This window comes from Stenotrophomonas sp. (assembly GCF_031995405.1).
GTDB lineage: Bacteria > Pseudomonadota > Gammaproteobacteria > Xanthomonadales > Xanthomonadaceae > Stenotrophomonas.
On record NZ_DAMAGC010000003.1, the window covers coordinates 1 to 57,173 of the forward strand.

Genomic DNA, 57,173 nt, shown 5'->3' on the forward strand with positions numbered 1-57,173 from the left:
GCAGACCGACGTCGAATCGTTTGCGGTCCTCGAACCGTATGCCGACGGCTTCCGCAACTACCTCAAGGGCCGTTACAGCGTGCCCGCCGAAGTGCTGCTGATCGACAAGGCGCAGTTGCTTACCCTGAGCGCGCCGGAACTGACCGCGCTGGTCGGTGGCCTGCGCGTGCTGGGGGCCAATGTCGACGGCAATACACAGGGCGTGCTGACCGATCGCCCCGGCACGTTGAGCAACGATTTCTTCGTCAACCTGCTGGACATGCGCACACAGTGGAAAGCCGGGGGCGACGGCTACGAAAGCACCGGTGACCGACGCTGGACCGGCAGCCGGGCCGACCTGGTGTTCGGCTCCAATTCGGTGCTGCGCGCCCTCGCCGAGGTCTACGCCAGCGCGGACGGTGAAAAGAAGCTGGTGCAGGATTTCGTCGCCGCCTGGACGCGGGTGATGGAACTGGACCGCTACGACCTGCACGCGTAACACAGGGTGGACCGGCCCCGGGCCGGTTCGCTGCGGCGATCGGTGCCAACCGCCGGGTCGGCATCGCTTGAATGCCTGCGCGCACGCGAACGTGCGCGCAGGTTCAGATCGCGTCGATGTCGCCCAAGGCGCGGATCAGCCGGCGCGCACGTTTGTCCGGACGATGCTCCGGCGGCTGGTAGCCGTTCCTGGCCGCCGCACGCTGCGCCCGCAGCTCGGCGCGACGCGCACGCGACGCCTCGCTTTCCGCATACAGCTGCTGCGCCACCGGCGCCGGGCCGCGCATCTCGCTCAGGCCTCGCACCTGCACGTCGAAGGTTTCATCGCCGCGGCTGATCTGCAGCTGTTCGCCCACCCGCACAGCACGCGAGGATTTCGGGCGCTGCCCGGCCACATCGACCTTGCCGGTTTCCACCGCCTGCTTGGCCAGGCTGCGGGTGCGGAAAAAGCGCGCGGCCCACAGCCATACATCCAGCCGCACGCTGGCGCCCAACGATTCTGCTTCAGTCATGCTGCTTGCCCAGCTCCACGGCGTTGGCCGGTCGTTTGTTCAAGGGTTGGGGCGCGTCCGGGTTGCCCCGGCATCCGGTACCGCCGATCAGCACCGGCACGCCGGCATCCAGATCGCGGCGCTGGCTGCCAACCTGGCATTCCGGTCGGTCCATCGGCCGCACCTGGGCATCGCCCAGGCGCTGTGTACTCGAACATGCGGCCAGCGCGGCGGCAATCAAGAGCGCCAGCAACGCGGGCATGAACGGGTCAGCCGGATGCATCGGACGCCGGTCGGCGGGCGGCGACGGCCTGGTTCGGATTGCCTGGAGCCGGCACGTGGCCGGCACGACGATGCGCATCGCGATATCCCACTGACGGGCTTGGTGCTAGTGTGCCGCTCTCCACGCTTGATCTCCAGAGCACATGGCCAAAGCGCCGCTTGACCTGACCACCGGCCCGATAGGGCGCAACCTGTTCCTGTTCGCCCTGCCGATCCTGGCCGGCAACATCGCCCAGTCGCTGAACGGGTCGGTGAATGCGGTCTGGGTGGGCCGCTTCCTCGGCGAGGCGGCGCTGACCGCCACCGCGAACGCCAACAACATCATGTTCTTCCTGATCGGCTCGGTATTCGGGATCGGCATGGCCGCCACCATCCTGATCGGCCAGGCGATGGGCGCGCGCGACATTCTCCAGGCGCGCCGGGTGATGGGCACCAGCGCCACCTTCTTCATCGGGCTGTCGGTGGTGATCGCGATCGCCGGCTGGTGGCTGTCCCATCCGCTGCTGGCGGCCATGGGCACGCCGGCCGAATCGCTGCCGCTGGCCGAGGCGTACCTGCGCATCATCTTCCTGGCGATGCCGACGTTGTACGCGTTCGCGTTCCTGAGTTCGGCACTGCGCGGCGTCGGTGATTCACGCACCCCGTTCCGCTTCCTGCTGCTGTCGGTGGTGCTGGACATCGGCTTCAACCCGCTGCTGATCTTCGGCATCGGCCCGTTCCCGCGGTTGGGCATCGCCGGTGCGGCCTGGGCCACGCTGATCGCGCAGACCCTGTCGCTGATCGGCCTGCTCTGGTACATGCGCAACAAGCGGCATGTGTTGTGGCTGGGCCGCAAGGACATGGCGCTGTTCAAGATCGACACCACGATCCTGCGCGCGCTGGTGGTCAAGGGCGTGCCGATGGGCCTGCAGATGGTGCTGATCTCGCTGTCGATGATCCTGATGATGAGCATGGTCAACGGCTACGGCACCGACACCGCCGCCGCCTACGGTGCATCGCTGCAGCTGTGGACCTACGTGCAGATGCCGGCGATGGCGATCGGCGCGGCGTGTTCGTCGATGGCCGCGCAGAACGTCGGCGCCGGCAACTGGGACCGCGTGCGCGGCACCGCCCGCAGCGGCGTGCTGTACAACTTCCTGCTCACCGGCGTGCTGATCCTGCCGCTGATCCTGCTGGACCGCTACACGCTGGCGCTGTTCCTGCCCGAAGCCAGCCAGTCGCTGGAAGTGGCCCGCCACCTCAACCACATCGCGGTGTGGTCGTTCCTGTTCTTCGGCGTCAACTTCGTCATTTCCGGCGTGGTGCGCTCCACCGGTGCGGTGATTCCGCCGCTGCTGATCCTGGCCGCCTCGCTGTGGGGCATCCGGGTGCCGTTCGCCGAACTGCTCCAGGACAGCTGGGGCGCCGATGCGGTGTGGTGGAGTTTCCCGGTCAGCTCGTTCTGCGCGATGCTGATGTCGCTGGCGTATTACCGCTGGGGCGGCTGGCGCAAGGCACACATGCTGCCAACCCATCGCAACGAAATGGCGGCACCGGCCGAAGTGCCGGCGATGCCGCCGTCGCCGGTGGCCGACCTGGACCCGGAAGCACCGGCAACGGCCGCGCCGCCGCCCTCGCCAACCCGCGCGGGTTAACCGGCGTCGGCGTCGCGGATCTCGCGCCACGCCGGCAAGCGATAGCGCTGCTGCTGCCACCGCATCAGCAGCGCCATCGCGCCACCGAACAGCAGGCCGGCCACGCCGGCACCGCCCAGCACACCGGCGGCCGGCAGCAGGGTGCTGCGCGCGAACAACAGCCACATCAGCCCCCCCCATCCCAGCGCGAACATCGCGCCCATCAGCACGGCGTTGGCGAGGACGCCGGCCAGCACCGGTGGCGGCACGGCCAGGCCCGTCCGCCACAACAGCCGGTACAACAGCGGCGCCTGCATCTGGATGGGGACGCCTGCGGCCTGCATGACCTGCAGCGCGGCACGGATTCGAGCGGGATAAGCCGACATGTTTTTTCCTTCGACGCACGCTGGGAGCGCATGGCCCCCCTACGCGGTTCTGATGTTCAGGGCTGCAAACGCAGAACGGCCACCCGAAGGTGGCCGTTCTGGTACCGCGACAACCGAAGTCGTCGGCGGAATTACTGGGCCTTGGCAGCCAGGCGGGCAGCCTTGGCCTGCGCAGCGGCAGCCAGATCTTCCTTGATGCGGGCAGCCTTGCCTTCCAGGCCGCGCAGGTAGTACAGCTTGCCGGCGCGGACCTTGCCACGACGCTTCACTTCGACCGAGTCGATGATGGCGCTGTGGGTCTGGAAGACGCGCTCGACGCCGTAGCCGTGCGAGATCTTGCGGACGGTGAAGGCGGAGTTCAGGCCGGCGTTCTTGGTGCCGATCACGACGCCTTCGTAAGCCTGCACGCGCTCACGGTTGCCTTCCTTGACCTTCACGTTGACGACGACGGTGTCACCCTGGCTGAACTTCGGCAGCTCGCGGGTGATCTGGGCGGATTCGAAGTCCGAGAGGATGGTTTTGTTCAGCTTGCTCATGGGTGCACCGATAGTGTTCGGGTGGTCGTGTCGTTCGACAACGTGGGCTCATGCAGTCACCGGACTGTGCTGCACGTTTTTTGTAGGGATTCCTGCCATTCGACCCAAAAAGGCCGATGGCAATCCCGAATTGTAAACAAGAACCGGCCCCTGCGCTAGGGGTTCGGATCCTTTGGCAGGGCCTGCCGCGCCTGCTCCAGCAGGTTGCGGTCGGCCTTGGACAGCGTGCTCTCGTCCAGCAGGTCCGGACGCCGCAGCCAGGTCCGCAGCAGCGACTGCTGGCGGCGCCAGCGCGCGATCGCGGCATGGTTGCCCGAGCGCAGCACATCCGGGACTTCGCCCCATTCATGCTGGGCCGGATGGCTGAAATGCGGGCAGTCCAACAGCCCTTGCGGGCCCTCGAAACTGTCCTGGACCGCCGATTCGGCATCGCCCAGCGCGCCCTCCTGCAGACGGGTCACCGCATCGACGATGACCGCCGCGCCCAGCTCGCCGCCGGACAGGACGTAATCGCCGAGCGAGATTTCCTCGGTGACCTCGGCCTCGAGGAAGCGCTCATCGATGCCTTCATAGCGGCCGCACAGCAGGATCATCCGTGGCAGGGCCGCCAGTTCGCGAACCCTGGCCTGGGTCAGCGGCCTGCCCTGCGGGCTGAGGTAGATCACCGGCGCGGGCGCCGGATCAGCCGCCTTGGCCGCAGCCAGACAGGCGCGCAACGGCTCGATCAGCATGACCATGCCCGGGCCACCCCCGAAGGGACGGTCGTCCACCCGGCGGTAGTTGCCGGCGGCGTAGTCACGCGGATTCCAGCCGTGCAGGTCGAGCAGGCCGCGCTCGGCCGCACGGCCGACCACGCCCAGCGCGGCCGACTGCGCCATGAACTCCGGGAACAAGGTGATGACGTCGATGCGCACCCGGTCAGAACTCCGGGTCCCAGTCGACCACGATCAGGTTGGCCTCGAAATCCACCGACACCACGAAATCCGGCTGCACGAACGGAATCATCCGCTCACGGTCGCCCTGCACCACCAGCACGTCGTTGGAGCCGGTCGAGAACAGGTGCGAAGCCCGCCCAAGTTCGACGCCATCGACGGTACGCACCTGCAACCCCTCCAGATCGACCCAGTAATACTCGTCGGGCTTCGGCGGTGGCAGCGCGCTGCGTGCTACATAGACTTCGGTCCCGTACATCGCCTCGACCACATCGCGGTCGGTGATATCGGGAAACACCGCGACCAGATGCTTGCCGGACTGACGTCCACGCGCGCCGCTGAGGGTGCTCTCCTGGCCGGCGGGTGTACGCAGGATCCAGGGCTGGTATTGGAAAATGGCGGTACGCGGCTCGGTCCAGGACTCGAGCTTGATCTCGCCTCGCACACCAAAAGCGCCGACAATCCTGCCCAGCAGGATGCGGCGCTCGGTATCTTTCATCTGTATAGACCGGTGGGCCGCGGCAGGCGCGGCCCTTCAGGATCAGGCCGCGGAGGCCTGGGCCTTGGTCGCTTCCTTGTACAGGTTGCGGACCTTGTCGGTCATCTGGGCGCCGTTGGCAACCCACTTGTCGACCAGCGGCAGGTCCAGCACGATGCGGGATTCCGCACCCTGGGCCACCGGGTTGTAGTAACCGACGCGCTCGATGTTGCGGCCATCACGGGCGCTGCGCGAGTCGGTCACGATGATGTGGTAGAAGGGACGCTTCTTGGCGCCGCCGCGGGTCAGTCGAATCTTGACCATGGTGTTGTTTCCTCAATTGCCCAGTCGCCAGGATGGCGCGGTAAGCCGGCGATTATAGCGGCGGCCCGCGGTCATTCCAAGTCTGTGAAGACGGCCGAAGCTGAACAGGGCCTACCCGGCGTCGCCAACGGCCATGATCGGTTGCCACGGGGCGGTTTCCAGGATTCCCCGCGCGCGCTGGCAGAAGGCCTCCGACGCAGCGAACGTCACCGCGTCGATGGCGGCGATCGGCCAGACCCCGGCCGCGTTGCAGGCGATGGCACCGTCAAAGCCCTCCAGCTCGGCCAAGGCCACCCCACGCACCTGTTGCACCTCCGGTGCGAAGCCGGCCTGCAACAGCCGCTCCTGGGTGCCGCGCAGGGCCGGGGCCTGCGGCCACACGATCTGCTGGCCGCGCTGGAAGGCGATGTTCCAGGTGGTGCCCTCGCCGATCTCCCCGCCGGGGCTCACGAACAGCGCATCGTCGACACCATCGCGCATCGCGCGGCGGCGCTGCTCGAACAGCGGAAAGGTGCCGACATGCTTGAGGTGCGGCAGGTCGCGCTGGTACACCACCGTGCGCAGGCGCCGCGCGTCGGCCGGCATGTGGACCGGCGCGCCCACCGCCACCAGCACATCCACCGCGACCGCGTGCAGCGGCTGGCGGAAATCGAACTGGCGGGAGAACACCGTGACCCGCAGCGAGGCGTCGCGCAGGTCGTCCGACTGCAGCGCGTGCCGCATCCATGCCCGCACTTGGGCCAGGTCCAAGGTGACGCCGAACAGCTCGTCGGTGCCCTGCTGCAGCCGTTGCAGGTGCAGGTCCAGGCCCTGCACCGCCCCGCCACGCACCTGCAACGAGGTGAAGTGTCCGTAATTGGTCAACGCGCCGGCCAGGTCGTCGGCGCTGGCGCGGTGGCCGTTGCAGTACAGGCTCATCCGAGCAGCGCCCGGGCATCGGACCACATCTGCTGCAGCACCTCGGCCGCCGGGCGCGCCGGCGCCATCCACGCGGACTGCCCGGCCCAGGCCTGCATCGCATCGATGTTGCTGTCGCGGCTGGCCTGCGCGCGCATCGGCGCGGTCAGCCCGCGCTGCACCGGGTATGGGCGTGGTGGAGGGGCATCGGCTGCGGCGGCGGCGCGCACGTAAGCGGTGGCCAGGCCACGGCCGAGGCGACCACTGAAGGCACGCGTGGGCCAGGTGTCTTCCGGCTCGGCCTCGGCCAAGGCCTGCGACCAGGCCGGATTCAGCGCGCACTCGGGCGTGCGCAGGAAGGCCGTGCCCACCTGCACCGCGCTGGCGCCCAGGGTCAGGGCCGCCGCGATGCCACGCCCATCGGCAATGCCACCGGCGGCGATCATCGGGATGTCCAGATGGTCGGCCAGCCGCGGCAGCAGTGCGAACAAGCCGACCAGCTGGCGCTCGGCCGCATCGGGATCGAAGGCACCGCGATGCCCACCGGCTTCTACGCCCTGCGCGACCACCGCATCGGCACCGGCGGCCTGCGCGGCGAGCGCCTCGGACAATGTCGTGGCACAGGCAATCCAGGCGATGCCCACATCGTTCAGACGCTGCACCTGCGCGGCGGAAAACACGCCCATGATGGTCGAGGCGACCGCCGGCCGGGCACGCACCAGCGCATCGAACTGCGCATCGAAATCGGCCGGGCCCGCATCGCCGGCAGTGGCCGGCACCTCCGGGCCCCATTGCGCGAGGAAGCGGCGGCTGGCCGCTTCTGCATCGGCATCACGCCTGGGCAGCGGATCGGGTATCCACACATTGACCTGCGCCGGCCCGCTGGACTGCGCACGGAAGTCGGTCATCCACGCCACGATGTCCTGCGGCTGCGACAGCACCGCGCCCATCGCGCCCATGCTGCCGGCGTTGGCCAGCGCGGCTGACAACGGCACGGGGCAGGCGCCGGCCATCGGCGCCAGCAGGATCGGGGCCTGCAATGCAAAACGCCGACAGAAGCTGTCGGCGCGTTCGAGGATGGATGACTGGCTCACGCTCGGCGCACCTGGGGAAGGAGACGGTGCCAGCATACGCCGCACCGCCCCGCCCCGGCATGCACTGCGGGGAAACTCAGCGGAACGGCAGGCCGCCGCGACCGCCCATGGCGCCCATCATCCCCTTCATGCTGCGCATCATGCCCTTCATGCCGCCGCCGGCCATCTTGCTCATCATCTTTTCCATCTGCTGGTACTGCTTCATGAGCTTGTTGACGTCGGTCGGGGTCAGGCCGGAACCGCGTGCGATGCGGGCGCGGCGCGAGCCGTTGAGCAGGCCCGGGTTGCGGCGTTCCTTCTTGGTCATCGAGTTGATGATCGCGATCATGCGCGGCACTTCCTTGCCCTGGCTGACCTGCTGCTTGAGGTGCTCGGGAATCTGGCCCAGGCCCGGCAGCTTGTCCATCAGGCCGCCGATGCCGCCCATGTTCTGCATCTGCTCGAGCTGGTCGCGCATGTCGTTGAGGTCGAACTTTTTGCCCTTGGCGACCTTCTCGGCCAGCTTCTGGGCCTTGTCCTTGTCGACCTGCTGCTCGACCTGTTCCACCAGCGACAGCACGTCGCCCATGTCCAGGATGCGGCTGGCGATACGGTCCGGATGGAACACATCCAGGCCGTCGGGCTTCTCGCTGACACCGACGAACTTGATCGGCTTGCCGGTGATGTAGCGCACGCTCAGCGCGGCACCGCCACGGGCGTCACCGTCGGTCTTGGTCAGCACCACGCCGGTCAGCGGCAGCGCTTCGCCGAAGGCCTTGGCGGTGTTGGCCGCGTCCTGGCCGGTCATCGCGTCGACCACGAACAGCGTTTCCGCCGGGTTGACCGCGGCGTGCAGCGCCTTGATCTCGGCCATCATCGCTTCGTCGATGGCCAGGCGGCCGGCGGTATCGACGATGAGCACATCGACGAACGACTTGCGCGCATCGTCGATGGCCGCGCGCACGATGGCTTCGGGCTTCTGGTCGGCACTGGACGGGAAGAACAGCACGCCGACCTGGTCGGCCAGGGTCTTGAGCTGCTCGATCGCGGCCGGACGGTAAACGTCGGCCGACACCACCATCACCTTCTTCTTGCGCTTTTCCTTCAGGTGCTTGGCAAGCTTGCCCACCGTGGTGGTCTTGCCCGCGCCCTGCAGGCCGGCCATCAGGATGATCGCCGGGGCCGGCACGTTGAGGTTGAGGTCGGAGGCCGCCGAGCCCATCACCGTGGTCAGCTCGTCGCGCACGATCTTGATCAGCGCCTGGCCGGGGGTCAGCGACTTGAGCACTTCCTGGCCGACCGCGCGCACCTTGATGCGCTCGACCAGCGCCTGCACGACCGGCAGGGCGACGTCGGCTTCAAGCAGCGCGATGCGGACTTCGCGGGTGGCCTCGCGGATGTTTTCCTCGGTGAGGCGACCGCGGCCGCGCAGCCGCTCGATGGTGCCGGAGAGGCGCTGGGTCAGGGACTCGAACATGGAGGCAACCTGTTCAGAACGAAAGACAGAGAGACGCACAGTATAGCCGGTCCACCAAGCGCCCCGGCGCGCGCCTGCGGCCCGTGGCCGCAGGCATCGCCAGTGGCCGGGGGGTATGCGAAACTGGAACGATGACAATCGTTCTCATCGCGACCCTGCTGTACCTGACCGCCACCGGCCTGCTGGTGCGCGCGGTGGTCCGCGATGATGCGGTGACCTCCCCGGCCTGGCTGTGGCCGGCGCTGCCGGCGATGCTGCTGCACGGCGGTTACCACGTGCTGGTGGCGATGCGTACCACCGGTGGCCCGGACATGCATTTCTTCGCCGCGCTGTCTCTGGTCGGGCTCGGCATGGCCTGGCTGACCTCGCTGGTGGCCGCGCGCGGACGCATGGCGGCGCTGGGCGTGCTGGTATTTCCGATGGCCGCGGCGGTGCTGTGGGCCTATCACGCCTACGGCCACGCGCCGAGCCGACCGCTGGGCTGGCAGCTGGCCACCCACGCGTGGACGGCGCTGTTGGCCTACGCCACCCTGAGCGTGGCCGCGTTGTTGGCGATCATGTTGTGGCTGCAGGAGCGCGCGTTGCGCCGCCGCGATTTCCGGCCGTGGCTGCGCGCCCTGCCGCCGCTGGCCGATCTGGAATCGCTGCTGTTCCGGGTGATCGCGGTCGGCTTTGCGCTGCTCACCCTGACCCTGGTCACCGGCGTGCTGTTCGTCGACGACCTGCTGGCGCAGAAGCTGGTGCACAAAACCGTGCTCAGCGTGCTGTCGTGGATCGTGTTCGGCACCCTGCTGATCGGCCGTCGCCGTTACGGCTGGCGCGGCGCGAAGGCCGTGCACTGGACGCTGACCGCGATGGCGCTGCTCCTGCTGGCGTTCTTCGGCAGCCAGTTCGTCATCGAGCTGGTGTTCGGGCGAGCACGCTAGGCAGCTACAGCGGTTCGGTCAGCTGATCGCGCAGGCGGCTGCCACGCTGGGTGATCATGTCATCCACGCCCCAGCACCCATCGCCACGCTGCCGTAGTGACAACCGGGCCCGGTAGGGCTCGCCCCAGACCGCATAACGCACCTCCACCGTGGCCACGCCTGCCGCGCTGCCTGCCACGCGCGCGAACTCGAACGGTGCATCGATCTCGCCATCCTGGCCATCCAGCCACGGATCGCTGTCGAGATGGCAGATCCCCTGCTCGCGCCTCTGGCAGGCGCGTTCCTCGTCGAAAAGCCTGCCCAATGCGAGCGTCAGCACCTCCGCCGGCGTCGCCAGCAGATCGCCCACACTGGCCTGCTGGAACCGGCGCGCCACCGCCACCGGGTCGTCACACGCCGGCGCGGCCTGTCCTACCGGCACGCACAGCGCCATCAGCGCCATGCCGCCGTAAATCTTCCAGCCGGGTGTCCGCATATTCCGTTCCCTCCCCTGTGGATGGGCCGGGCGCCCCAGTGGCGCACCCGGCGTGACGCTTACAGACCGTAGCGCTCGATCACGTCTACATGACGCTGCTCGTCCTGGCCGCAGGCCTCGGCCAGGCGCAGCCAGCACAGCCGGTGCGGCCAGTGCGCGGTGGCCTCGAGCAGGAACCGGTGCAGGTCCAGCGGCGGCTGTTCCTGGGGCTGCGCCACGGTGAACAGCACGCCCGGCAGCGGCGCATTGTCGCCTTGGGCATCGGTGAGCTGGTAGTCGTCCGGGCTGTGCGTCCACAGCTTCCAGCCCCGGGCCTCCACTGCCTCGGAGAACGCGGTCCACGCATCTTCACCGGGGTGCACGCCATCGACCAGCCAGCTGCCCGCATAGCCACCGCTCTGGAGAAGGTGGACTTCGGCGTAGGTGGGCATGAAGCGCTCGCGCTCCTGCTCGTCCTCCGGTGCCGGATGGACCAGTTCGGCGTCGAACACCACCCAGTCGTTCACGCGCTGGCGGCGGTTGGCCGGCGCGTTCTCGACGATGCGCGCGGTGACCGGGCCGGTGCGGCGCGCATAGTATTCGATCGGCTCGCCGCCGTCCGCGCAGCGGATGATCACCCAGCCGAAGGATTCCTCGACCGGGCCATCGGTGCTTTTCAGTTCCATGCCGATGGCCGCTGCCGAACCGCGCACGGCGGCCCAGTCGCGGGCGGCACTGGCGGCGGTCATGTGGTCCCAGTGCGCGCTGCGCGGCTCTTCCAGTACCTCGGTGAGGTGGCGGTACTGCGCGGCCGCGTCCTGGAAGCGCTGCATGGCCATCAGGGCCATCGCCAGCAGGTTGCGGGCGGCATGCGACTGCGGCGACAGTGCCAGCAGCGCGCTGCACGCCTGCTCCAACGCGGGCCAGTCGGAGAGCTTGTGCGCCATCTGCGCCTGGCACCACAGTGCGAACACCGGCACCCGCGCCTGGTAATGCTGCGCCAGGCGATCCAGCCCGGCCTGGTCGCCACGCTGCACCAGCAGGCCCATCAAGGAGTACGCCGGGGGGGCATCCTCATGTCCGTGACGCTCGACGAACGCCCACAGCAACGCAATCGCTTCATTCTCGGCGCCGCAGGCATTCAGCGCCGAGGCGGCGACATCCAGCATCGCCGCGTCGTCGGGACGCTGCTCCACGCCCTGCAGCAACCATTGCGCCTCGCGTTCGGGGTCGCGCCCGTCGCCCTGTTCGCCCTGTTCGACCAGCCAGTCCAGCAAGCCCTCGGCGGGCACCGGCAACGCCGCCGCGCCGGGGGCGGCATCGATGCGCGCAGCCATCGCGGCCACGGCCTCGCTTGCACCGCGGTCCTGGCGCAGGCTGCCCAGGTGCTCCCGGGCCAGCGCCAGGTGGCGCCGTGCGGTCCACACCGCGCCGCGCTGCAGCGCCATGTCCACGCAGAGTCCGGCGATCTCGATCACGAAGCGGTGCGCGCCGACCTCTGCGTAATGCGCCAGGGTCGCGCTGAGCCGGCGGCCCAGGTCCCAGCTGTTGCGCTCGGGTGCGTTGCGCACCAGCAGCGCCACCGTATGCGCCCACATGCGGCGGTAATTCGGCGACAACTGGTTCCACGGCACCAGCGATGCCAGCGCTTCTTCATCGCGCCCCAGCTGCGCCAGCGCCCATGCGCGCGACAGTTTGCGCGGGATGGTGCAGTTTGCCGGCTCATAGTCGCCCTCGGCATCCACTTCGGCCTGGCGCGCGTTGATCAATGCCAGCGCCTCGGCCGCGCGGCCGCTGGCGAGCAGGATCTTGATGCGCATTTCCGGGAAGCTGTCGTACACCTTGCCGCCATGCGCCAGCACGGTGCCGGCCTGCACGTCCAGGTAATCCAGGGCCCCCTGGCTGTTGCCGTCGTCCAGCAACGCATCGGCCTTCTCGCAGCTGAGGCACTGGAAGCACGCCCAGCTCGGATTGATCCGCGCCAGCGTTTCCTCGCAGACCTCGATGCGCTCGGGCACCCAGCCGGGGCCGTCGATGTTGCCGTAACAGGCCGCCAGGTCCTGGGTGACGCAGACCGACTGCGGGCACTCCACCGTGTCGGCACGGTGCGCGCGCTCGAACAGCGCCACAGCGTCGCCCAGCGCAGACTCGCCCTCCAGGCGGTTGCCGACGCGGTTGCGCATGTCCCAATGGCCGACGAACACCTCCAGCCACGGATTGCCCAGCGTCTTGCCCAATGCGCGCGCCTCGGGCAGCAGGGCATCCACACGGTCCAGGCGCAGTTCGCAGACCTCATCGGTCAAGCGCGTCAGCAGCTGTGCGCTCTGCGCCTGCCCGGCTTCGCCAAGATCGTCCTGAAGTTTTTCCACCCAGTTCCAGATATCCATGCGGTCGTATCGTCCTGCAGTACGTAATGATGATGAAAAGGAATATCAGCGCGCCTGCAGCATCTGCTGCAGGGCATCGGCGATGTCGCCGAACGCGCGGTTGAGGTCGTTGCTGGCCGCGCCGCCGTCCTGGGCGCGCCCCTGCGCACTGACGATCACCTTCAGCGAGCGCAGCAGGCGCGCGGCGGACTCGGCCTGCGGGTTGCCGGCGCGCATCGCCGCCAGCAACGCCTGCACGGCGGGGTTGTCCAGGTTGAGGTACAGGCGCGAGGGTGCGCGCGCGACGATCCGGGCGGTGAACTGGCGCGCCAGCCGCAGCGCGGCCATTGACACGCGCTTGTCGTTTTCGTCGTCTTCCAGACGGCGTTTCAGCTCGGCCTCGCGATCGGGCACCACCACCACTGGCAGCTCGGCCGGGCTGAAATGCGCCGGCAACAATTGCTCACCGTCACCCAGGTGGGTCTGCAACCAGTCCATTTCCGCCTCGGGCAGCGTAGTGGTGCGGAACAGCGCGCGGTTGCCTTGTTCGGTGCCCAGCTCCACCAGGCGCATGCCCTTGGCCTGGGTCCAGCGGCGCAGGAACGGCACCACCGCGTAACGGTTGCCATGCGCCACCGGCACGCCCATCGCGCGGAACAGCATTTCCTCGAAACCGCCGCCGCTGTCCAGGATCACGTGGACCGCACCGCGCGACGGCAGTTCGCTTGCCTTGATGTCGCCCTGCGAGCTTGGCACGCGCACGTGTTCAAGCAGCAATTGGAACAGGCGCTCATCGCACAGCGAGGCGCCCAACAGCGCTTCGTTGTGCCGCACCAGAATGCGTCGCCAGGCCTCCGGCTGCTGCCGTGCGATCTCCACCAGCCCGTCGATGAGCGCCTCGCCCAATGCATGCTGGACTGCGCTGTAGGTTTCATCGCGCTGCAGGTCCTCGCGGCTGGCGGTAGGGGTCAACCGGCTGGATTCGATCACGCCGCCGATGAAACCGGCCCAGGGCGGCAGCAGGTCGCGCGCGTCGTCGTCGAGCAGCATGCCGCGCACGAACACCGACAGGTTGCGGTTGTCGCTGGTGCCGTAGGTGGCGCCGTCCTGAACCCAGAGCAGGCCCACCGCGTCGCTGCCGCCATCGGCGCGCAGCGGCATGCAGGCGATCGGCTCGAAGCTGCGCTCGAAATGCGCGGCGAACTCCAGGCCGCGGCGCTGCGCCTGCAGCGGGTGCATGACCACGCCGGCCTGCGGGCGCCACGGCGGCGGCTCGGGGTTGATCGCACGCGCATCCTGGCCGATGTGGATCGGCTCGCCCAGCAGCGCGCAGTAGCGGCCGAGGATGTCGCGCAGGTTCTGCTCCTGCGCCAGGTGCACGTAACTGCCATGCAGCTCCAGCACCACTTCGGTGCCGACCGCGCGCGCCGGGATCGGGGACACCGTGTACTGCTCGGCGTTGTTCGAGACATAGCAGTGGCCCAGCGTCGGCTGCTGGTAGGAGGTGGTGCGCACGGTCACCCGGCGCGCCAGCACGAACGCGGACAGGAAGCCCAGCCCGAACATGCCGATCAGGCCTTCGTCGTCCTCGCCGGCCTGGCGCAGGCCACGGGTATAACCCACGCCAACCGTGGCCAGGTAATCGTGGATTTCCTGCTGGGTAAGCCCGGCGCCGGTATCGATGATGCGTACGATGCCGTTGACCGCATCGCCGTGCACTTCGATCCGGCCCGGCTCCTGCCAGTCGGCCTGTTCCAGGCGCCGTCGTACCAGCGAATCGTGCGCGTTCTGCACCAGTTCGCGCAGTGCCACCACCGGGGTGGAATACAGATGCTTGCCAAGGACAGTCATCAATCCGTTGAGGTCGACACCGGCGCGACGGATCTCGCTGGCGCCCTGTGCATCCAGGGGGGTCTCTTGCATGGAATCGTTTTCTCTGGCGGGCGCACCCCGGCGGGGATACGCGCTGGAACGAGGATTTCAGGAGTGGAAAACTAGCACAGCCCAGCCGCGCATTGCCTGCGCGGCGGGTGCATCGGAAACAGCGCGTTCAGATCGCCTCGATCGCCTCGGACAACCGCTCCACCGCAATCACTTCCATGCCCTTCACGCTACCGGTCTTCGGCGCGTTGGCCTTGGGCACGATCGCGCGCTTGAAGCCATGGGTGGCCGCTTCACGGAGGCGATCCTCGCCATTGGGCACCGGGCGGATTTCGCCGGACAGGCCGACCTCGCCGAAAGCAATGGTCTTCTCGGCCAGCGGCCGGTCCTGCAGCGAGGACAGCACCGCCAGCAGCACCGGCAGATCCACCGCGGTTTCCTGCACACGGATGCCACCGACCACATTGACGAACACGTCCTGGTCGCCAGTGAGCACGCCGCCGTGCCGGTGCAGCACCGCCAACAGCATCGCCAGCCGGTTCTGCTCCAGGCCTACCGCGACACGGCGCGGGTTGGACAGCGGCGAGGTATCCACCAGCGCCTGCACTTCCACCAGCAGCGGGCGGGTGCCTTCGCGGGTCACCATCACGCAGCTGCCCGGCTGCTGGGTGCTGCCCCCGGAGAGGAAGATCGCCGAGGGATTGGAGACTTCCTTCAGGCCCTTCTCGCCCATCGCGAACACACCCAGCTCGTTGACCGCGCCGAAGCGGTTCTTGAACGCGCGCAGCAGGCGGAAGCGGCTACCGCTCTCGCCCTCGAAGTACAGCACCGCATCGACCATGTGTTCGAGCACGCGCGGGCCGGCGATGCCGCCTTCCTTGGTGACGTGGCCGACCAGGAACACGGCGGTGCCGGTTTCCTTGGCAAAGCGCACCAGCCGCGCGGCGCTTTCGCGCACCTGGCTCACCGAGCCCGGCGCGGCGGTGAGCGACTCGGTCCACAGCGTCTGCACCGAGTCGGCCACGATCAGCTTCGGGCGGGCCACGCTGGCATGCTGCAGGATCGCCTCCACCTGGGTTTCGGCCAGCGCGTTGACGTTGTCCAGCGGCAGGTCCAGCCGCACCGCGCGGCCGGCCACCTGCGACAGCGATTCCTCGCCGGTGATGTACAGCACCGGCAGGGTCGCGGCCATCTTCGCCACCGCCTGCAGCAGCAGGGTCGACTTGCCGATGCCCGGATCGCCACCGACCAGGATCACCGCACCTTCGACCAGGCCGCCGCCCAGCACGCGGTCGAACTCGCCGATGCCGGTACTCACGCGCAGGTGTTCGGTCTGCTGGACGTCCTTGAGCGCCATGATCTTCGGCGCATCGACCTTGCCGGCCCAGCCGGAACGGCGCGAAGCCGGCGACTTGGCCGCCGCCGCGCTTTCCAGCGTGATCTCGGTCAGCACGTTCCAGACCCCGCACTCGGTGCACTGGCCTTGCCACTTGCTATATTCGGCGCCGCATTCGCTGCACACGTAGGCGGTGAGTCGCTTGGCCATGTCCACGTCCACTTCATCAATTGTCCGGCAGGATAGCCGAGCCGCGTCGCAACAACCGAGACGCGCTGCCAGCGGCGCTCAAGTTCCCCGCGCCCGTGCCGATACTGCGGCGGGCCATCGCCCTTCCCCACTTCATCCAGGCTTTTCCCATGACCGGCACCTACAGCCAGAGTCTTGTCGTCTTCTCGCTGCTGGTTGCCATCCTCGCCTCGTACACGGCGCTGGACATGGCCGGCCGGCTGGCCAGCACCCAGGGGCGTGTGGCCCGCTGGTGGCTGGCCGGTGGCGCGGGCGCGATGGGGCTGGGCATCTGGTCGATGCACTTCATCGGCATGCTCGCCTTCCACCTGCCGATCCCGGTCGGCTACGACCTGGGCATCACCCTGTTCTCGCTGGCGGTGTCGGTGGGCGCCTCGGCGTATGCGCTGTGGCTGGTCTCGCGCCCGGCGCTGCCTTGGGCGCGGCTGGTCGCCGGCGCGGTGCTGATGGGCCTGGGCATCGCGGCCATGCATTACCTGGGGATGGCGGCCCTGCGCATGCAGCCGGGCATCGACTACGACCCGTTCTGGTTCACCCTCTCGCTGCTGATCGCCATCGGCGCGGCCGGTGCGGCGCTGTGGATCGCCTTCCGTCTGCGCCTGGAGCAGCGCCGCGCGTTCCTGCTGCGCGGCCTGGCCTCGCTGGTGATGGGCCTGGCTATCGTGGGCATGCACTACACCGGCATGGCGGCGGCCAGCTTCCCGGCCGGCAGTATCTGCGGGGCAGCGTATGGGGACGGCATCGACGCCAAGTGGTTGGCCGTGCTGGTCATCGTCACGACGCTGGCGACGCTGGGCATCGCGCTGCTGTCCTCGGTATTCGACCGGCAGATGCGCACCCGCACCGGCCTGCTTGCCGATTCGCTGGCCCACGCCAATGAAAAGCTGCTGCAGGCCGCGCTGCACGATCCGTTGACCCAGCTGCCCAACCGCATGCTGCTGCAGGACCGCATCGAACAGGCGATCGAGAAGGCGCAACGTCGGCAGTTCAGCTTCGCGGTGATGTTCTGCGACCTGGATGGCTTCAAGGCGATCAACGACGCCTACGGCCACCAGCTCGGCGACAAGCTGCTGATCCAGATGAGCGAGCGCGTCGGCGCACTGCTGCGCGGTCAGGATACGTTCGCGCGGCTGGGCGGCGACGAGTTCGTCATCGTGTTCCAGGTGGACGATCCGGAAGACGCGGCGGTGGTGGCCGAGCGGATCATTGCCAGCGTGGGCGAGCCGTTCCTCATCGACACACTGGAACTGCAGGTGACGGCCAGCCTGGGCATCGCGCTGTACCCGGCCGATGCCACGACCGAGCGCGAACTGATGGCGCACGCCGACGCGGCGATGTACCACACCAAGGATGCGGGCCGGAACGGCTATACGTTCTTCACCGAGTCGATGCATGTCAGCGCCAACCGCCAGCTCAAGCTGCTGCAGGAGCTGCGCCGCGCGATCAACCGCAACGAGCTGGTGCTGCACTACCAGCCCAAGTTCCCGGCCAGCGGGCAACCGCTGATCGGCGCCGAGGCACTGGTGCGCTGGCAGCACCCGGAGCTGGGCCTGCTGGGCCCGGACACGTTCATTCCGGTGGCCGAGCGCAGCGGGCTGATCCTGCCCCTCGGTGACTGGGTGCTGGACCGGGCCTGCGCGCAGCTGCGCCAGTGGCACGATGCCGGGCATGTGGAGTGGTCGATGGCGGTGAACCTGTCGCCGCTGCAGTTCGCGTCGAGCACGCTGCTGGACACGGTCAGGCAGACCCTGGACAAGCACGGCCTCGACCCGCGCCACCTGACGCTGGAAGTGACCGAGACGACGGCGATGAAGGACGTCGAGGCCAGCCTGCTGATCCTGCACGGGCTGACGGCGATGGGGGTGAACATTTCCATCGACGACTTCGGCACCGGGTACTCGAGCCTGCTGTATCTCAAGCGGATGCCGGCCACCGAGCTGAAGATCGACCGCGCGTTCGTGCACGATCTGGAAGACAACGCCGAAGACGCCGCGATCGTGTCGTCGATCATCGCGCTCGGCCGTTCACTGCAGTTGCGGATCGTCGCCGAAGGCGTGGAGACCGCAGGGCAACGGCAGTACCTGAGCGACATGGGCTGCGATCTGCTGCAGGGCTACCACCTGGGGCGGCCGGTCGGGGCTGAGGAGTTTTTGCGATTGGCGCAGGCGGCGTAACGCTTCAATCTTCGATCTTCAGTGCGCGGCTTGGGTACGAACAAGCAAGCGCCGGCACCGGCTCTTGTGCCTGGAGTTGGGCGGGGGCGTATGGGGTCGCGGGACACGCCGCAAGTACGTCCCTGTAGGCTCGCGTGCGCCATCCATGGCGCACGACGGTCCCGCGACCCCACACGCCCCCGCCCCAGATAGTGGGCCGGCGGCCACGGGAAGAGCGGGACGCCGAGCGACACGGCGACAGCACCACTGCGTCTGCTTCTTTATCGCGCACCCGCACACTGTCAAAGGGCGGATACGGGTGGGTTGGCGGGACCGTCATGCGCCATGGATGGCGCATGCGAGCTTACAAGGACGTACTTGCAGCGTGTCCCGCCAACCCACCCGTACCCGCCAAGCCAGCCGACGCGCACCGACGCCGCACTTGATCCTGCTGCCCTGCCTCGCCACAACTCCGGCGAAACAAACAAAAAGGCCGCCCGAAGGCGGCCTTTCTGCATCCGGCAATGTCGCCAGGACGTTACTGCATCATGTGCACGTTCATGTTGTGCATGACCCAGAGCGAACCGGCCACGATGATGCCGATCACCACGACGGTGAAGGCCGCCGCGCTGACGTTCCAGCGCTGCGCCGAAGAGCGGTCCAGGTGCAGGAAGAACACCAGGTGCACCAGGATCTGCAGCACCGCGGCGATCACGATGATGACGCCGGTGGTGAACGTCGGCAGATTGCCGTGCATCACCAGCCAGAACGGAATGATGGTCAGCACCGCCGCCAGCACGAAGCCGGTCAGGTAGGACTTGACGCTGCCGTGGCTCTCGCCGCCAGCACCGTGGTCGTGTGCGTGATTGTCATGTGCGGACATTACAGCGCTCCCTTCAGGTAGACGACGGAGAACACGCCGATCCAGATCAGATCCAGGAAGTGCCAGAACAGGCTCAGGCACGCCATGCGGGTCTTGTTGGTCGGGGTCAGGCCGTTCTGCTTGATCTGGATGAACATGATCAGCAGCCACAGCAGGCCGGCGCTCACGTGCAGACCGTGGGTACCGACCAGCGCGAAGAACGCCGACAGGAACGCACTGTGGTCCGGACCGTAGCCCTCATGGATGAGGTGGTTGAACTCCCACACTTCCATGATCATGAAGCCGAAGCCCAGCAGCCAGGTCAGCCCCAGCCACAGGTACATCTGACCGACCTTGTGCTTGTGCAGGGCGATCATGCCCAGCCCGAAGGTCAGCGAGGAGACCAGCAGCAGCGTGGTTTCCCAGGCGACGAAGGACAGGTCGAACAGGTCTTTCGGGCCGGGGCCGCCGTTGGTGCCGCCGGACAACACGATGTAGGTGGCAAACAGACTGGCGAAGATGAGGCAGTCGCTCATCAGGTACACCCAGAAACCGAAGACGGTGTTGCCGCCGGTGTCGTGGTGCTCGTGCTCGTCATGGCCGTGGGCCGCCGCGTGCGCGGCGTGCCCATGGTTCATGCTGTTGGTGGGGATAGTGCTGCTCATGCCTTCAGCTCCGATTTCACCAGGCCCTGCGCCACCAGGTGGCGACGGTGCTCATTTTCGATGCGCTCCACTTCGGCGGCCGGCACGTAGTAATCCGTGTCCTTGTCGAAGGTGCGCCAGATGAAGGTACCGATCATGCCGACCAGGCCGACGATGGCCAGCCACCAGATGTGCCAGATCATCGCAAAGCCGAACACCAGGCTGAAGGCACCGATCACCACGCCCGTGCCGGTGTTGCGCGGCATGTGGATGTCGCTGTACTTGGCCGGACGTTCCCACGCCTCACCACGCTGCTTGCGCTCCCAGAAGTCGTCCAGTTCGGTGACCTTGGGCAGTGCGCCGAAGTTGTAGAACGACGGCGGCGAAGAGGTTTCCCACTCCAGCGTGCGCGCATCCCACGGGTCGCCGGTCAGGTCGGCGGTCTTCTTGCGGTCGCGGATGGACACGGCGATCTGGATCACCTGACACAGGATGCCGGCGCCGATGATGAACGCACCGAACATGGCGATCACCAGCAGCGGCTGGTATTCCAGGTTCGGGTAGCTCTGCATGCGGCGGGTCATGCCCATGAAGCCCAGGATGTACAGCGGCATGAACGCCACGTAGAAGCCGATGAACCAGCACCAGAACGCGCGCTTGCCCCAGGTTTCGTTGAGGCGGAAGCCGAACATCTTCGGCCACCAGTAGCTGATGCCGGCGAACATGCCGAACACCACGCCGCCGATGATGACGTTATGGAAGTGGGCGATCAGGAACAGGCTGTTGTGCAGCACGAAGTCGATGGCCGGGATCGCCAGCATCACGCCGGTCATGCCGCCGATGGTGAAGGTGACCATGAAGCCGATCGTCCACAGCACCGGGGTGGTGAACTGCACGCGACCGCGGAACATCGTGAACAACCAGTTGAAGATCTTCACGCCGGTCGGGATCGAGATGATCATCGTCGTTATGCCGAAGAAGGCATTGACGTTGGCACCCGAGCCCATGGTGAAGAAGTGGTGCAGCCACACGATGAACGACAGCACGCCGATGCAGGCCGTGGCGTAAACCATGCCCTTGTAGCCGAACAGCGCCTTGCGCGAGAACGTGGCGATGACCTCGGAGAACACGCCGAAGGCCGGCAGCACCAGGATATAGACTTCCGGGTGACCCCAGATCCAGATCAGGTTGATGTACAGCATGGCGTTGCCGCCACCGTCATTGGTGAAGAAGTGCGTGCCCAGGTAACGGTCCAGGGTCAGCAGCACCAGGGTGATGGTCAGCACCGGGAAGGCGGCGATGATCAGCACGTTGGTGACCAGCGCGGTCCAGGTGAAGATCGGCATGTGCATCAGCTTCATGCCGGGGGTGCGCATCTTCAGGATGGTAATGAAGAAGTTGATACCGCTCAGCGTGGTACCCAGGCCAGCGACCTGCAGGCCCCAGATGTAGTAATCCACACCGACGCCTGGACTGTATTCCTTGCCGGACAACGGCGGGAAGGCCAGCCAGCCGGTCTGCGCGAACTCACCCACGCCCAGCGAGATCATCACCAGGCCCGCGCCCGCCACGAACAGCCAGAAGCTGAGCGAGTTGACGAACGGGAAGGCCACGTCGCGCGCGCCGATCTGCAACGGCACCACCACGTTCATCAGGCCGGTGATCAGCGGCATCGCCACGAAGAAGATCATGATCACGCCGTGGGCGGTGAAGACCTGGTCGTAGTGGTGCGGAGGCAGGAAGCCCTCTGCCCCGCCGGCGGCGAGCGCCTGCTGGGCACGCATCATGATCGCGTCGGCAAAGCCGCGCAGCAGCATGACGAAGGCGACGATGAGGTACATCGCGCCGATCTTCTTGTGGTCGACCGAGGTGAACCACTCTTTCCAGAGATAGCCCCACAGCTTGAACTTGGTGATCAGGGCCAGCACCAGCAGGCCACCGATGCCCGCGCCGATCAGCGTGGTGATGATGATCGGGTCATGCGGGATGTCGGCAAATGTCAATTTACCCAGCGGATTCATGCTCATTCTCCCGAGCCAGCGTGACCGGCGTGACCGGCGGCGGCGTGCTCGTCTGCAGTGTGGTCGGCGTGCTCATCGGCGGCGCCCGCGGCATGCGCGTGCGTGTCGTCGGCATGCACGTCGGCCGCGTGGCCGGCAGCATCGTGGCCTTCGGCGGTCATCGGCATGTCGTGGCCGGCGTGGCTTTCGCCCGCGGCAGCGTCATGGCCCATCGCCTTGTGGTCGTGCTTCATGCCGTAGTGCTGGTTGTCACCCATGTGGCGGGCGATGACCCAGTCGAACAGGCCGGCTTCGGTGGTGCCGTAGTAGGTCACCGGATGCCAGTCGTGGTTCTTTTCGGCCACCAGCGCGTTGAAGGCGGTCTTGTCCAGGGTTGCCGCGTCGCCACGGACCTTGGCCAGCCACTGCTGGTACTGCTCCTCACTGACCGAATGGGCGGTGAAGTGCATCTTGCTGAAGCCCGCGCCGCTGTAGTGCGAGGACATGCCCGGGAACTCACCGGTCTCGTTGGCGATCAGGTGGAGTTTGGTCTCCATGGCCGTCATCGAGTAGATCATGCTGCCCAGGTGCGGGATGAAGAATGCATTCATCACCGAATCGGACGTGATCTTGAAGTTCAGCGGGGTATCGACCGGGAAGGTGATCTCGTTGACCGTGGCGATCTTTTCTTCCGGATAGATGAACAACCACTTCCAGTCCAGCGAAATGGCTTCGATCACCACCGGCTTCTTGTCCGAGTCCAGCGGACGGTACGGATCCAGCGCGTGCGAGGAACGCCAGGTCAGCACGGCCAGCACCAGCACGATCATGCACGGAATCGACCACACCACCACTTCGATCGCGGTGGAGTGCGACCACTTCGGCTCGTAACGGGCCTTGGTGTTGGTCGCACGGTACTTCCACGCGAAGGTCAGGGTCATGATGATGACCGGCACGACGACCAGCAGCATGAGCACGGTAGCCGTGATCAGCAGCGTCTTCTCATCGTGGCCGATCTGGCCCTTGGGGTTGAGGATGGCCGAGTTGCAGCCCGTGAGGAACACGGACAGTGCAAACAGCAGGCCCGGACGCAAGAAGCGTCCAAGGGGGTTCAACGGAATCATCGGTCGATCCAATTGCGTAGGGAATGCCAGGTCAAGCGCGGCCCGCCCGGCCAAAGGCCGGATGTGCCGGTCCAGGGGGACAGGCACGAGGGACGATCATGTCAGCCTTCCAATTTTAGGCCGTCATGCATCATTTAAGAAAGGCGTTGACAATGATTCGACGCAGTAAAGGGCCGAAAAAGGCTGCGACACGTTGTCGCACTGCGCGCCGGAGGCCGGAATCGGCACAGTTGGCCAGTCTTGTATAGACATGAATGGTTCAAGGAGGGACGCGGGCGGGTGCAGTCGTGGCCGCCCGCCCGGCGGCCCGCTGCGCGTCCGCTCAGTGCAGCAGCACCGACAACAGCGCCGTGCACAGGCACACATAGCCCAGCAGGGCCAGGCTGATCGCCAGCGTGGTGCGCATGATCGCCGACTCCTGGCCGACCAGCTTCACCGCAGCGGCGGCAATGGCGATCGATTGCGGCGACACCAGCTTGGCCATCACCCCGCCGGCGGTATTGGCCGCCACCAGCAGCGCCGGGGAGACCCCGATCTGCGTGGCCGTCACCGCCTGCAGATGCGCGAACAAGGTATTGCTGTTGACCACCGAGCCGGTGATGAATACCCCCAGCCAGCCGATCACCGGCGCCACCACCGGGAACAGGCCGCCGGCCTGGGCCAGTGCCAGACCAATCGTGGACGAGGCGCCGGAATAGTTGGTGATATAAGCCACGGCCATGACGAGCGCTACCGTCGCCAGCGGCTTCCACATCTCCCGGCCGGACTGCGCCAGTTCCTCGCCGGCCGCACGCAGGCTCAGCCTGGGTGACAGCACGACGGTAAGCAGCGCTGCGATCAGGATCGCCGTGCCGGAGGCATTGAGCCACCCCACGGTCCACACCGCCGGCAGCGCGCGTGCACTGGCCACCAGCGGCGGCAACTCCTGCACGCGCTGGTCGAGCAGGCCGATGGGCAGGTGCAGCACCGTCGTGCCGAGCACGCCATCATCGGCAAACATCGCCTTGAACGCGGGCAGGCTCCAGACCAGGATCGTGGCGGTGAGGATGTAGAACGGCGACCACGCCAGCAGCACGTCCCTCAGCGACCAGCGCTGGCTGGAGACCGGCGGGGCCTGTGCTTCGCGGTAGATCCGTTTCGGGCGCCAGACCTGCATGAACGCGGCCAGGCTGCCCATCGCCGCGAGCGGCCCGATGATGTCCACCAGTTCGGGCCCCAACAGATGCAGCACCAGCGTCTGCGTGCCACTGAAGACCACGCCGACCACGAGCAGCACCGGCCAGGTCTCGCGCACGCCGCGCCAGCCGTCCAGCATCATCACCAGCAGCGCCGGCAGCAACAGCGCGCAGACCTGTACCAGCGGGATCAGCATGAGCGACATGTCGCCCAGCGCTACCCCACCCTGCTGCGCGCCCACCAGCACCGGAATGCCGATGGCACCGTAGGCCCCCGCCGCGCCATTGGCCACCAGGCAGAGCATGGCCGCCTTCAGCGGGCGGAAGCCAAGCTCGACCAGCAGCGCGGCGCAGATCGCGATGGGCACGCCGAACCCTGCCGCGCCTTCCAGGAAGCCACCAAAACAGAACGCGATCAGCAGCACCTGGATGCGCTGGTCGTCGGAAATGGTGGCGATGCTGCCGCGGATCACCTCGAACTTGCCGCTGCGGATGGCCAGCTTGTACAGCCACACCGCCATCAGCACGATGAAGCTGATCGGGAACAGGCCGTTGGCGATGCCCAGCAGCGCCGCACCGGCGATGCTGCCCAGTGGCATGCCGAATACCCAGGCCGACACCAGCGCGGACACCAGCACCGCCAGCAACGCGGCGGTGAGTCCCTTCAGCCGCAGCACGGTCAACGCCAGCAGGAACACCAGCACCGGCAGCGCGGCCAGCAGCGCCGAGAGGTTCGCGTTACCGAGTGGATCGTAGTTCTGGGGCCACATGGTCAATCCCTGCGGGGTGCGTTGACGGGGAAACGGCGGCGAACGGGGTCAGGCGGCGGTAACGAGGTTGGGACAGGTGTTTCCCGTAGCGAAATCCCCGAGATTGCGCAGCGTGATCCCGGAAATCTCCTGCAACGCCTCCACCGTGAAGAACCCCTGGTGCCCGGTGACCAGCACGTTCGGGAACGTCATCAAACGCTGGAACGTGTCATCGTCGATGATCTCGCCCGACCGGTCCTGGAAGAACAGCACGCTCTCCTGTTCGTACACATCGATGGCCAGATGCCCAAGGTGCCGCGACTTCAGCGCACGGATCACCGCCTGGGTATCCACCAGGCCGCCACGCGAGGTGTTCACCAGCATCGCACCGGCCTTCATCCCCGCCAGCGATACATCGTTGATGAGGTGATGGGTATCCGGAGTAAGCGGGCAATGCAGCGAGACGATGTCTGCGCGCGCAAGCAGTTCATCCAGCGGCACGGACTCGCCGATGGATTCGAACGCAGGCGACGGATAAGGATCGTGGCCCAGCACCGTGCAGCCCATGCCCTTGAAGATGCGCGCCGTGGCCAGACCGATCTTGCCGGTGCCGACGATGCCCACGGTTTTGCCATACAGGGTGCGTCCTAGCAGACCATCGAGCATGAAGTTGCCCTCGCGCACCCGGTTATAGGCGCGGTGGGTCTGCCGGTTGAGGGTCATCACCAGGGCCAGCGCGTGCTCGGCCACCGCCTCGGGCGAATAGGCCGGAACGCGCGCCACGAAGAAGCCCAGGTCGGCCGCCGTGGCAAGGTCCACATTGTTGAAGCCGGCGCAGCGCAGCAGGATCGCGCGCACGCCCAGCGCATGCAGGGCGTGCAGCACCGGCGCATCCAGGCGGTCGTTGACGAAGACACAGACCGCCTCGCAGTCCTGTGCCAGTGCGGCGGTGTGGATGTCCAGCGAAGCGTCGAAATAGAGGAATTCGAACGAATGCGCGGCATCGGCGTGCTGATTTGCCTCGTCCAGGAAGCGGCGGTCGTAGGGCCGGGCGCTGAATACGGCGATCTTCATGAAGCATCCTTTGCGGGAGAAGCGCGCGGCGCGGCCTTCAGGGCACTCTACGCGGTAACCGGTGACAGGATCGCGCGCAACCGGTGTCCATGCAAACCCGCCGACAGGGGTACATCATTACAATGCGGCCAACGACTGGAGCACGTGCCTTGAGCCTGACCGCCCGATTTCTGCGCTGGACCGGCACCCCTGCGGGCCGGCGCGCCCTGTTTGCCATCACTACGGCGACCATCATGCTCGTAGCATGTAATCCGCTGCTGTTACCCCTGCTGCCGGTGGTCGATGCCGTTGGTCTGGACGTGCTGGCCTTGCTGGTCGGGGCCCAGACGCTGGCAGCGTTTCCCTGGTTGGCACACCTCACGCGGCGGTGTTCAACGCCTGCAGGGCGCGTGCTGGCTGGCTTCCTCGCCGGTGCTGTCGGCGGCTATCTGAGACAGCTTCTGTTCGGCGGATACTGCCGGGGCGTCCGCTTCGGGCAGGGGTAAAAGGCACGGTCGGGCGCGAGGCAGCACGCGTGCGCAGGGCCCGACCATGCGCTTGGACCGCGTATGAACCCCAGCGCTCCCCGCGATAGACCCGCCCGTCAACGTGCCCTAGTATTCGCCACTTCAGCAGCGCCATGGGTAGAAGGTCGTGGGCAGTTTTGAGAGGTTCAATGGCCGTCGCAGCGGCCAGGGGAAACCGATTGCGGTGCTTTCCCACGGCTTCGGCACCGACCAGACGGCATGGACGGCATTGCGACCGTGGTTCGAGGCACGCTTCGACGTGATCTCCTTCGACCTCGCCGGCTGCGGTCCGAAGGGCGCCGACACCTACGATTTCGACCGGCACGGTGCGTTGTTCGGCTATGCCGACGACCTGCTCGACCTGCTCGATGAGTGCGACGTCGAACACTGCACGTATGTCGGCCACTCGATGAGCGGCATGATCGGCACGCTCGCCGCCATTGCCAGGCCGGACCTGTTCGAACGGCTTGTGCTCATCGGCGCCTCCCCGCGTTACCTCGACGATGCCGACTACATCGGCGGATTCAAGCCGGAGGACCTGGAAGGCCTGTTCCAGAGCATGAGTGCCAACTACCAGGCCTGGGTGGCCGGGTTCGCGCCGATGGTCGTTGGCGTGGACGACAGCACGGTGATCGCCGATTTCTCCAACACCCTGTTCCAGATGCGCCCGGACATCGCCCTCAACACGTCGCGCACGATCTTCACCTCCGACCTTCGACGCTCGGCCGCGCAGTTGACCACGCCTGTCCATGTGATCCAGACCGCCGTGGACGTAGCCGTTCCCGTGCAGGTCGGTCAGTGGCTGGCCAGGGCGATCGACGGCGCGACGCTCGACGTGATCGATGCCGCCGGCCATCTCCCGCACATGACCGCCACCGATGCGGTCATCGACATCCTCAAGCAGCGTCTTTGCGGAGCGGCGCATTGACCCCCTCCGACAGCGAAGCATTGGCTGCGCTGTGCCACTTCGCCCAGGTCGCGGCCGGCGCGGATATGGTCATGGCCGTCGACATCGTGTCGGACGGCCGTGCCACGTGGGCGGCCTCTTCGCCCTCGATGACGTTCTCCGGCTTCACCCTGGCCCGCAGCGGCATCTTCGAACACGTCTGGCAGGGCGAGCCGGTGGAGGCCACCGCGTTCCGGCTGCCGTCCGCGATCATCCACGCGCTGGGGGGTACGCCGTACGCATTGCTCTACGTGCCTGCCCCCTCGCAGGCAGCGCCGCTGAGCGGGCTGCTGCTGTTCTGGCGTAACGCGCCGGTGCCTGCGCTGATGACGCTGCAGATACCCCTGCTGGCAGCAAGCGTGGCACGGCTGCTGGCCGCGAGACGGGGGACGGCGCGCGAGGCGATCGTGCGCAACCAGTTTCTCGACCTGTTCGAGAGCGTGCCGGCCGGCATCGTGCTGATCGACGGCGATGGCGTGGGTGCGGCCGTCAACGAACGTGCGGCGGAACTGCTTGACTGTCCGCCGGGACGCCTGCGCGCCGCGGATATCGCCGGCCCCATGCGTGCCCTGCGGCAACGGTGCGACAACCATGCCGCGCTGGAGCAGGCCTATGCCGCCCAGGTGGGCAACGTCAACTTCGCCGCAACGCTGAACTGGACGCTCGGGGAAAGAACGTTCGAGGTGGACACCCATCCGGTCCGCGGCAACGGCGAGCACGGACGCATCTGGCTGTTCACCGACGTCACTGCCGACCTGCTGATGGCCGCCGAACTGCGCCGCCTCGCTTCCTCCGACCCCCTGACCGGCGTCCCCAACCGACGTCACTTCGAGGAGTGCTCGGCGCAGATCATTGCCGCCCGCGAAGCCCAGGGCCACGCGGTGGCCGTGCTCATGGTCGATGTTGATCACTTCAAGAAGATCAATGACACCCATGGCCATCCGGTGGGTGACGAAGTGCTCAAGGTCGTCGCAAGGCGATGCCGCGAGGCGCTGCGTGACCGCGACCTGTTCGCCCGGTTCGGCGGCGAGGAGTTCATCGCGCTGCTGTCGGCGCCGGCCATCAACGAAGTGCCTGTCGCGGCCGAGCGCCTGCGCAGTGCGATTGCCGCCGAGCCGATCACGGTGGGCGGCACGCGTATCGCCGTCTCGATCAGCGTGGGCGCGGCGATTGGCGAGGCGCTTCCCGGCGGGGATCAACCGCTCCTGGAAGAGCTGGTCGCGCGTGCCGATGAAGCGCTGTACCAGGCCAAGACCGAGGGGCGCAACCGGGTGCGGATGGCGGATCCGGTTTCGGCGTAGCCAGGCAGGGAGTTCCGCCACCGAGCATCGCACGGTGGGGGATGCCGTTGCGCCTCCGCCGCCGTGCGATCCTGGCCCTCACATCCGCGCCCCAGCCAGGGGGCGTTCTTCAGCGCGGATCAGACCATCCCGAGCACGAGCCTTGTGCGTTGCAGGCAGCCACCCGCACCGAACGCGGGCAGATGCCATCGATGGTCATGCTGGTGGTGCTCACGGTGTAGCCGGCCGAGGGGACCGACCATCTCGGCGGACTTGAGGAACTTGCTGTACTCCATGGGTGGCACCAGGTCTTGTGCGCCAACACCGAACACCGTGCACACAACAACCACTACCGCCTGGGCGGCAATGCGAAATCCTTTCATGTTGTCCCCTAAACCTTGACGGCAGACCGTTGGCGCCATGCCAGCCGGCAGACTGCTACCCCACGAGGCTCCAATGTACAACCACGAACACTGACTACTCAGCGGTCCAGTTCTGATGTGGAGAATTCACGAGCCCCGGAAGGTGGCGCGATAAATCTCTCGGGACAACCCGACCCCCGGATAGTCCCTTCCAAGTTTCCATCAAAATGACGCCGCCCGCCTGGTCCGCCTCTACCACATGATTTCTCACCACAGTCCCGTAGGGCTCGTGGTCATAGCGCTTGATCACGGCGCCGTTGACATCGCTCTCGCCCACATTCGCCGCTTCCAATAGGAGCATGGCCGCCGTACTTTTATGCCATCGACAGCACTGATCGCGACCATCGCGCTGATAACAGAAAGCCCGCTCGGCAAGCAGGCTTTTTTATAGGGATTGGGGTCTGGCCCGAGGTCAGTTCCTTCTCAAGAAGCCTCCATCCACGCCCGAGGTTGGCTCACTGAGTTCATCATTGAACCTTTCACTGATTGTACGCAGAGCAATCCGTGCATCTACTCCGTAACCCGACTCAAGCGCTTTCGAAAGGTGACGCGCAACATCTGCCAGGATCACTCCCCATGCTTTCTCCTCTGAGATCTTGGATGTTTCTTTATACATTCCAACCTTCATCGAGCAATGGAGCTTCTTTGCAGCAATCCATACTCGAAGCATCTCAACTGAGTTCTCATCTTCTAGAGCCGCTTCCGGAATAGGACGCTCATTCATGACCTGACTCCTCACTGGCTTGGAGGCCTAATGTTTCGATCGTCCCACTTGCCTGCTGACACTTCTTTGCGTTTGTTGTCCAAATTATCCTTTCGGCCACGATAGAGTCCATGTGCCGCTGCCGCATGCGGCGAAGTCCGGCAGTCGGATCGCCCATGTTGCCCGTAAGTCCCTGCCCATCGACGGGCTCCAAGTCGACTGCGGCGCCACAGGGCTACTGGCTGTATCGGTCGACGATCTTGCCGCTGGCATCAATCTTTGCCAGCACAAAACCCGAGCTCTAGACCAGCGAAGTGTTAGAATTTGCACCGGTGCCAGACGGACAGACGGATGAATGATGTTCCTGTTCCCTGCTATTCCCTGATTGAGACGTCCATCGGTAGCGATCCTGCTATCGTAGTTGTCAATTCTACGCTGCTGACCTTTACTGGGCATTATGCCTTTCCGTGGCATTTGAGGATTGGAGTAATTTGCAAGCTGCAAGGTGTAAATGGCATGCCGACCACGGAAGAGGTTGAAGCCCTTGCCCGCCTGGAGGAAAAAATTGCTCCCGCGCTTGAGGTTGACTGCAATGCTATTTTTCTCGCCCGAATTACGGCTCGTGGAGAACGCGTACTCCTATATCGAGTACATGATCCCGAAAAGGCTGATGAGGCATTGCAACTTCTCATTTCCACGCCAGATACCGTGCGCCAGTGGGAATATCAGATGGAGTACGACGTCGGCTGGATGCTGGCGAAACCGGAGCTGGACCTATTACAGCCTTCTCGCTTCAACTAGCCGTCACAGCTCATTGGACCCAAGAGGCAATGCATGCACTTCGCTTCAATGTTCGGGGCATCCATTCGTCAGCCAGCAGAGGGAGTAGCGCCAATTTCTTCTAATGGCTAACAACCAAACTCACTCTTGTAGCAGCTCACGGTCACGGTCAATGAGATTTCCCAGGCCACGCACCGACCAGTTGAACTGATTTTTTGATGCAATTTCAACCAACTCCGCATGCAGCTGGGATGAGTTAGTCTTTGCCATTTCATCATCTTCAGACTGCCGCTATTCATCATCATATGAACAGGTAGGCTCAGCTCCAGATGACAATGGCTACCGTCGGGCCCGTTCAGCTGCATGGCTTCTGGACCGGAGTATCCGCCGTCCGTCAAGTCGACGGTGAGAATTTTATCGCCCGAAAACATCATGGTCATTTTGACGTCATCGACCAGGCAATCGACCAACTTCAATCGAAGCGACGCATGTGTCAGTGCGCCCACCCGCTCGCCGCAGGAGAGCGTGTATCCGTTATAAATATGAAGCGACCATCCATCATCAGTTCCAACCTGAAGCTGCTCATCCTTGACGGTCAACGTTACATACTTGCCCTTGAGATGTCGAAAAGTGTCTGATCGATGCTCGCTCATGTGACGTAACTCACTCTACTTGATTGGAAAATGCGACTTTAAAAAGACAGACCTCTGCATTTCACCTCACTTCCGAATCTCTCGATCCAGCGATATTTCTGATTCTGACCGCCCTGTCCAGACTCTCCTCAAAAACCTCACCATCTTCAATGTAAAGCTGAACTTCGTAGTCGGATGATAGCCGAACGTTCAGCACCCAGACTTGCGGGGCGTCAGCAAGGGCGTTGCACAGATCCACTGTGGACACCTCCAACGGGCCGTCCTCCATCCGATCTCGAAGTTGACTCAGGATCGCCTGTGACTTCGCTCCCGACGGAACATCCAAGTCCGATAGCAGCCACATGTCATTCGTACTGAAGTTCGTCCCCAACGCCTCAACTACCCTGTCGCCCGTGATGGGGAAGCCCCACGCATTTACAGTCATGACCATCCACCTCCATTCAGCGGCCGCGCTGGCCCTCGATAAGGAGTGCCACCGGTAGCACTCCGCTTGTAAGGATGTTCGTGCGGGTTCGTATGACTACCCGGCCTACCGTTGTCAGTAAAATCAATAGTCTTTACTGGCCTCCCTCGACCGTCGAACTCTCTCTCGCTTGGTAGTACTTTCCATTCCTACCGTCTCGCTGACCCAGTTGGGTATGCGGGCCAGCCGCATCCGGATCTGGTGCAGGCTCACCATTGGGCTTCCGCCGAACCTGCGCATCCTTCCGATCCCTGAAAGAGCCTTGAAGCAAGGCGGGGTATTGATATCACAGGAACAATCCGCCCGGAATTGCTCTGTGCGATCGAGGCCAGCGACGTCATCCTGACCTTCGCGACGGCATTGGCATTTAGCGGCAGCGATGCCAGCCCGGGTCGAGGTGGCGACATCAGCCAAGGCGCATCAAGCGGAGCTGAGGTTGCCGGCCAGCGGCCGGCACTACCAACGGCCGTTTTGCCCAAACAAAAAGCCCCGACTAAAGCCGGGGCTTTCTGCTCTATCTGGTGTCGGAAATAGGAATCGAACCTACAACCCACCACCCGGGATCAGCCGTTACGTAGCCGCAAGTTTGATCTGGAAATGAAGACAACCTCACTTCCAGTTGAGACACAGGACACCACGTCACTCGAGCTGGGGCCAACCGTACCCTCCATTGCCACCTGCCAGATCGACGTATCAGGCTCCACATCATCATCTGAAATACTCAGCTCCATGATCGAATTCCCCACCATCAAACGCAAACAGCCATCGGAGGCCACTTCAACACCAGAAACCTCCTTGCCGATGCACGCATGGATCTCACTGAGAAACCTCGATCTGCCCGCGAAGAAGTCATGGCACTGGAACGAGTCTTGGATTTCATCTTCATCCATCAGGCTGGCCCGACAGGAGAAGCTCAAATCCACGTACAGCGACAATCCAGGCTGCGCGTTAGCGTTGATCAATCTCAGCCAGATCTGAATGCTACTCACATTAAATGAATCAATGTACGAGCCAAGCAACATCCGAACCAGCCGGGAGCGCGCCGTCTCCAGGTCGACTTGAACCTTATCGACTTGCGTCATTACCGCCTCTCCCGATAACAAATATGCCTACCAGTCCGCTGCTCAGCCTTGAGGGATGCTCCCAAGTTTCTTCCCATTCTCAGGATCTACAGGTTGCCGGGGATTGCCCTCTCGCGTCACCGACACCCTCGGCGGATGCTTTGGACCTCCCTCCATGACTCTAACATCCATCTTCATAGAGGAACGTTGTGAAGCGTCCCCATTTCCGTGCCCGCATCATTCGTTATCGGCGTCCTTTTGTATCCAGCGCCGTCGAACGCCGCCCTGGTATCCGCAGGGCCCGTCGCCAACCTTGTCACCGGCTCGAAGTATTCCTGGCAAGGTTGCGCCGCTGGCTCCTACAGCCAGTAGCGCTTTGCCCTTGTAGTTAAAAGCATCATCGTCGAGTTCATTCCCGAAGCCTGGATTTCCCATTTGATCCACATTCGAGAACGATGTTTCATCACGACCATCGGGGTCGATGAATTTGCGGGGCTTGTTCAGCGCGTAGGCGTACCTATTGAACTTCGCACCAGTCTTGGCATCGACCGTTATGGGATCAGCCGACAGGAACACACCCAACTGTGGATCCATGTACCGCTGCTGCATGTAGCTCAGGCCGGTGGCCGAGTCGCTGACCTGCCCGGTGTACCCCGGGCCATCAGCAACTGGCCCACCTACGACAGCGCCACAGGGCTCGTAGTGATGCGCGCGACCACGTTGCCGCCGGCATCACTCTTGGTCAATACCGAGCCCAAGGCATCGGCGTGAATGTAGGTGACCGTTTGTGCGCTTGCGGTCGGCACAGCAGCTAGACTCAGCAACAGCACAAAGCATAGCCAGGCTCCCACCGCGCCCAGCTTCCGAAGTCGATCTTCAAATCCCCTGAGGCGAGCCCCCACTCCGCCTGCACTTTCCCCGAACCTGCGCATCCTTCCAATGCCTGAAAGAGCCTTGAAGCAGGCCTGGGTATTGATATCACAGAAACGATCGGCCCAGAATCGCTCTGTGCGATGGAAATCAGCGACGTCATCCTGACCTTGGGAACCGCATTAGCGCTTAGCGCCAGCGATGCCAGCCCGGCTGGAGGTAGCGATGTCAGCCAAGGCGCATCAAGCGGAGCTGAGGTTGTCGGCCAGCGGCCGGCACTACCGACTGCCGTGTCGCCACAAACAAAAGGCCCCGACCAAGGCCGGGGCTTTTTGTTGTATCTGGTGCCGGAAATAGGAATCGAACCTACGACCTACGCGGTGCCGGTCGACAGTGGACATACAAGGATGACTGGAACGTAGAGAGTGCACGCAGCTGAAGAGTCAGCCGGCCTTTTCAATCGGCACGGAAACGTACTCAGTCGCTGGAAATTGCCACGAATGGGGGGCTGCATCTCCCGGCATGGTCAAGAGCAGTGAACCCGGCGCGTCCACCACCACAACCGAGAGCAAACGGCCATCGGAGAGATGCAGACGGATTCCGGAGTCAACGATCAACCCAGCACCTTGCCATCGAACGATCGCGGCGTATTCAACGTAAAGTCCTTCGGGCACCTCCAGATTTGCCCATTCACAGGTCGATTCCGCAGCAGCACCCGCCAGGAATTCAACATTGATAGTCCCAAACTCATCCCACCCTTGAACAACGGTACTGGAGCATGTCAGTTCAAGCGACACATTGGAGTCAAAGCTCAAGATCACCTGCCAAGCCAGGCTTGCTGTCTGCGTAGTGGGAACCCTGCACGCTAGAAGCTGGCGCCCTCGGAGCAATTCAGTTAGCTCACCTGGCTCCGCGCCCTCCAGTTGGATTGGCAGATAACGGACACCGTCAGGAAGTACCTCAATCGCACTGTAGGGTTTCATGTGGTTTTTATCATTTGCCGGGATGTCGATACTCTTGCCGCCCGAGCTGTTCGTCTGGCGACCAAAGACACCATTCTCTCCGATCTGTGCTCCAGGAGGAGCACTGTCTCCGCTAACAGTGGGTCTTGTATCACCGGCGAGCGCCTTGAGGTCATCGTCCTAGTTGCCGCTACCGCCGAACTCTGGCTTCAGATTTCCGCTCGCGTGCCGAGTGTCACTCTTGTTCGGGCCTGCCAAAGGGCTGCTCTGATCACCCACGAGATCAGTCGGCAGGGCCGGAGACTTTGCACCCCAATTACCAGTTCCTCCCCGCTCCGGGCTACCACTGACCGGATGCCGGCCCGGGTTGAGGTTGCGACATCAGCCAAGGCGCATCAAACGGACCTGAGGTTGCCGGCCAGCGGCCGGCACTTCCAACGGCCGTGTCGCCACAAACAAAACACCCCGACCAAGGCCGGGGCGTTTCTGCTGTATCTGGTGCCGGAAATAGGAATCGAACCTACGACCTACACGACGGTGATTCGCCAAATGAACCGCAGAAGGCATCTGGCGTCCAAGCGCAGTACGTCACGTCGTTATCAGGCTAGCAGGAGAAAAAGACTGGATCGCCGCGCTGAGCAAAAATTTTCGCGACGATCAGCGGATCACTCCTGGAAAGGTCATATGGACAGAAAACATCCGCGCAATATCCATCCCGATGCTCCAAGAACACTTGGACCGCATCGACGCCGACATCGTCACTTTGCGGCAACCATACGTTGGAAGCTAAACCGTACGCGATCGCGCTATCCTTCTGTTTCAGAAGCGCCGACCGAAGCAGCCTCATCCGATCTGCGGCGCCTCCACCATCCATCTGGACGCCCGTATGCTCCATATCTCCAGTGGAAGCCAGGCAAACTCCGAAGGGCTGAAACTCTCCATGTTCGGCAAGCATCTTTCTGGCGAACTGCAGCATGTCTTCGAGTATTCTCTCGACCTGTTCTTTTGGTGTCATCTTTTAGGTCCTAGGTCATCTCGGCGAACAAGTGTCGACTGCTGCTCCACCGTAGAGCGTACCTTAGTATTGGCCCCTGTGACGACAACATGCTCTCGCCCAGCCGCCTGAAGATGTTCCCGCTGCGCCCAAAGTTGCGATGAATCAGACAGTCGCTTTGTGTCCTTAATTTCGCCAACCTGCCGCGGATTCTTGAAATCAGGAATTGTCGATCCGTGCGAGGTTAGCGCCTTCTCCATATTCTTGACTTCACCGATGGCTCCAAGAACCCTTGCTTTCGACGCTACTTCTCGTACCATCGCGCCAGCGCCATCACCCACGATGAGGACTAGGCCAGCGGCTGCGGCAGCTATGTTGACAGCAGATGGATCTTGAACTGCAGTAATCGCGCCCTTGACGTCACCGATTACAGGGATGAAGTCCGCAACCATGCGGGCTGCTTCGCGGAACGCCTGTCTAGTTTCAGGCTTCGTCCAGTCCGTCTCGTAGACCGAGCACCGCAGACTCTGCCGCCCGTCCGGATCCGTGAAGTTGTACGGATTGCCGTTCGAATACCGATACCCATTGAACTGCCCAACCGACTGGTCATACGCCGTCATGGGATCAACCGACAGAAATACCCCCCGACTACGTGTCCATATACCGCCGCTGCATGTAGCTCAGCCAGGTGGCCGCATCGCTCACATGCCCGGTGTACCCCAGCCCTTCGGCAACCGGCGCACCTACGACAGCCCCATAAGGCTCGGAGTCATAGCGCTTGATAACGTTGCCGTTGACATCGCTCTCAGCGACAACCGAGCCCAGTGCGTCTGTGTGGATGTTCGTGGCCTTCGTCTGGGCAGTTGCGGCTGGCGACAGGCCAGGGCGGGATCAGCAACACGCAGCTCAGTCAGGCACCTAATGCCCCCAACTTACGAATTCGATCTTCAAATCCTCTGAAGCGGGTCGACACACCGCTTGCAGTCCCCCCGAAACCCCCCATCCTTCCAAGCCCTGAAAGAGCCTTGAAGCAAGGCCGGGTATTTGATCGCACAGGAATGGCCGGTTGCGGTTTCCAGGTCAGGAAGGGTGCCAGGACCTAAGCGCCTGGGAAGCCGCTGGGGCGAGTGGGTCACGCGGCCCGGAAATTCTGTGCTTCCAGCCACTACTGGGTTGCCGGCCAGCGGCTGGCACGACCAACGCCCGACCCACAAACAAAAAGCCCCGACCAAGGCCGGGGCTTTCTGCTGTATCTGGTGCCGGAAATGGGAATCGAACCTACGACCTGCGCATTACGATCTGCCTCTTCCAACCAGTCACTTGCATCGCGCAACCATGTCGAACGCCTCATGGACGGAGATGCTTAACCTCATTGCGGAGGCAGTCAGTTAGTCCGTCAATGGCCATACGAACACAGGATTGGTCGACCATGAAGCTGAAACTAGTTGTCATCACCAGGCCAGAGAAATAGCTAAAGGTAAAAACTTCCTTTTGCGTGGACCGAACAAGGCGCGGATGATCTCCCAAGCTGACTTCAAGCACCTGCCCCCCGCCATCAGTAGGCTGCAGCGCGCACGAGAATGATCCATTGTCTTCAAGCCAGTCCACCAAGGACTGCCTAAGCCCTCCCAATGCGTCGCGCGCCACGATGACTTGCGGAAGCACAACGCGAAAATCCTCCGTTGCCTCCCGCTTTGCCTCTGGCTCCCGATTCCAGTACTCGCCAACCAGCGTGAAGCGACAGACCATTTCGCGATCTGTGCTGCCCACAACTTCACACTCGAGACTCTCCATCCCTCGATTTGAGGGCAGTGACCATCTACGATCAGTCATCGAGACCTCCCTGATGGATTTCGCTTGGGTCGGCGAGAATGCTCTTTGTTGTCGAATCATCCATGATCAAGCGCAGACGGCCATCGGAGCCCACTTCAATGCCGGAAATTTTCTTGCCGATGCACGAATGGAGGTCACAAAGGAACCTCGGCTTGCCCGCGAAGAAGTCACTACCTAAGGACGAGGCTTCGATTTCATCTTCGTCCAGCAGACTTGCCTGACAGGAAAAGCCTAAATCCACATACCGCGAGGATCCAAGCCGCGCATTCGCATTGATCAATCTCAGCAAGATATGAATGCCACTCACATTAAATGAATCAATGCCCGAACCAAGCAACATCCTAAACAGTTGAAACGCACCGCCCCCAGGTCGGCTTTAACTTTTTCAGCCTGCGTAATCACCGCTTCACCCCCAAAGGGCGCTGCACTGAAAAACTATCCCAGCAAGCTTCTTTTTCTCACCCCGTCATCAACGCCGCTAAAATGAAGGCAACCAGAGTGAATCCCAAGAGCACCCGGATGATCACTATCTCGCGCCGGACCCGTTGCAGTTCATGAAGCGGCGCATTCCTCTCCTGTCCAAGCACGACGGCCAGATACTTTGACTGACCACGAAGCCCGAACGTCTCCGGACAGCCCAGGCGACTCCACAACTCAGGATAAATTTTAGGAAAGTGCGCCGCGAACCGAAAGAACACCGCCAAGTAGCCGATGACCGAAATGAAAGCTATTGCGAAAATTATTTTAAGCATCATGGTACTTTTCCTGGAGTGAGCCCAATCTCGTATATTTCCACCCGCGCTGCCGGACCCAATCCACCGTTGACGCTGAACTCGAACCTCCCTGGAGGTGTGTACCGCAAGCTCGCTCCCATTACACCTACAAGGCCCGCTTCACCCCCCACATTTAGCCCGGAATCAACGGCAGCGGAGCTCTGTGAGGGCATGAAATCGTAGCTTCCAGTGAAGAGGTTCCATGTTCCAGAAGCGGTGGCTCCTAATGCAGGCGTTATGATCGAGTAGCGATCATTGTCAGGACCCTCCTTCAATTCGGCCTTTCCGCCCACGCCGGCCGCAGCAGCATAAGTAAATGTCGGCGTGGTATCTCCGGTAAAGACGCTCGTCACCTTCCAATTTTTTTCGGATTGCTTCGCTGCCACAGCTGGACTGGCAGAGCCCCTGGACGGAGCCGGAGCTCCAGACTCCTGCCGCGAACCGATATCCAATGGACTTCGTGCCGACGTAGCCAGCATGGCATTTGCGACACCGCTGCCCCCGCAAATGTTCGACCCCGTAACTTTCGCACATCGGCCATCTGGATCGGTGAACTTGAAGGGATTATTTGCAGCGTACTTGTAGCGATTGAAGAAATCGCCCGCGCTGCGTCTTCGCGAGCGCTGGCAATCCCGACTGAACGTACTCAGCAACGGCTTGCCGGGCTTGGTCACGGGCCTGATCAAGTGTCAGGTGCTCGACCGAACCCAACGTACGACGCTTACCGTGCGCCCAGGTCACGATCCAAGCTTTATGACCAGATGGCTGCACTCGCAAGATCAGGCCGCGAACCTGAGCGTCCCTAAGCTCATAGGGGCGATCACGGGGTTCTGCTGTAAGAACGATGCGCTTAGTGAGGGCGGATGACATCGGGCGGAGCGTCCGTAAGTGGCGATAAGGCCAACTTAGGACAGGATGCGAGGCGGTGTTTGGATGAGGATCGTCCGCAGCCGCCAGCTCGCTATCCCAAGGCCCGCAAAATGTCTCCCTGTGACGGCAGACCCATCATTAGCCAAGCCCATGACGCTCCGACCTTCCTTCTTCGCAAATACAGGGTTCGCACAGGAATACATCAATACTCTTGATCGGTTATATCCAGCGGCGGAGGCACTCCCCGCAGCAAATTACGCATCGCAATCATGGGGTAATACTCAGAAAAGAATACTCTAACTGTAACTATTGTTCGCATAGCCCCGATGGAAAGAGTTGCTAGCGCAACGCAGACATCAAGAACCCCTCTCCCCAAAAGCAGAATCAAGAAGCCGGCCGTGAGGCACAACTGGGCACTCGCGATCAAGAAATCCATGCACCCTCAACCGTGGCGGGAAAATGCCGACAAAGCAAATCCTTAGAACGCCGCCCCACTCTTGCTGGCTCTATCCGACTCGAATCAGTACATCGCAGTTCCCACATCTAGGCTGTTCGGTGTGGGAAAAATACACTCCGCGGCCGGAACATCCTAAGCAGCACGCGCCGGAACGCAAGATACATACACTCAACCTTGCCTATCCTGAAAAAAGTAAAGCCCAGGTCACGCCCTTCGAATTCAAACATCCTCTCTTCAGCAACTTCCCAAACGTCACGTATGCAGAAATATGTCCTGAAGACCCCCGTCTCAACAGTTGCTACGAAATGTGCGCTCATACGATCCGAAAGCACCCTCCGCATGCGATCAACCGCAGTCGCAACATTCGATGACTTGATGAAGAACGTCGCTTGAAATCCGGCGACATCAGCCCCGAGCCCAGACGCTTGAATAAAGATCCCTTCAACCATGAATTCATAGAATCTCACGAGCCTATCTCCCCTTTCTCAACTCTTGATCCAGCCTTTTTGAATCAAGCCTTCCGTCAACTCGAAAATAGCCCTGAAATCCTCCATCCTGTCCCATCTTGACACCAGGCATAGGCAGGCCAGTCTTCTCGCTGATCGCCCCCATCGTGCCATTCCATCTTGCGATATCAGACTGCTCAGCGGGTCTATGAACCGGATCAGGGATGTACTCTGCCGCATCAGCAACTTGCTCAAGCGTACCGGCCACAGCTAGGGCGCCGACGCTGACCTTACCCCAGAAGGAGTGCCCCCTTACGCTCTCTGTCTGGTAATGCGGAAGCCCTTTGCCGCCCCCCTCCAGTTCATGGCCCACATGTTTGAGCTGCCCCTCAGCCCCGTATGCGGATGTCTCAATCTGCCTCGCCACTTGTCTTCTGTCCGCTATCACGTTCTGCTGGGCCCGGCGCGCATTGACGGCCTGCTCCTGAGTGAGTCGTGCAACCTTATGGGCCTGGTTTGCGGTGAGTCTGACGAGCCATGCAACTTTACCGGCTTCTCCATCAGGATCTACGTAGGTGTACGGATTTCCGTTCGCATACCGATACCGATTGAACTGCCCCACGGGCTGGTCATAAGCCGTTACCGGGTCCACCGACAGGAATATCCCCAACTGCGGATCCATGTACCGCTGCTGCATGTAGCTCAGGCCAGTGGCCGAGTCACTCACATGCCCCGTATACCCCGGGCCATCAGCAACCGGCGCACCTACGACAGCGCCATATGGCTCGTAAGTGATGCGCTCGATCACGTTGCCGTTGGCATCACTCTTGGCTACTACCGAGCCCAAGGCATCGGTATGGATGTAGGTGACCGTTTGTGCGCTTGCGGTCGGCACAGCAGCCAGACCCAGTAACAGCGGGCGGAGCGTCCGTAAGTGGCGATAAGGCCAACTTAGGACAGGATGCGAGGCGGTGTTTGGATGAGGATTGTCCTCGATGATCTTTCCCTGTCTAGCTCAGTGAGCAATTGCATCCAGACGCGACAAGCACCACACCCGCAAGTCGCTGACTTCACTTCTCAAAGCACCAGGTCAAGACCTCCACCCAGCCTGGAGGTTACGGCTATGCAAGGCGCAGCGGGAAGGAAGTTGAAAACGACCGTTAGTTTATGATTTCCTAGCCGCAGATGAATCAACTTGGCTCTGCGCTAGAACATGGGCGACCACTACCTTCCCCAACACTACCTGAAGGCGTTCGCTGAAAATGGTCGATTCTGGGTGCACGACTTGATTGAATGTCGCACTCGACGGGGTCAACCCAAGTCAGAGGCCAACATCAATGGACTCTGGCCTGCTGAGTTGGAGAGCCATCTTGCGAACAAGATCGAAGCCCCTGCTCAGGACACGATCGATCGCATCCGCGGCATGAAGACAATAGGTGAATCGGAAAAGAAGAACCTAGCCAGCTATCTATTGGCTATGTGGAAGCGCGTACCTGCAGCAAAAGGACGGACTGCAGCTCACATACCAAAGTTAGCCATTGAGTACGAAAAAGCGTACTTAGCGCAGGTTGATGCATACGCATGCGATGGATCGATTACCGCCGAGCAGGCCGTCGCTGCCAAGCAGACGATATCTAAGACCCTGACTGACATTGCAGAGGGATCGCCTGACTACTACTGGCACCATCAAATTAGAGAGGGCGCCTCGCCCAGGATGTTTGCAGCCCTTCTCACCATGCATTGGACATTCATGGTGAGTACTACTGATCCGTTCCTAACCTGTGACCACCCCCTATTCTTCTTCCCTGAGGTAGGGGTGGGCAGGAAAAATTCCGAGCTAAGCATTCCACTGTCCACTTCCATAACACTTCTTGCTCACCGACAGAGTCCCACGCGCTCGCAATTTAGAGACATACGACAAAAAACAGTTGCGCAACTCAATCGTCGAACTGCCTTTAACGCGAAGCGATACTTATTCTCTGAGCAAAACATCCCTTGGGCCTTGAAACTTGGAACTCACAAGCCTCGACCGACCCCAATTATCGTAAACCGCGCCTGACATTTTCCAGACACAGCGCCCCAGTGTTCAAGGGCGCGACTATCCCGATGACCCAGGAATGGACTGTGTAGAACCTTCTACATGCTTTAGTCCTCTACTCATCTTAGCAGTGCGCTCAAGATCTTCGGCGAAGTGAGCCGGGTAAGGTATTCCGAAGACCCGCATTACCGGCGCGAAGACAAAGGGCACTTCTCGATCAAAATACTTAGCATCTGGGACAACAAGCTTGAGTCTCGGTTTTGCGCCAGGGCTTGTCCGAACGACGTCCCAACTCTTTGATCGGTAGACGCCCAAGTGATCCAATCCAGCCACAGAAAGTCGCTCTCCTGTAACAGGGAGCTTATCCAGTCCTTGGGCATAGGTGAATTTTCTCATATCTCTGATCCACATTTCACCGACAATCACAACAAACTTCGCCCTTGTGACGGCAACGCGATCAGCGACGCTTCGCCAGAATATGTATTTGTCGACCCTATCTCCGAAGTGCGCGGACATCATGCCCACCGCCCTAAGGCTCTCGTCGTACATAAATACCATCGGGACATGGTAGCCGTCGTGCTCGAATGTTGAGCAGGCCATCGCACAGAGTGATTCAAATATATCGTCTAGATTCCGGGCCGAACTTGCGGCATCCTTGACCGGGGCCAAGAGCGCCTCCCGCTCCGCTGAAAGCGCGCCCCTATCAAACTTCACAATCTCGACGTTCTGAGAGTGAACCCTCATATCCGCCAGCTTCAGATATGCGGTCCTCATAACCGACTCTCTCGCCGCATACAGGGAATCAGGACTTGGCACTTTCGCGCTCAGCTTATCACCTATATGCGCCGCCAATCCCTGACACATCCGGTAATGAGATGCGTAAATATAGGTGAAGGCCTGAAGTAGCTCCCACTCTGGCAACGTGTTTGCTACCCAACGCCTCTCTATTCGCACGGCTGAAGAATCGACGACGCCTGATGGCAAGTGGCTACGTGCAAACCTTATCAGACGCTTGGTCCCTGCCTGCAGCAACTCCTCTCGCCCTGTAACCAAGCTGATGTCTTGTTCGACGATGCACGACCAGAAAAGGGTCATAGTCAAGGTACTGTGGAGATCCAGATCCCCTTCCTTTTCAATCGTATTTCGCGAGTCTTTAGCCCACTTCATCACAGCATCCCGCCCCCACTCAGCAGTTATGGGGCGATACCAATCGTCGAAGCCAGGAATCTGATCTTTGTTCTTCTGGACAATGAACGTTACGGTTCGCGATGTTTGCAAGAATTGGTTGGTGCTTAGCCGGAAAAGCTCTGGTTCCAAGTAAGTTGCGTGGCAACGCTCCAACAACAGCCAAAGATCATTCAGTCGCCGTTCCCAAGCTTGCATCCCCGTCCCCTCAAATCCGTTGATGCTTGAGAGTACTGGAATTCAATCCTGAATTAGAGGCTGCAGTAGCCCGTCGTCGAATCTCGTCGCGCGAAGCCTCGTCACCGTCCAGCAGTCTCAGGGACGTAAGGGGAACTGAAGCCGGCCGATCTCGCTAGTTCTGGCGTGCCGTACGGAGACGAATCATCCGCAATAGAGAACATGAGCATCGACCAATGAACGGCCTGCAGCAAATTCCTTTCGCATCAAATACTTCCGAACGCGCCCAAACAAAAAGCCCCGACCAAGGCCGGGGCTTTTCTACAACTGGTGCCGGAAACAGGAGTCGAACCTGCGACCTACGCATTACGATCGACCTCTCCCAACGAGTCAATTGCGCCTTGCAACCATGTCAACCAAGCGTCATGGTGATGGGCGGAACTTCGTGACCTTATTGCGAAGGCAGTCCGTTAATCCGCCGATGGCCATACGGACACAGGACTGGTCGACCATAAAGCTGAAACTGGCTGTCATCACCAGACCGGAGAAGTAGCTAAAGGTAAACACAGCCTTATTCGTGGATCGAACAAAGCGCGGATCATCTCCCAAGCCGACTTCAAGCACCTGCCCACCTCCATCTGCGGGCTGGAGCGCGCGCGAGAATGATCCACCGTCATCTAGCCAGTCTATAAAAGACTGCCTAAGCCCTTCCAATGCGTCTCGCGCCACGATGACTTGCGGAAGCACAACGCGAAAATCCTCAGTTGCCTCCCGCCCCCCCTCTGGCGCTCGATTCCAGTACTCGCCAACCAGCGTGAAGCGACAGACCATTTCGCGACCTGTGCTCTCCACAACTTCACACTCGAGATTCTCCATTCCTCGATTTGAGGGCAGCGACCATCTACGATCAGTCATCGAGACCTCCCTGTTGGATTTCCCTTGGGTCGGCGAGAATGCTCCTCGTTTCTATTGACATTTCTTTCTCCGGTATCGTGTGGAGTCCTTCCCCTGCTCGCATGCCCTCCTTGATCACTTCCGGGCCCACGGTCAGGAATCACCGAGTCGGGATCGCTACTTGAAGCGCCTTCATTTCTTCTCGTTTCAGACTGACGCCCACTTGTACTCTCAGGTGAATATGGATCACTCGGGATGAATGGCGATGGCGATCGTCCCGATTCGCCCCTGCTTCCAGGAATAGGCTGCCCATCTCGCCCCCGCCGCACTGTATCCCGACCTGCGGGACGTTCAGTGGGCCTCGAAGTTGGCCTTCCACTTGGTCCGCTCTCGCGATTCCCCCCGGATGTATCCTCACTGCGCTGGATGATTCCACCGGGGTGGGGAACCGGGATGGGAAGGATGTAAGGGGCCGGCATCGGAATCGCCTGCCGTCCATCAGGATCAGTGAACTTGTACGGATTCCCGTTCGCATACCGATACCGATTGAACTGCCCAACCGGCTGCTCATACGCTGTCACCGGATCCACCGACAGGAACACACCCAACTGCGGATCCATGTACCGCTGCTGCATGTAGCTCAGGCCAGTGGACGCGTCGCTCACATGCCCGGTATATCCAGGTCCATCAGCAACCTGACCGCCCACCACGGCACCGTAGGGCTCGTAGTCATAGCGCCTGATCACGTTGCCATTAGCATCGCTCTCGGCGACAACCGAGCCCAGTGCGTCCGTGTGGATGTAAGTGACCGTCGTCTGGGCGATTGCGCCTGGCGACACGCCAAGGCCAACGAGCAGCACGCAGCACAGCCAGGCGCCCAATGCCCCCAGCTTCCGAACTCGATCTTCAAATCCTCTGAAGCGGGTCGACACACCGCCTGCAGTTCCCCCGAACCTGCGCATCCTTCCAATCCCTGAAAGAGCCTTGAAGCAAGGCTGGGTATTCATAGCACAGGAATGGCCGGGTGCGGTTTCCAGATCGGGAACAGGGCGCGGCGCTAAGCGCCTGGGAAGCCGGGCTGGCCGCGAGATTCGGAAATTAGGGGCTGCCAGCCATGGGCTGGCACTACTGGGGGACCACGCAATCTGCCGGGAATCGCCCGGCGCTACCAGAGCACAAAGAAGCCCCGGCCTAAGCCGGGGCTTTTTGCTGTATCTGGTGCCGGAAATAGGAATCGAACCTACGACCTACGCATTACGAATGCGCCGCTCTACCAACTGAGCTATTCCGGCTGAGCAGGCAATTCTACGGGGGAGTGGCCGGGATGGTCAATTGGCCGCGCCAGCACGTCCGCAGCACAGGCCCGCAATCCCCGTTCCACGATCCCCGAGGCCGCCCGTCCCACAAGTGCTGCACCCACCACGGGCTGCCCCAGCAGGACCCGACGTTGACGCCACCGCCCCTACAGTGGCCGCATCACCCCCTGGAGGCCGCCGATGCGCTCCCGCCCCCGCTTCACCGGCCTGCTGCTGGTCTGCCTGCTCTGCACTGGCCAAGGCAACGCCGCCGCCGAAACCGCCCCGCCGCCGCCAAGCCCACCAGACCAGCAGTGGCAACCGCTGTTCCAGCAGGTCCAGGGCGCACACCTGTTCAAAGACCAGAAGACCTTCGCCGACGCCGTGCCCAGACAGGACGCAAGCGCCTTGCTGGCGCAGTGGCAACAGATGAGAGGGCAGCCGGACCACCTGCCCACGTTCATCGCCGGGCAGTTCACCGTGCCCGGAGAGGCCACCGCCTACGTGCCCCCCACGGGCGAGACCCTGCGCGCCCACATCGAAGGCCTGTGGCCGGTGCTCACCCGCACCACCGGGACGGTCGACCCGCGCGGCTCGTTGCTACCGCTGCCCAAGCCCTACGTGGTCCCGGGTGGACGCTTCCGCGAGGTGTATTACTGGGACAGCTATTTCACGATGCTGGGGCTGGCCTCGAGCGGACGCTGGCCGCAGGTACGCGACATGGTGGACAACTTCGCCTGGCAGCTGGATCAGTACGGGCACATCCCCAATGGCAACCGCAGTTATTACCTGAGCCGCTCGCAGCCGCCGTTCTTCAGCCTGATGGTGGATCTGCTGGCCACCCACGAGGGCGATGATGCGTATCGCCGTTACCTGCCCCAATTGCGCACCGAACACGCCTTCTGGATGCGCGGTGCCGATGGCCTGCAACCCGGCGCCGCCAGCGAGCGCGTGGTGCGGCTGGCCACTGGCCAGGTGCTCAACCGCTACTGGGATGCACGCGCGGTGCCGCGCACCGAGTCGTGGACCGATGACCTGTCCACCGCGGCACAGGCGCCGCAGCGCGCGCCGTCGCAGGTGTATCGCGACCTGCGCGCGGGGGCGGAATCGGGGTGGGATTTCAGTTCGCGCTGGCTGGCCGAACCGGGCGCGCTGGCCAGCATCCGCACCACGTCCATCGTGCCGGTGGATCTGAACAGCCTGCTGTTCCACCTGGAAACCACCCTCGCCCGCGCCAGCAAGGCCGCCGGTGACGGCAATGCCGCACGCGACTTCAGGCGGCAGGCGAAGGCACGCCAGCGCGCCATCAACACGCTGCTCTGGGATGCCGGGCACGGGTGGTACGCCGACCGCGACCTGGACACCGGCACGATCCGCCCCGCGCTCACCGCCGCCGCGCTGTTCCCGCTGTGGCTTCAAGTTGCCACGCCCGCGCAGGCCCGGCAGACCGCCAAGGCGGCCAACACGCAGCTGCTTCGCGAAGGCGGCCTGCTGACCACCACGGTGGACACCGGCCAGCAATGGGACGCGCCCAATGGCTGGGCGCCGCTGCAGTGGGTGGCGGTGGATGGGTTGCAGCGCTACAAGCAGGACGCGCTTGCACGCCGCGTCGGGGTCCGCTTCCTGCACACGGTGCAGGCGGTGTACGAGCGCGAGAACAAGCTGGTGGAAAAATATGTGGTGGACGGTTCGGCCGGCGGGGGCGGTGGCGGCGAATACCCGTTGCAGGATGGCTTCGGTTGGAGCAATGGCGTCACCGCAGCGTTGCTGGATCGGTTGTGCCCGCCCCGGAAGCGCTGCGATAACGCGCAGGATGTGGGTGACGAGGACTGATCACCGCTTCAATGCAACGTTGCATCAAACCGAAGCGCTTCGATCGCGACCTGCCACCGACCGCGCGATCCCATACTGCGCAGCGTAATACGTGCCCAGCACCAGCAGACTGGCCATCGGCAAGCCACCCGCAAAGCGGTCCCACGCCAGCAGCGAATCGCTGGCGACAAACAGCAGTGCGCCGCCGGCCGCCCAGCCTGCACTGCGACGCGAAACGCCAGGCAACGACGGTTTGGCCCACACGCGCGCCAACGCCAGCATCGCCATCAGCGCAAGCACCACCACGTAAGCCAGCACGGGGACGCGCATGTCGGCGGGGAGATGCGGCCACAGCGCGGTGACATTGGTGAAGGCGAACGCTCCCAACAGCACAACGGCCATCCACAATCCACGCCCTGCCCTGAAACCGGCGCGGAACGCGATGATGTAGCAGACATGTGCGAGCAGGAACGCGACCAGGCCCGGCACGAAGGCGTCCACCGGCAGCATCAGGGCGATGTCGCCGAGGCAGGAAAGCACCATGCCGGCCAGCACCGCGCGACGGTAGCGCGGTCCCGATGGGTCGGCGGAGGTTGCCGGCCGCCGGCCGGCACTACCCGGGTGCCATGCGATGGACGCGATGAGCAGGGTGGTCAGCGGCTTTGCCAGCCAGTGCAGCCAGCGACCGTCGCCGTGCAGCCCTGCGCCGATGATGGCGGCGGCCGCCAGCACTACGATGAGTAGCTCGCGGCCGCGGACGGTCATCGGGCTTTCCAGAGCTCAGCCAGACGATCCGGCTTGCCCGCAATGCGCTCAAGCGACGGATACAGCAGGCCACCGTGGTAATCCAGCGTGACCGTGTCGATGCGGTCGAAGCTGCGCACCAGCAGTGTGATGGGGGCCTTGTCGGTCTTGGCCGTGGCCACCGCGTCCTTCAGCGCGTCACCCTTGAACACGCGTCCGTTGACCGCCAGCACGGTCATGCCCGGGGTGAGGCCGGCGTTGAACGCGGGGCTGTCCCACAGCACGTCGGTGAGCGCGCCGCTGGTGGCCACGCTCAGGCCCAGTGAATAGACCAGGTTGGTGCCGTTGGCGCGGGTCTCCTGCGCTTTGAAGGTCTCGCTCGGGGTATCGGTGTAGACCAGCTTCCAGCCGGCCGCTTCCAGCCCGCCGGTCAGCGGCATGTGGCCATCCAGGCGCTCGCGCAGGAAGGTGGCCCAGTCAAACGGCGCGATGCCGTTCAAGGTGTGCACGACGTCGTCGAAGGTGTACGGATTGACGTTCCAGTCGCCGTCGTTCATGCCGAAGAACGCCTTGGCGAAATCATCCAGGCTGCGCTTGTTGCCGGTCAGTCCGCGCAGCTTGCCGTCCACGTCCAGCCACACCATCTGCCCGCCGGAGTAGTAGTCCTCGCTCAACTGGTAGTTGCGGAATCCCAGCGCGCGGCGCTGGGCGATGGTGGGATCGTTGGTGGTGTCCTGCAGGCTGCGCCACGCCAGACCCGGACGACCGCGATCATAGGTGGCCGCGACATTGGCCAGGGTTTCGCGGGTCTGCTGCACGCTCCACAACCCCGAGCGCGCGGCCAGCACCTGGCCCCAGAACTGGGTCTGGCCTTCGTACAGCCACAGCAGGCTGTCGCCCATGGGCACGTTGAAATTGGGCGTGGCCAGATCCGCACCGCGACGGTACTTGCCGTTCCAGGAATGGTTGAACTCGTGCGGCAGCAGGTCGCGGCCCAGCCACGTCTTGTCCCAGTCGGTGAAGTAGCCGGTCTCGGCGCTGTTCTCGCTGGAGCGCTGATGCTCCAGGCCGATGCCGCCGAGCTTGCCGGTCAGGGCGAGCAGGAATTCATAGCGGTCGAAGTGACGTGCGCCGTAAAGCTTGTACATCTGCTGCACCAGCGCGCGGTGTGCCTGCACCTGTTCGGGCTTGGCGACCAGCGACTTGGCGTCGTCGGCAAACACGTTCAGATGCACCGGCACCTTGGCGCCGGGATCCAGGTCGAACTGCTGGTAATAGCGGCCGGCGAACAGCGGTGAATCCACCAGGTGGTCGTAGCGGATCGGCTTGAACACCACCGTGTCGCCGTCGCGACGCTCGGTCTCCAGCGCAGTGGCATACGACCAGCCCTTGGGCAGGGTCACACTGGCCTGCGCCTGCAGGTTGCGGGTGATCACGCCGGCCGGATACAGCGAGTTGGCGTTCCACTGCAGGTTGAGCATCTCCGGGGTCATCACCACCCGCCCCTGGGTGCCGCCCTGCGACGACAGGAACTTGAACTCGGCCACCACCTCGCTGGCACCGTCGGGCACGTCCACCTGGAAGGCGTACACGTCGTACGGATCGCGCTTCCATGCCAGCGGCGTGCCGTTGGCGGTGACCACCAGCCCGGCCAGCTTGTCGATGGGACCGCTGGGCGAATGGCTGCCCGGCAACCACTGCGGATACAGCAGGGTGAGCGGACCGGGCTTGGCCGGAATGGTCGCCTTGACCTTGAAGATGCGCCGGCCGATGTCGCGCGCGTCCACATCGATGCGCAGCACGCCCGGCCAGGCCACATCCTGTGGTGGCGGCGTCTGCGCCTGTACGCCACTGGCCGACAACGCCAGCAGCACGGACAGGACGGTGGCACGCATCTTCATCGGCAGAACTCCAGCGGCGAAACATCCGATCCTAGACCTCGCTATCGCCCTGCCCCATGGCCAAAGGTCATGCGCCGGGCTGCGGCCAGAACGGGCAAAGCCCGGCGGTGCGTGCCGTCGTGTTCACCGCGCTGGCGTCACACTGCCCACCAGATTGCAGACACTGCCCGGGAGGCATCACGCATGCAGGCACGCAGATGGATGGGCGGGCTGGCCGTCGCGGCGGCCGCGGCCACCGCCGCACTGACCCTGCGGGGGCCCCGCCGGCGCGTGCCCCTGCCTGCGGTAGACGACGTCACCCCGTTGTTGCCTGATCAGGACCAGCTCTGGCACTGGATTGAAGCGCTGAACGCGTTCGGCCCGCGATTGACGGCCACGCCCGCGCACGCGCAGGCAGTGGATTACCTGGCGGGCGAACTGGAGGCGCTCGGTCTGCAGGTGCACCGCCAGCATCACCGGATTCAGCGCTGGACCCCGCAGCACTGCGCGCTGCGGCTGGACGATGGCGCGCCGGTCGAGGTGGCCGCGCCCTATCCCTACTCGGGCCAGACCGACGCGCAGGGCGTGCACGGTCGGCTGGTGTGGCTGGACTCGGCCAAACGGATGGAGCCCGCGCGCGACGCGATCGCGGTGGTGCGGATCGATCCGGTGGCGTTGAGCCGTGCCAAGGCAGCGATGGTGTTCCAGCGCCGGGACATGTTGCCTGATGCCGGTGCCGGGTTCGCGCGCGGTGAGGTCGTCCCGGTGCTGGCGCCGTTGATCGATCCGACGCTGCTCGAACGCGCGCGCAAGTCTGGCGTGCGCGCGGTGGTCTGCGTGTTCGGCGGGTTGTCTGAAGGCCTGGCGCGTGATCAGGTGCTGCCGTTCACCACGCCGTGGAGGGACTGTCCGGCGCTGTGGGTGGGCGAACAGGCCGGTGAGGCGTTGCGGACGGCTGCGCACGCCGGGCGCAGTGCGACGCTGGTGCTGCAGGCCGAGCGCACCGCCGCGGGCACCGACGCCCTGCACGCCGTGCTGCCCGGCACCACCCGGGGCGAAAGCATCCTGATCAACACCCACACCGATGGCCCCAATGCGTGCGAAGAGAATGGCGGCGCCGGACTGCTCGCGTTGGCCGCCGCCTTTGCGCAGCGCCCGCGCCGTCGCGACATGGTGTTCGTGTTCGCCAGCGGGCACTTCCAGATTCCGCAGTTCACCGACCATGGCCAGGCCACGATGGCGTGGCTGCGTGCGCACCCTGCCCTGTGGGATGGCCAGGGTGATCACGCGCGCGCGGTGGCCTGCCTGACGCTGGAGCACCTGGGCTGCATGGAATGGAAGGACGGTCCGGGACGCGGCGAACCCCGGGCCACCGGCCGGCTGGAACGCGAGATCGTCTACGCCACCAACCCGGCGATGGAGCAGGTGTACCGCGCCGCCGTTGCCGGCCGCAGCAAGCTGCGCAGCCTGGTGGTGGCGCCGCGCATTGGCGAGCTGTTCCTGGGCGAAGGCGCCAGCCCGTACCTGTGCGGAATACCGGGCATCGGGCTGGTGCCCGGGCCGGACTATCTGTGCCAGCAGTTGCCGGGTGGTGGCCTGGAGCGGCTGGATGCCGGGTTCGCGTGGCAGCAGGTGTGCAGTTTCGCCAAGGCGTTGGCGTTGGTGGACGCGATGGACGCCGCAGCGATCGGCGCGGCTACGCCGGGACTGGAGAAGCCGTGGCAGCGATTGCGGGCGGTGTTCACCGGGTAAGGCGCGGTGGGATTGTCCGCGCGGAGAGCAGCCACGCATGGCGTGGCTCTACCGTTGAAGGTCCGTTATTGCCACGCGTGGGCTGGAATTCGCCAAGATCCGCGATCGCGACACGGTAGAGCCACGCCATGCGTGGCTGCACCAACGATCACGCCCGGTCAGCTGATCAGCTGCAGCCGCAGTTCCTTCGGCAACGCAAACACCATGGACTCCGGCTCGCCGTCGAGCTCACCGACGCCGGTCGCGCCCAGTTCCTTCAACCGTGCAATCACGCCATCCACCAGTACCTGCGGTGCCGAGGCGCCGGCGGTCAGGCCGATGTGCTGCTTGCCGGTCACCCAGGCCGGGTCGATCTCGTGGGCGCCGTCGATCAGGTAGGACTCCACGCCTTCGCGGCGCGCCAGCTCACTGAGGCGATTGGAATTGGAGCTGTTGGGCGAGCCCACCACCAGCACCAGGTCGCAGCGCTGGGCCAGGTCGCGCACGGCGTCCTGGCGGTTCTGGGTGGCGTAGCAGATGTCGTCGTTCTTCGGCCCCTGCATCGCCGGGAAGCGCGCGCGCATGGCGTCGATGATGCCGCGCGTGTCGTCCACCGACAGCGTGGTCTGGGTGGTGTAGGCGAAGTTCTCCGGCTGGTCGATTTCCAGCGTGGCGACATCCTCGACATCTTCCACCAGGTAGATCCGGCCGGTGCCGCGCTCGCGGCTCCACTGGCCCATGGTGCCTTCCACTTCGGGGTGGCCGGCATGGCCGATCAGCACCACGTCGCGGCCGGCACGGCAGTGGCGGGCCACTTCCAGGTGCACCTTGGTGACCAGCGGGCAGGTCGCATCGAACACCTTCAGCCCGCGCCGCTCGGCTTCCTGGCGCACGGCCTGGGACACGCCGTGGGCGCTGAAGATGACCGTGTTGTCATCGGGCACTTCGTCGAGTTCCTCGACGAAGATCGCGCCGCGGGCCTTGAGGTCGTCGACCACGAAGCGGTTGTGCACGACCTCGTGGCGCACGTAGATCGGCGCGCCCAGGGTCTCGATCGCGCGCTTGACGATCTCGATCGCACGATCGACACCGGCACAGAAACCACGCGGATTGGCGAGCAACACGTCCATCGGTCAGATACTCCGGCCGGCGCCAGGCCGGTTCATTGCGGGATACAGGGGGGAATTATCCCGCTTTTTTCTCGGCCTTGCCGTCGAACAGACCAAACACAGCGATCCCCACGGCCCCCACCACGATCGCCGCATCGGCGATGTTGAAGGAGGGCCAGTAATGGTCACCGATGTACCACTGGATGAAATCGACCACGTGGCCGTGCATCAGCCGGTCGATCACGTTGCCGATCGCCCCGCCGATGACCAGGGCGTAAGGCACGGCGCTGCGCCACTGGCCGCGCGCGGTGCGCGACAGCCAGAACGCCATCAGGCCGCTGATGCCCACCGCCAGCGCGGTGAAGAACCACAGCTGCCAGCCACCGGCATCGCTCAGGAAGCTGAATGCCGCACCGGTGTTGTAGGTGCGGAACCAGTTCCAGAAGCCCTCGATGACCACCACCGGCTGGTACTCGGGCAGGCTGGACAGGACCCAGGCCTTGCTCCACTGGTCCAGGCCGATGATCGCCGCCGACAGCAGCAGCCATACCAGGGCATTGGGACGCGGACGGACGGCGCTCATCAGAACCACCGCCGATCTTCGCCGGCACCGTCGAGGTTGGTCACGCAGCGACCGCACAGCTCGGCATGGGCGGCCACTGCGCCGACATCGGCGCGGTAATGCCAGCAGCGCACGCACTTCTGCTTTTCGGTCGGCTGGGCGCTCACGAACACCTCATCGGTGGTCGCCGGGCGCACCTGCACGTCGCCGCTGATCAGCAGGAAGCGCAGCTCCTCGGCCAGCGGCTGCCAGCGCGCGGCGATCTCCGCATCGGCCGCCACGGTGATCTCCGCCTCCAGCGCCGCACCGATCGCACCGTTGGCGCGCATCGGCTCGAGCACCTTGGCCACCTGCTCGCGCAGCGCCAGCAGCTGGTCGAAGTCGGCGGCGTTGAGCGGTGCATCGGCCGGCAGCGGCACCAGGCCGTCGTACCAGGTGGCCATCAGCACGTTGTCCTTGCGCGCGCCCGGCAGATAGCCCCACAACTCATCGGCGGTGAAGCTCAGGATCGGCGCGATCCAGCGGGTGAACGCTTCGGCGATGTGGTACATCGCGCTCTGCGCCGAACGCCGGCCACGCGAGTCAATTGGCATGGTGTAGAGCCGGTCCTTGGTCACGTCCAGGTACAGCGAGCCCAGGTCGACGCTGCAGAAGTTCAGCAGCAGTTGCACGATCTCGGCCATGTTGTAGCCGGTGTAGGCCGCCTTGATCTTCTCCTGCACCTCGAAGGCGCGGTGCACGATCCAGCGGTCCAGCGCGACCATGTCGGCCGGGGCCACCAGGTGCAGGGCCGGATCGAAACCGTCCAGGTTGCCGAGCAGGAAGCGCGCGGTGTTGCGCAGGCGCCGGTAGGCGTCGGCGTTGCGCTTGAGGATCTCCTGCGACAGCGACATTTCATTGCTGTAGTCGGCCGAGGCGATCCACAGGCGCAGGATGTCCGCGCCCAGGGTCTTCATGATGTCCTGCGGCTCGATGCCGTTGCCCAGCGACTTGGACATCTTGCGGCCCTTCTCATCCACGGTGAAGCCGTGGGTGAGGCACTGCTTGTACGGGGCCTGCTTGTCGATGGCCACGCCGGTCAGCAGCGAGGACTGGAACCAGCCGCGGTGCTGATCCGAGCCTTCCAGGTAGAGGTCGGCCGGCTTGCCGAAACCACGTGCCAGCAGCACGCCTTCATGGCTCACGCCCGAATCGAACCAGACGTCCAGCGTGTCGGTGACCTTCTCGTAATGGGCCGCTTCCTCGCCCAGCAGTTCGGCCGCGTCGAGCGAATACCACACGTCGATGCCGCCCACCTGCACGCGGTCGGCCACCTGCTGCATCAGCTCGACGGTGCGCGGATGCGGCTCACCGGTTTCACGATGGGTGAAGAAGGCGATCGGCACGCCCCAGGTGCGCTGGCGGCTGATGCACCAGTCCGGACGCCCTTCGACCATGCCGCCGATACGCGCCTTGCCCCAGCTCGGGAACCAGCCGACGTTGTCGATGGCGGCCATCGCATCGCGGCGCAGGTTGGCCTTGTCCATCGAGATGAACCACTGCGGGGTCGCGCGGAACACCACCGGGGTCTTGTGACGCCAGCAGTGCGGGTAGCTGTGCACGATGTCGACGAAGGCCAGCAGCGCACCGGAGGCGCGCAGCACCTCTACGATCAGCGGCTGTGCCTTCCACAGGTGCACGCCGGCCAGTTCGACATCGCCGGCGGGCGGGGTCGACGGCAGGTACACGCCGCGGCCGTCGACCGGGTTGATCTGGCCCGCGGTGTACTGCTCCATCAGACCGTACTGCTGGCTCACCACAAAGTCTTCCTGGCCGTGGCCCGGGGCGGTATGCACCGCACCGGTACCGTCTTCGTCCGAGACGTGCGCGCCGTTGAGCAGCGGGATGTCACGGGTGGGATAGAACGGATGGGCCAGCAGCAGGTTTTCCAGCGCGGCGCCGGTGGCGTGCCCGTGCACGACCAGGCCGTCCACGCCGTAGCGCTGCAGCGAACGTTCCGCCAATGCCGCGGCCAGCACCAGCCAACGGCGCTTGCCGTGGTGGGCGGGGCCTTCGGCCAGCACGTACTCGATCTCCGCGCCCAGCGACACCGCCAGCGAGGCCGGCAGCGTCCACGGAGTGGTGGTCCAGATCGGCACCGCGACCTCGACATCGGCCGGCAGCGCCACGCCGAAGCGCTGCGCCAGCTGTGCCGAATCACGCGCCACGTACGCGACGTCGATCGCCGGCGAGGTCTTGTCCTGGTACTCGATCTCCGCCTCGGCCAGGGCCGAGCCGCAGTCGAAGCACCAGTGCACCGGCTTGGCGCCGCGCACGATGTGACCGTTGGCGAACACCTTGGACAGTGCGCGGATTTCATTGGCCTCGAAATCGAAGCTCAGCGTCTTGTACGGGTTGTCCCAGTCGCCGATCACGCCCAGGCGCTTGAAGTCGCGGCGCTGCAGGTCGATCTGCTCTTCGGCGAACTCGCGGCACTTCTGGCGGAACTGTTCGGCATCGAGCTTGACCCCGACCTTGCCCCACTTCTTCTCGACCTGGATCTCGATCGGCAGGCCATGGCAATCCCAGCCCGGCACGTAGGGCGCATCGAAGCCGGCCAGGTAGCGCGACTTGACGATGATGTCCTTGAGGATCTTGTTGACCGCATGGCCCAGGTGGATCTGGCCATTGGCATAGGGCGGGCCGTCGTGCAGCACGAACAGCGGGCGACCCTGCGCGTTCTCGCGCAGGCGGGCGTACAGGCCCTCGTCTTCCCAGCGCGACAGAATGCCCGGCTCGCGCTTGGGCAGGTCGCCGCGCATCGGGAATTCGGTTGCCGGCAGATGAAGGGTGGCTTTGTAGTCCTGGCTCACGCAGTGGCTCGCAATCTGTGTTCGGAAAGGATGTGACGCGCCTGTTCGGCGTCACGGTGCATCTGGTCGGTCAATGCAGCCAGATCTTGGAACTTTTCTTCGTCGCGCAACTTGGCGACGAACTCCACTTCAATATGGCGACCGTACAGATCGCCCCGGAAATCGAACAGGTGCGCTTCCAGCAGCGGCTCCACGCCCTCCACCGTCGGCCGCGTGCCGAAGCTGGAGACCGACGGCCACGGCTGGTCGAACACCCCGTGCACCCAGGTCGCATAGATGCCCGACAGCGCGGGGGTCTTGGGGAACCGCAGGTTGGCGGTCGGGAACCCCAGCGTACGGCCCAACTGGCGGCCGCGCACTACCCGGCCCCCGATCGAATACGGACGCCCGAGCAGGTCATTGGCGTGGCTGAAGTTGCCCTCGCGCAGCAACTGGCGGATGCGGGTGCTGGAGATGCGCTCGCCGTGCAGGTCGATCGGCTCGATCTCACCGGCCGCAAAGCCGCGCTCGGCGCCCATCGACTGCAGCAGCGCCAGGTCGCCGCGACGGCGGTTGCCGAAGCAGAATTCCGGGCCGATCCAGACTTCGCGCGCGCTCAGGCGCTGCACCAGCAACTGCTCGACGAAGTCTTCGGCCTGCATCGCGGCCATGCGCGCATCGAAGCGCAGCAGGCCGATCGCATCCACGCCCAGCTCGCCGAGCATGGCCACCTTGTCGCGGGCCAGGGTCAGCCGCGGCGGCGGCTCGCCCTGGGCGAAATACTCACGCGGCAACGGTTCGAACGCGACCGCCACGGCAGCCACGCCCAGCGCGCGCGCGCGCGCGACGGCGTGGCGCACCAACGCACGATGGCCCAGGTGCAGGCCGTCGAATGCGCCGATGCAGACCACGCTTCCGTGCGGGAACAGTTGCCCGC

Annotated in this window: 52 protein-coding genes, 1 tRNA gene and 1 pseudogene (1 of these 54 running past the window's edge); 11 read left to right on the top strand and 43 right to left on the bottom strand. The window is 63.9% G+C overall.

Annotated features, from left to right (window positions below; translation table 11 throughout):
• Nucleotides 1–478, top strand: a 478-nt coding sequence (locus RTO53_RS00885) for a peroxidase family protein (protein ID WP_312236015.1), incomplete at its 5' end; no start/stop codon positions are given.
• Nucleotides 479–581: 103 nt separating this feature from the next.
• Here the strand turns inward: RTO53_RS00885 and RTO53_RS00890 are convergent.
• Together RTO53_RS00890 and RTO53_RS00895 are read right to left on the bottom strand one after the other, a co-directional pair.
• Entirely contained in the window at nucleotides 582–989 is a 408-nt protein-coding gene (locus tag RTO53_RS00890; protein WP_312236016.1) for an RNA-binding S4 domain-containing protein, read from the bottom strand.
• Nucleotides 982–1,251, bottom strand: coding sequence for a hypothetical protein (locus tag RTO53_RS00895; RefSeq protein WP_312236074.1), 270 nt, complete (start codon nucleotides 1,249–1,251; stop codon nucleotides 982–984). Before RTO53_RS00895 ends, RTO53_RS00890 begins: the two co-directional genes overlap by 8 nt.
• A gap of 142 nt (nucleotides 1,252–1,393) precedes the next feature.
• On the opposite strand from RTO53_RS00895, the gene RTO53_RS00900 reads away from it, so the two are divergent.
• The gene (locus RTO53_RS00900; RefSeq protein ID WP_312236017.1) at nucleotides 1,394–2,884 is read left to right on the top strand and encodes an MATE family efflux transporter; all 1,491 of its coding nucleotides are present in this window, start codon (nucleotides 1,394–1,396) and stop codon (nucleotides 2,882–2,884) included.
• Here the strand turns inward: RTO53_RS00900 and RTO53_RS00905 are convergent.
• The 8 genes from RTO53_RS00905 to ffh form a co-directional block, all read right to left on the bottom strand.
• A complete protein-coding gene (locus RTO53_RS00905; protein WP_312236018.1) occupies nucleotides 2,881–3,249 on the bottom strand; it encodes a DUF6404 family protein in 369 nt (122 codons plus the stop codon). The two genes, RTO53_RS00900 and RTO53_RS00905, sit on opposite strands and share 4 nt — an antisense overlap.
• A gap of 131 nt (nucleotides 3,250–3,380) precedes the next feature.
• Nucleotides 3,381–3,785, bottom strand: a complete 405-nt coding sequence (gene rplS / locus RTO53_RS00910) for a 50S ribosomal protein L19 (protein ID WP_312236019.1) — start codon at nucleotides 3,783–3,785, stop codon at nucleotides 3,381–3,383.
• A gap of 155 nt (nucleotides 3,786–3,940) precedes the next feature.
• A complete protein-coding gene (trmD, locus tag RTO53_RS00915) occupies nucleotides 3,941–4,699 on the bottom strand; it encodes a tRNA (guanosine(37)-N1)-methyltransferase TrmD (RefSeq protein ID WP_312236020.1) in 759 nt (252 codons plus the stop codon).
• 4 nt (nucleotides 4,700–4,703) lie between these two features.
• Nucleotides 4,704–5,216, bottom strand: coding sequence for a ribosome maturation factor RimM (rimM, locus tag RTO53_RS00920; RefSeq protein ID WP_256776434.1), 513 nt, complete (start codon nucleotides 5,214–5,216; stop codon nucleotides 4,704–4,706).
• Between the two features lie 42 nt (nucleotides 5,217–5,258).
• Nucleotides 5,259–5,519: a 30S ribosomal protein S16 gene (gene rpsP / locus RTO53_RS00925; protein WP_017356068.1), complete on the bottom strand. Its 261-nt coding sequence runs from the start codon at nucleotides 5,517–5,519 to the stop codon at nucleotides 5,259–5,261.
• 111 nt (nucleotides 5,520–5,630) lie between these two features.
• On the bottom strand, nucleotides 5,631–6,437 hold the full coding sequence (locus tag RTO53_RS00930) for an aminotransferase class IV (protein ID WP_312236021.1): 807 nt from the start codon (nucleotides 6,435–6,437) through the stop codon (nucleotides 5,631–5,633).
• Nucleotides 6,434–7,510: a nitronate monooxygenase gene (locus tag RTO53_RS00935; RefSeq protein WP_312236022.1), complete on the bottom strand. Its 1,077-nt coding sequence runs from the start codon at nucleotides 7,508–7,510 to the stop codon at nucleotides 6,434–6,436. Before RTO53_RS00935 ends, RTO53_RS00930 begins: the two co-directional genes overlap by 4 nt.
• Before the next feature lie 76 nt (nucleotides 7,511–7,586).
• Nucleotides 7,587–8,966, bottom strand: a complete 1,380-nt coding sequence (gene ffh, locus RTO53_RS00940) for a signal recognition particle protein (RefSeq protein ID WP_312236023.1) — start codon at nucleotides 8,964–8,966, stop codon at nucleotides 7,587–7,589.
• Between the two features lie 131 nt (nucleotides 8,967–9,097).
• Here ffh and ccsA point away from each other — a divergent pair, with 131 nt between their 5' ends.
• Entirely contained in the window at nucleotides 9,098–9,892 is a 795-nt protein-coding gene (gene ccsA, locus RTO53_RS00945) for a cytochrome c biogenesis protein CcsA (RefSeq protein ID WP_312236024.1), read from the top strand.
• 4 nt (nucleotides 9,893–9,896) lie between these two features.
• Here ccsA and RTO53_RS00950 read toward each other — a convergent pair whose 3' ends face one another.
• From RTO53_RS00950 to radA, 4 genes are all read right to left on the bottom strand, one after another.
• A complete protein-coding gene (locus tag RTO53_RS00950) occupies nucleotides 9,897–10,367 on the bottom strand; it encodes a hypothetical protein (protein WP_312236025.1) in 471 nt (156 codons plus the stop codon).
• Nucleotides 10,368–10,426: 59 nt separating this feature from the next.
• Nucleotides 10,427–12,733, bottom strand: a complete 2,307-nt coding sequence (locus RTO53_RS00955) for a hypothetical protein (RefSeq protein WP_312236026.1) — start codon at nucleotides 12,731–12,733, stop codon at nucleotides 10,427–10,429.
• A gap of 45 nt (nucleotides 12,734–12,778) precedes the next feature.
• The gene (locus RTO53_RS00960) at nucleotides 12,779–14,635 is read right to left on the bottom strand and encodes an ATP-binding protein (protein WP_312236027.1); all 1,857 of its coding nucleotides are present in this window, start codon (nucleotides 14,633–14,635) and stop codon (nucleotides 12,779–12,781) included.
• Between the two features lie 127 nt (nucleotides 14,636–14,762).
• Nucleotides 14,763–16,139: a DNA repair protein RadA gene (gene radA, locus RTO53_RS00965; protein WP_256776424.1), complete on the bottom strand. Its 1,377-nt coding sequence runs from the start codon at nucleotides 16,137–16,139 to the stop codon at nucleotides 14,763–14,765.
• A gap of 149 nt (nucleotides 16,140–16,288) precedes the next feature.
• On the opposite strand from radA, the gene RTO53_RS00970 reads away from it, so the two are divergent.
• The gene (locus tag RTO53_RS00970) at nucleotides 16,289–18,352 is read left to right on the top strand and encodes an EAL domain-containing protein (RefSeq protein ID WP_312236028.1); all 2,064 of its coding nucleotides are present in this window, start codon (nucleotides 16,289–16,291) and stop codon (nucleotides 18,350–18,352) included.
• A 517-nt stretch (nucleotides 18,353–18,869) separates the two neighbouring features.
• Here RTO53_RS00970 and cyoD read toward each other — a convergent pair.
• The 6 genes from cyoD to RTO53_RS01000 all read right to left on the bottom strand — a co-directional run bounded on the left by cyoD (nucleotide 18,870) and on the right by RTO53_RS01000 (nucleotide 25,959).
• On the bottom strand, nucleotides 18,870–19,214 hold the full coding sequence (gene cyoD / locus RTO53_RS00975; RefSeq protein ID WP_256776421.1) for a cytochrome o ubiquinol oxidase subunit IV: 345 nt from the start codon (nucleotides 19,212–19,214) through the stop codon (nucleotides 18,870–18,872).
• Nucleotides 19,214–19,858, bottom strand: a complete 645-nt coding sequence (gene cyoC / locus RTO53_RS00980; RefSeq protein WP_256776420.1) for a cytochrome o ubiquinol oxidase subunit III — start codon at nucleotides 19,856–19,858, stop codon at nucleotides 19,214–19,216. Before cyoC ends, cyoD begins: the two co-directional genes overlap by 1 nt.
• On the bottom strand, nucleotides 19,855–21,858 hold the full coding sequence (gene cyoB, locus RTO53_RS00985) for a cytochrome o ubiquinol oxidase subunit I (protein ID WP_256776419.1): 2,004 nt from the start codon (nucleotides 21,856–21,858) through the stop codon (nucleotides 19,855–19,857). The genes cyoC and cyoB overlap by 4 nt, the downstream gene beginning before the upstream one ends.
• Before the next feature lie 2 nt (nucleotides 21,859–21,860).
• Nucleotides 21,861–22,961 (bottom strand): ubiquinol oxidase subunit II, encoded by a 1,101-nt coding sequence (gene cyoA / locus RTO53_RS00990; protein ID WP_312236029.1) that lies wholly within the window; start codon nucleotides 22,959–22,961, stop codon nucleotides 21,861–21,863.
• A gap of 322 nt (nucleotides 22,962–23,283) precedes the next feature.
• Nucleotides 23,284–24,906 (bottom strand): lactate permease LctP family transporter, encoded by a 1,623-nt coding sequence (locus RTO53_RS00995; RefSeq protein ID WP_312236030.1) that lies wholly within the window; start codon nucleotides 24,904–24,906, stop codon nucleotides 23,284–23,286.
• A 48-nt stretch (nucleotides 24,907–24,954) separates the two neighbouring features.
• Nucleotides 24,955–25,959, bottom strand: coding sequence for a 2-hydroxyacid dehydrogenase (locus RTO53_RS01000; protein WP_312236031.1), 1,005 nt, complete (start codon nucleotides 25,957–25,959; stop codon nucleotides 24,955–24,957).
• A 149-nt stretch (nucleotides 25,960–26,108) separates the two neighbouring features.
• Here RTO53_RS01000 and RTO53_RS01005 point away from each other — a divergent pair, with 149 nt between their 5' ends.
• From RTO53_RS01005 to RTO53_RS01015, 3 genes are all read left to right on the top strand, one after another.
• A complete protein-coding gene (locus RTO53_RS01005; protein ID WP_312236032.1) occupies nucleotides 26,109–26,444 on the top strand; it encodes a hypothetical protein in 336 nt (111 codons plus the stop codon).
• Between the two features lie 205 nt (nucleotides 26,445–26,649).
• Nucleotides 26,650–27,393, top strand: coding sequence for an alpha/beta hydrolase (locus tag RTO53_RS01010; protein WP_312236033.1), 744 nt, complete (start codon nucleotides 26,650–26,652; stop codon nucleotides 27,391–27,393).
• Nucleotides 27,394–27,464: 71 nt separating this feature from the next.
• Nucleotides 27,465–28,712, top strand: a complete 1,248-nt coding sequence (locus tag RTO53_RS01015; protein ID WP_312236034.1) for a diguanylate cyclase — start codon at nucleotides 27,465–27,467, stop codon at nucleotides 28,710–28,712.
• 119 nt (nucleotides 28,713–28,831) lie between these two features.
• Here RTO53_RS01015 and RTO53_RS01020 read toward each other — a convergent pair whose 3' ends face one another.
• Together RTO53_RS01020 and RTO53_RS01025 are read right to left on the bottom strand one after the other, a co-directional pair.
• Nucleotides 28,832–29,074: a hypothetical protein gene (locus RTO53_RS01020; protein ID WP_312236035.1), complete on the bottom strand. Its 243-nt coding sequence runs from the start codon at nucleotides 29,072–29,074 to the stop codon at nucleotides 28,832–28,834.
• Nucleotides 29,075–29,525: 451 nt separating this feature from the next.
• The gene (locus RTO53_RS01025; RefSeq protein ID WP_312236036.1) at nucleotides 29,526–29,837 is read right to left on the bottom strand and encodes a DUF5076 domain-containing protein; all 312 of its coding nucleotides are present in this window, start codon (nucleotides 29,835–29,837) and stop codon (nucleotides 29,526–29,528) included.
• A 330-nt stretch (nucleotides 29,838–30,167) separates the two neighbouring features.
• Between RTO53_RS01025 and RTO53_RS01030 the strand changes: the two genes are divergently transcribed.
• Nucleotides 30,168–30,617 carry a DUF695 domain-containing protein gene (locus tag RTO53_RS01030; RefSeq protein ID WP_312236037.1) on the top strand — a complete coding sequence of 150 codons (450 nt, stop codon included), beginning with the start codon at nucleotides 30,168–30,170 and terminating at the stop codon, nucleotides 30,615–30,617.
• A 107-nt stretch (nucleotides 30,618–30,724) separates the two neighbouring features.
• Here RTO53_RS01030 and RTO53_RS01035 read toward each other — a convergent pair whose 3' ends face one another.
• The 11 genes and pseudogenes from RTO53_RS01035 to RTO53_RS01085 form a co-directional block, all read right to left on the bottom strand.
• Nucleotides 30,725–31,249: a hypothetical protein gene (locus RTO53_RS01035; RefSeq protein ID WP_312236038.1), complete on the bottom strand. Its 525-nt coding sequence runs from the start codon at nucleotides 31,247–31,249 to the stop codon at nucleotides 30,725–30,727.
• Between the two features lie 61 nt (nucleotides 31,250–31,310).
• The gene (locus tag RTO53_RS01040; RefSeq protein WP_312236039.1) at nucleotides 31,311–31,679 is read right to left on the bottom strand and encodes a hypothetical protein; all 369 of its coding nucleotides are present in this window, start codon (nucleotides 31,677–31,679) and stop codon (nucleotides 31,311–31,313) included.
• A gap of 596 nt (nucleotides 31,680–32,275) precedes the next feature.
• The gene (locus RTO53_RS01045; protein ID WP_312236040.1) at nucleotides 32,276–32,794 is read right to left on the bottom strand and encodes a hypothetical protein; all 519 of its coding nucleotides are present in this window, start codon (nucleotides 32,792–32,794) and stop codon (nucleotides 32,276–32,278) included.
• Nucleotides 32,795–33,010: 216 nt separating this feature from the next.
• Nucleotides 33,011–33,415: pseudogene (locus RTO53_RS01050) on the bottom strand (RHS repeat-associated core domain-containing protein); the annotation flags it as partial.
• 671 nt (nucleotides 33,416–34,086) lie between these two features.
• Nucleotides 34,087–34,626, bottom strand: coding sequence for a hypothetical protein (locus RTO53_RS01055; RefSeq protein ID WP_312236041.1), 540 nt, complete (start codon nucleotides 34,624–34,626; stop codon nucleotides 34,087–34,089).
• A gap of 583 nt (nucleotides 34,627–35,209) precedes the next feature.
• A complete protein-coding gene (locus RTO53_RS01060; protein ID WP_312236042.1) occupies nucleotides 35,210–35,620 on the bottom strand; it encodes a hypothetical protein in 411 nt (136 codons plus the stop codon).
• Nucleotides 35,617–36,219 (bottom strand): putative toxin, encoded by a 603-nt coding sequence (locus RTO53_RS01065; RefSeq protein ID WP_312236043.1) that lies wholly within the window; start codon nucleotides 36,217–36,219, stop codon nucleotides 35,617–35,619. Before RTO53_RS01065 ends, RTO53_RS01060 begins: the two co-directional genes overlap by 4 nt.
• Before the next feature lie 727 nt (nucleotides 36,220–36,946).
• Complete coding sequence (locus tag RTO53_RS01070; RefSeq protein ID WP_312236044.1) at nucleotides 36,947–37,432, bottom strand: hypothetical protein; 486 nt, start codon at nucleotides 37,430–37,432, stop codon at nucleotides 36,947–36,949.
• On the bottom strand, nucleotides 37,425–37,772 hold the full coding sequence (locus RTO53_RS01075) for a hypothetical protein (protein WP_312236045.1): 348 nt from the start codon (nucleotides 37,770–37,772) through the stop codon (nucleotides 37,425–37,427). Before RTO53_RS01075 ends, RTO53_RS01070 begins: the two co-directional genes overlap by 8 nt.
• 118 nt (nucleotides 37,773–37,890) lie before the next feature.
• On the bottom strand, nucleotides 37,891–38,187 hold the full coding sequence (locus RTO53_RS01080; protein ID WP_312236046.1) for a hypothetical protein: 297 nt from the start codon (nucleotides 38,185–38,187) through the stop codon (nucleotides 37,891–37,893).
• 1,816 nt (nucleotides 38,188–40,003) lie between these two features.
• Nucleotides 40,004–40,873, bottom strand: a complete 870-nt coding sequence (locus RTO53_RS01085) for an RHS repeat-associated core domain-containing protein (RefSeq protein ID WP_312236047.1) — start codon at nucleotides 40,871–40,873, stop codon at nucleotides 40,004–40,006.
• Between the two features lie 318 nt (nucleotides 40,874–41,191).
• Between RTO53_RS01085 and RTO53_RS01090 the strand changes: the two genes are divergently transcribed.
• On the top strand, nucleotides 41,192–42,037 hold the full coding sequence (locus tag RTO53_RS01090) for a DUF4238 domain-containing protein (protein WP_312236048.1): 846 nt from the start codon (nucleotides 41,192–41,194) through the stop codon (nucleotides 42,035–42,037).
• A gap of 39 nt (nucleotides 42,038–42,076) precedes the next feature.
• Here RTO53_RS01090 and RTO53_RS01095 read toward each other — a convergent pair whose 3' ends face one another.
• From RTO53_RS01095 to RTO53_RS01110, 4 genes are all read right to left on the bottom strand, one after another.
• Complete coding sequence (locus RTO53_RS01095) at nucleotides 42,077–43,183, bottom strand: hypothetical protein (RefSeq protein ID WP_312236049.1); 1,107 nt, start codon at nucleotides 43,181–43,183, stop codon at nucleotides 42,077–42,079.
• Between the two features lie 618 nt (nucleotides 43,184–43,801).
• Nucleotides 43,802–44,293 (bottom strand): hypothetical protein, encoded by a 492-nt coding sequence (locus RTO53_RS01100; RefSeq protein ID WP_312236050.1) that lies wholly within the window; start codon nucleotides 44,291–44,293, stop codon nucleotides 43,802–43,804.
• Complete coding sequence (locus tag RTO53_RS01105) at nucleotides 44,290–45,279, bottom strand: RHS repeat-associated core domain-containing protein (protein WP_312236051.1); 990 nt, start codon at nucleotides 45,277–45,279, stop codon at nucleotides 44,290–44,292. The genes RTO53_RS01100 and RTO53_RS01105 overlap by 4 nt, the downstream gene beginning before the upstream one ends.
• 209 nt (nucleotides 45,280–45,488) lie before the next feature.
• Nucleotides 45,489–45,564, bottom strand: a tRNA-Thr gene (locus tag RTO53_RS01110).
• 204 nt (nucleotides 45,565–45,768) lie between these two features.
• Here RTO53_RS01110 and treA point away from each other — a divergent pair.
• Entirely contained in the window at nucleotides 45,769–47,400 is a 1,632-nt protein-coding gene (treA, locus tag RTO53_RS01115) for an alpha,alpha-trehalase TreA (RefSeq protein WP_312236052.1), read from the top strand.
• Nucleotides 47,401–47,424: 24 nt separating this feature from the next.
• Here treA and RTO53_RS01120 read toward each other — a convergent pair whose 3' ends face one another.
• Both RTO53_RS01120 and RTO53_RS01125 read right to left on the bottom strand, forming a co-directional pair.
• Entirely contained in the window at nucleotides 47,425–48,144 is a 720-nt protein-coding gene (locus RTO53_RS01120) for a lysoplasmalogenase (RefSeq protein ID WP_312236053.1), read from the bottom strand.
• Nucleotides 48,141–50,024: a peptidase M61 gene (locus RTO53_RS01125; RefSeq protein ID WP_312236054.1), complete on the bottom strand. Its 1,884-nt coding sequence runs from the start codon at nucleotides 50,022–50,024 to the stop codon at nucleotides 48,141–48,143. Before RTO53_RS01125 ends, RTO53_RS01120 begins: the two co-directional genes overlap by 4 nt.
• A 183-nt stretch (nucleotides 50,025–50,207) precedes the next feature.
• Here RTO53_RS01125 and RTO53_RS01130 point away from each other — a divergent pair, with 183 nt between their 5' ends.
• Nucleotides 50,208–51,755 (top strand): hypothetical protein, encoded by a 1,548-nt coding sequence (locus tag RTO53_RS01130; RefSeq protein ID WP_312236055.1) that lies wholly within the window; start codon nucleotides 50,208–50,210, stop codon nucleotides 51,753–51,755.
• Nucleotides 51,756–51,913: 158 nt separating this feature from the next.
• Here the strand turns inward: RTO53_RS01130 and ispH are convergent, their stop codons facing one another.
• The 4 genes in view from ispH to RTO53_RS01150 are tightly spaced (at most 55 nt apart) and all read right to left on the bottom strand, a layout consistent with a single transcriptional unit that may run on beyond the window.
• On the bottom strand, nucleotides 51,914–52,864 hold the full coding sequence (gene ispH / locus RTO53_RS01135; RefSeq protein ID WP_312236056.1) for a 4-hydroxy-3-methylbut-2-enyl diphosphate reductase: 951 nt from the start codon (nucleotides 52,862–52,864) through the stop codon (nucleotides 51,914–51,916).
• A 55-nt stretch (nucleotides 52,865–52,919) separates the two neighbouring features.
• Complete coding sequence (gene lspA / locus RTO53_RS01140; protein WP_312236057.1) at nucleotides 52,920–53,426, bottom strand: signal peptidase II; 507 nt, start codon at nucleotides 53,424–53,426, stop codon at nucleotides 52,920–52,922.
• Nucleotides 53,426–56,257, bottom strand: a complete 2,832-nt coding sequence (ileS, locus tag RTO53_RS01145; protein WP_312236058.1) for an isoleucine--tRNA ligase — start codon at nucleotides 56,255–56,257, stop codon at nucleotides 53,426–53,428. The genes lspA and ileS overlap by 1 nt, the downstream gene beginning before the upstream one ends.
• Nucleotides 56,254–57,173 carry the 3' portion of a bifunctional riboflavin kinase/FAD synthetase gene (locus tag RTO53_RS01150; RefSeq protein ID WP_312236059.1) on the bottom strand. The gene runs 28 nt beyond the window's last position, so only the last 920 of its 948 coding nucleotides appear in the window; its start codon lies off the right edge, out of view — the gene reads right to left on this strand; the stop codon is at nucleotides 56,254–56,256. Before RTO53_RS01150 ends, ileS begins: the two co-directional genes overlap by 4 nt.

Coding starts and splice junctions, on each gene's coding strand:
- treA (WP_312236052.1), top strand. CDS start 45,769: ATGCGCTCCCGCCCCCGCTTCACCGGCCTGCTGCTGGTCTGCCTGCTC.
- RTO53_RS01075 (WP_312236045.1), bottom strand. CDS start 37,772: ATGTTGCTTGGTTCGGGCATTGATTCATTTAATGTGAGTGGCATTCAT.
- RTO53_RS01100 (WP_312236050.1), bottom strand. CDS start 44,293: ATGACTGATCGTAGATGGTCGCTGCCCTCAAATCGAGGAATGGAGAAT.
- RTO53_RS01065 (WP_312236043.1), bottom strand. CDS start 36,219: ATGACGGCGTATGACCAGTCGGTTGGGCAGTTCAATGGGTATCGGTAT.
- rimM (WP_256776434.1), bottom strand. CDS start 5,216: ATGAAAGATACCGAGCGCCGCATCCTGCTGGGCAGGATTGTCGGCGCT.
- RTO53_RS01125 (WP_312236054.1), bottom strand. CDS start 50,024: ATGAAGATGCGTGCCACCGTCCTGTCCGTGCTGCTGGCGTTGTCGGCC.
- RTO53_RS01105 (WP_312236051.1), bottom strand. CDS start 45,279: ATGAATACCCAGCCTTGCTTCAAGGCTCTTTCAGGGATTGGAAGGATG.
- RTO53_RS00905 (WP_312236018.1), bottom strand. CDS start 3,249: ATGTCGGCTTATCCCGCTCGAATCCGTGCCGCGCTGCAGGTCATGCAG.
- RTO53_RS00970 (WP_312236028.1), top strand. CDS start 16,289: ATGACCGGCACCTACAGCCAGAGTCTTGTCGTCTTCTCGCTGCTGGTT.
- RTO53_RS01020 (WP_312236035.1), bottom strand. CDS start 29,074: ATGAAAGGATTTCGCATTGCCGCCCAGGCGGTAGTGGTTGTTGTGTGC.
- RTO53_RS01130 (WP_312236055.1), top strand. CDS start 50,208: ATGCAGGCACGCAGATGGATGGGCGGGCTGGCCGTCGCGGCGGCCGCG.
- RTO53_RS01025 (WP_312236036.1), bottom strand. CDS start 29,837: ATGAATGAGCGTCCTATTCCGGAAGCGGCTCTAGAAGATGAGAACTCA.
- RTO53_RS01030 (WP_312236037.1), top strand. CDS start 30,168: ATGAATGATGTTCCTGTTCCCTGCTATTCCCTGATTGAGACGTCCATC.
- rplS (WP_312236019.1), bottom strand. CDS start 3,785: ATGAGCAAGCTGAACAAAACCATCCTCTCGGACTTCGAATCCGCCCAG.
- RTO53_RS00950 (WP_312236025.1), bottom strand. CDS start 10,367: ATGCGGACACCCGGCTGGAAGATTTACGGCGGCATGGCGCTGATGGCG.
- RTO53_RS01060 (WP_312236042.1), bottom strand. CDS start 35,620: ATGACACCAAAAGAACAGGTCGAGAGAATACTCGAAGACATGCTGCAG.
- RTO53_RS00890 (WP_312236016.1), bottom strand. CDS start 989: ATGACTGAAGCAGAATCGTTGGGCGCCAGCGTGCGGCTGGATGTATGG.
- ffh (WP_312236023.1), bottom strand. CDS start 8,966: ATGTTCGAGTCCCTGACCCAGCGCCTCTCCGGCACCATCGAGCGGCTG.
- RTO53_RS01095 (WP_312236049.1), bottom strand. CDS start 43,183: ATGAAGTGGGCTAAAGACTCGCGAAATACGATTGAAAAGGAAGGGGAT.
- RTO53_RS00900 (WP_312236017.1), top strand. CDS start 1,394: ATGGCCAAAGCGCCGCTTGACCTGACCACCGGCCCGATAGGGCGCAAC.
- lspA (WP_312236057.1), bottom strand. CDS start 53,426: ATGAGCGCCGTCCGTCCGCGTCCCAATGCCCTGGTATGGCTGCTGCTG.
- cyoA (WP_312236029.1), bottom strand. CDS start 22,961: ATGATTCCGTTGAACCCCCTTGGACGCTTCTTGCGTCCGGGCCTGCTG.
- RTO53_RS01070 (WP_312236044.1), bottom strand. CDS start 37,432: ATGACTGATCGTAGATGGTCACTGCCCTCAAATCGAGGGATGGAGAGT.
- RTO53_RS00995 (WP_312236030.1), bottom strand. CDS start 24,906: ATGTGGCCCCAGAACTACGATCCACTCGGTAACGCGAACCTCTCGGCG.
- RTO53_RS00955 (WP_312236026.1), bottom strand. CDS start 12,733: ATGGATATCTGGAACTGGGTGGAAAAACTTCAGGACGATCTTGGCGAA.
- cyoC (WP_256776420.1), bottom strand. CDS start 19,858: ATGAGCAGCACTATCCCCACCAACAGCATGAACCATGGGCACGCCGCG.
- rpsP (WP_017356068.1), bottom strand. CDS start 5,519: ATGGTCAAGATTCGACTGACCCGCGGCGGCGCCAAGAAGCGTCCCTTC.
- RTO53_RS01045 (WP_312236040.1), bottom strand. CDS start 32,794: ATGACGCAAGTCGATAAGGTTCAAGTCGACCTGGAGACGGCGCGCTCC.
- ccsA (WP_312236024.1), top strand. CDS start 9,098: ATGACAATCGTTCTCATCGCGACCCTGCTGTACCTGACCGCCACCGGC.
- cyoB (WP_256776419.1), bottom strand. CDS start 21,858: ATGAATCCGCTGGGTAAATTGACATTTGCCGACATCCCGCATGACCCG.
- cyoD (WP_256776421.1), bottom strand. CDS start 19,214: ATGTCCGCACATGACAATCACGCACACGACCACGGTGCTGGCGGCGAG.
- radA (WP_256776424.1), bottom strand. CDS start 16,139: ATGGCCAAGCGACTCACCGCCTACGTGTGCAGCGAATGCGGCGCCGAA.
- RTO53_RS01040 (WP_312236039.1), bottom strand. CDS start 31,679: ATGGTCATGACTGTAAATGCGTGGGGCTTCCCCATCACGGGCGACAGG.
- RTO53_RS01080 (WP_312236046.1), bottom strand. CDS start 38,187: ATGATGCTTAAAATAATTTTCGCAATAGCTTTCATTTCGGTCATCGGC.
- RTO53_RS01000 (WP_312236031.1), bottom strand. CDS start 25,959: ATGAAGATCGCCGTATTCAGCGCCCGGCCCTACGACCGCCGCTTCCTG.
- RTO53_RS00960 (WP_312236027.1), bottom strand. CDS start 14,635: ATGCAAGAGACCCCCCTGGATGCACAGGGCGCCAGCGAGATCCGTCGC.
- RTO53_RS01120 (WP_312236053.1), bottom strand. CDS start 48,144: ATGACCGTCCGCGGCCGCGAGCTACTCATCGTAGTGCTGGCGGCCGCC.
- RTO53_RS01055 (WP_312236041.1), bottom strand. CDS start 34,626: ATGAAACCCTACAGTGCGATTGAGGTACTTCCTGACGGTGTCCGTTAT.
- RTO53_RS01035 (WP_312236038.1), bottom strand. CDS start 31,249: ATGAGCGAGCATCGATCAGACACTTTTCGACATCTCAAGGGCAAGTAT.
- ispH (WP_312236056.1), bottom strand. CDS start 52,864: ATGGACGTGTTGCTCGCCAATCCGCGTGGTTTCTGTGCCGGTGTCGAT.
- RTO53_RS00930 (WP_312236021.1), bottom strand. CDS start 6,437: ATGAGCCTGTACTGCAACGGCCACCGCGCCAGCGCCGACGACCTGGCC.
- RTO53_RS01015 (WP_312236034.1), top strand. CDS start 27,465: ATGGCCGTCGACATCGTGTCGGACGGCCGTGCCACGTGGGCGGCCTCT.
- RTO53_RS01090 (WP_312236048.1), top strand. CDS start 41,192: ATGGGCGACCACTACCTTCCCCAACACTACCTGAAGGCGTTCGCTGAA.
- RTO53_RS00895 (WP_312236074.1), bottom strand. CDS start 1,251: ATGCATCCGGCTGACCCGTTCATGCCCGCGTTGCTGGCGCTCTTGATT.